General features: G+C 61.4%; 54 protein-coding genes and 5 tRNA genes (1 of these 59 cut by a window edge). 16 read left to right on the forward strand and 43 right to left on the reverse strand.

The window, feature by feature from the left end; translation table 11 throughout:
• A partial coding sequence (locus K0F85_RS01190; protein ID WP_219114490.1) for an OmpW family protein occupies positions 1-593 on the reverse strand: 593 nt, incomplete at its 3' end.
• 371 nt (positions 594-964) lie between these two features.
• Here K0F85_RS01190 and fur point away from each other — a divergent pair.
• From fur to K0F85_RS01225, 7 genes are all read left to right on the forward strand, one after another.
• Positions 965-1402 carry a ferric iron uptake transcriptional regulator gene (fur, locus tag K0F85_RS01195; protein WP_152258217.1) on the forward strand — a complete coding sequence of 146 codons (438 nt, stop codon included), beginning with the start codon at positions 965-967 and terminating at the stop codon, positions 1400-1402.
• A 68-nt stretch (positions 1403-1470) separates the two neighbouring features.
• Positions 1471-1836 carry a MerR family transcriptional regulator gene (locus tag K0F85_RS01200; RefSeq protein ID WP_219114181.1) on the forward strand — a complete coding sequence of 122 codons (366 nt, stop codon included), beginning with the start codon at positions 1471-1473 and terminating at the stop codon, positions 1834-1836.
• Positions 1837-1920: 84 nt separating this feature from the next.
• A complete protein-coding gene (locus tag K0F85_RS01205; protein ID WP_219114182.1) occupies positions 1921-2511 on the forward strand; it encodes an NAD(P)H-dependent oxidoreductase in 591 nt (196 codons plus the stop codon).
• Positions 2512-2691: 180 nt separating this feature from the next.
• Positions 2692-3903: a SpoIIE family protein phosphatase gene (locus K0F85_RS01210; protein WP_257572448.1), complete on the forward strand. Its 1212-nt coding sequence runs from the start codon at positions 2692-2694 to the stop codon at positions 3901-3903.
• Positions 3904-3967: 64 nt separating this feature from the next.
• Positions 3968-4525: a SiaB family protein kinase gene (locus tag K0F85_RS01215; RefSeq protein ID WP_219114184.1), complete on the forward strand. Its 558-nt coding sequence runs from the start codon at positions 3968-3970 to the stop codon at positions 4523-4525.
• 22 nt (positions 4526-4547) lie between these two features.
• A complete protein-coding gene (locus K0F85_RS01220) occupies positions 4548-4946 on the forward strand; it encodes a DUF1987 domain-containing protein (RefSeq protein WP_219114185.1) in 399 nt (132 codons plus the stop codon).
• A gap of 3 nt (positions 4947-4949) precedes the next feature.
• Positions 4950-5690 carry a GGDEF domain-containing protein gene (locus K0F85_RS01225; protein WP_219114186.1) on the forward strand — a complete coding sequence of 247 codons (741 nt, stop codon included), beginning with the start codon at positions 4950-4952 and terminating at the stop codon, positions 5688-5690.
• 14 nt (positions 5691-5704) lie between these two features.
• On the opposite strand, the gene K0F85_RS01230 is transcribed toward K0F85_RS01225, so the two are convergent.
• The 9 genes from K0F85_RS01230 to K0F85_RS01270 form a co-directional block, all read right to left on the reverse strand.
• Positions 5705-6418, reverse strand: coding sequence for an ABC transporter substrate-binding protein (locus K0F85_RS01230; protein ID WP_219114187.1), 714 nt, complete (start codon positions 6416-6418; stop codon positions 5705-5707).
• A 162-nt stretch (positions 6419-6580) separates the two neighbouring features.
• Positions 6581-6676: transfer RNA gene (locus tag K0F85_RS01235), tRNA-Sec, on the reverse strand.
• A 12-nt stretch (positions 6677-6688) separates the two neighbouring features.
• Entirely contained in the window at positions 6689-8644 is a 1956-nt protein-coding gene (gene selB, locus K0F85_RS01240; RefSeq protein ID WP_219114188.1) for a selenocysteine-specific translation elongation factor, read from the reverse strand.
• Complete coding sequence (gene selA, locus K0F85_RS01245) at positions 8641-10050, reverse strand: L-seryl-tRNA(Sec) selenium transferase (protein ID WP_219114189.1); 1410 nt, start codon at positions 10048-10050, stop codon at positions 8641-8643. The genes selB and selA overlap by 4 nt, the downstream gene beginning before the upstream one ends.
• On the reverse strand, positions 10047-11102 hold the full coding sequence (gene fdhE, locus K0F85_RS01250) for a formate dehydrogenase accessory protein FdhE (RefSeq protein ID WP_219114190.1): 1056 nt from the start codon (positions 11100-11102) through the stop codon (positions 10047-10049). The genes selA and fdhE overlap by 4 nt, the downstream gene beginning before the upstream one ends.
• A gap of 150 nt (positions 11103-11252) precedes the next feature.
• On the reverse strand, positions 11253-11924 hold the full coding sequence (locus K0F85_RS01255) for a formate dehydrogenase subunit gamma (RefSeq protein ID WP_219114191.1): 672 nt from the start codon (positions 11922-11924) through the stop codon (positions 11253-11255).
• A complete protein-coding gene (gene fdxH, locus K0F85_RS01260; protein ID WP_219114192.1) occupies positions 11911-12834 on the reverse strand; it encodes a formate dehydrogenase subunit beta in 924 nt (307 codons plus the stop codon). Before fdxH ends, K0F85_RS01255 begins: the two co-directional genes overlap by 14 nt.
• Positions 12835-12847: 13 nt before the next feature.
• Positions 12848-15919, reverse strand: coding sequence for a formate dehydrogenase-N subunit alpha (fdnG, locus tag K0F85_RS01265; RefSeq protein WP_219114193.1), 3072 nt, complete (start codon positions 15917-15919; stop codon positions 12848-12850).
• Positions 15920-16196: 277 nt separating this feature from the next.
• The gene (locus K0F85_RS01270) at positions 16197-18356 is read right to left on the reverse strand and encodes a TonB-dependent siderophore receptor (protein WP_219114194.1); all 2160 of its coding nucleotides are present in this window, start codon (positions 18354-18356) and stop codon (positions 16197-16199) included.
• 381 nt (positions 18357-18737) lie between these two features.
• On the opposite strand from K0F85_RS01270, the gene K0F85_RS01275 reads away from it, so the two are divergent.
• Entirely contained in the window at positions 18738-20453 is a 1716-nt protein-coding gene (locus K0F85_RS01275) for a methyl-accepting chemotaxis protein (RefSeq protein ID WP_219114195.1), read from the forward strand.
• A gap of 54 nt (positions 20454-20507) precedes the next feature.
• Here K0F85_RS01275 and K0F85_RS01280 read toward each other — a convergent pair whose 3' ends face one another.
• The 15 genes from K0F85_RS01280 to lepA form a co-directional block, all read right to left on the reverse strand.
• Positions 20508-20960 (reverse strand): hypothetical protein, encoded by a 453-nt coding sequence (locus K0F85_RS01280; RefSeq protein WP_219114196.1) that lies wholly within the window; start codon positions 20958-20960, stop codon positions 20508-20510.
• A gap of 66 nt (positions 20961-21026) precedes the next feature.
• On the reverse strand, positions 21027-22514 hold the full coding sequence (locus K0F85_RS01285; RefSeq protein ID WP_219114197.1) for a SulP family inorganic anion transporter: 1488 nt from the start codon (positions 22512-22514) through the stop codon (positions 21027-21029).
• Between the two features lie 255 nt (positions 22515-22769).
• Positions 22770-22843, reverse strand: a tRNA-Cys gene (locus tag K0F85_RS01290).
• Between the two features lie 42 nt (positions 22844-22885).
• Positions 22886-22961, reverse strand: a tRNA-Gly gene (locus K0F85_RS01295).
• Between the two features lie 70 nt (positions 22962-23031).
• Positions 23032-23107 (reverse strand) — tRNA-Gly (locus K0F85_RS01300).
• Positions 23108-23189: 82 nt separating this feature from the next.
• Positions 23190-23265, reverse strand: a tRNA-Gly gene (locus K0F85_RS01305).
• 105 nt (positions 23266-23370) lie between these two features.
• Positions 23371-23955 (reverse strand): CDP-diacylglycerol--glycerol-3-phosphate 3-phosphatidyltransferase, encoded by a 585-nt coding sequence (pgsA, locus tag K0F85_RS01310; protein WP_219114198.1) that lies wholly within the window; start codon positions 23953-23955, stop codon positions 23371-23373.
• Positions 23956-24083: 128 nt separating this feature from the next.
• A complete protein-coding gene (gene uvrC, locus K0F85_RS01315) occupies positions 24084-25964 on the reverse strand; it encodes an excinuclease ABC subunit UvrC (protein ID WP_219114199.1) in 1881 nt (626 codons plus the stop codon).
• A gap of 35 nt (positions 25965-25999) precedes the next feature.
• Positions 26000-26395 carry a holo-ACP synthase gene (gene acpS / locus K0F85_RS01320; protein WP_219114200.1) on the reverse strand — a complete coding sequence of 132 codons (396 nt, stop codon included), beginning with the start codon at positions 26393-26395 and terminating at the stop codon, positions 26000-26002.
• A 14-nt stretch (positions 26396-26409) separates the two neighbouring features.
• Positions 26410-27171, reverse strand: a complete 762-nt coding sequence (gene pdxJ, locus K0F85_RS01325) for a pyridoxine 5'-phosphate synthase (protein ID WP_219114201.1) — start codon at positions 27169-27171, stop codon at positions 26410-26412.
• Positions 27172-27212: 41 nt separating this feature from the next.
• On the reverse strand, positions 27213-28058 hold the full coding sequence (gene recO / locus K0F85_RS01330; RefSeq protein WP_219114202.1) for a DNA repair protein RecO: 846 nt from the start codon (positions 28056-28058) through the stop codon (positions 27213-27215).
• 28 nt (positions 28059-28086) lie between these two features.
• Entirely contained in the window at positions 28087-28989 is a 903-nt protein-coding gene (era, locus tag K0F85_RS01335; protein ID WP_034749612.1) for a GTPase Era, read from the reverse strand.
• Position 28990: 1 nt separating this feature from the next.
• Positions 28991-29806: a ribonuclease III gene (gene rnc, locus K0F85_RS01340; protein WP_219114203.1), complete on the reverse strand. Its 816-nt coding sequence runs from the start codon at positions 29804-29806 to the stop codon at positions 28991-28993.
• A 74-nt stretch (positions 29807-29880) separates the two neighbouring features.
• Positions 29881-30804 carry a signal peptidase I gene (gene lepB / locus K0F85_RS01345; protein WP_219114204.1) on the reverse strand — a complete coding sequence of 308 codons (924 nt, stop codon included), beginning with the start codon at positions 30802-30804 and terminating at the stop codon, positions 29881-29883.
• Positions 30805-30807: 3 nt separating this feature from the next.
• The gene (gene lepA, locus K0F85_RS01350; protein ID WP_219114205.1) at positions 30808-32598 is read right to left on the reverse strand and encodes a translation elongation factor 4; all 1791 of its coding nucleotides are present in this window, start codon (positions 32596-32598) and stop codon (positions 30808-30810) included.
• 93 nt (positions 32599-32691) lie between these two features.
• Between lepA and K0F85_RS01355 the strand changes: the two genes are divergently transcribed.
• A complete protein-coding gene (locus tag K0F85_RS01355) occupies positions 32692-32913 on the forward strand; it encodes a hypothetical protein (protein WP_219114206.1) in 222 nt (73 codons plus the stop codon).
• Between the two features lies 1 nt (position 32914).
• On the opposite strand, the gene K0F85_RS01360 is transcribed toward K0F85_RS01355, so the two are convergent.
• The 13 genes from K0F85_RS01360 to K0F85_RS01420 all read right to left on the reverse strand — a co-directional run bounded on the left by K0F85_RS01360 (position 32915) and on the right by K0F85_RS01420 (position 43444).
• Entirely contained in the window at positions 32915-33160 is a 246-nt protein-coding gene (locus K0F85_RS01360) for a glutaredoxin family protein (RefSeq protein WP_219114207.1), read from the reverse strand.
• Between the two features lie 96 nt (positions 33161-33256).
• Positions 33257-34753, reverse strand: coding sequence for a DegQ family serine endoprotease (locus K0F85_RS01365; RefSeq protein ID WP_219114208.1), 1497 nt, complete (start codon positions 34751-34753; stop codon positions 33257-33259).
• 254 nt (positions 34754-35007) lie between these two features.
• Positions 35008-35343 (reverse strand): sigma-E factor negative regulatory protein, encoded by a 336-nt coding sequence (locus K0F85_RS01370; protein WP_219114209.1) that lies wholly within the window; start codon positions 35341-35343, stop codon positions 35008-35010.
• Between the two features lie 71 nt (positions 35344-35414).
• A complete protein-coding gene (gene rpoE / locus K0F85_RS01375) occupies positions 35415-36038 on the reverse strand; it encodes an RNA polymerase sigma factor RpoE (protein WP_219114210.1) in 624 nt (207 codons plus the stop codon).
• Between the two features lie 66 nt (positions 36039-36104).
• Complete coding sequence (locus K0F85_RS01380) at positions 36105-36641, reverse strand: hypothetical protein (protein WP_219114211.1); 537 nt, start codon at positions 36639-36641, stop codon at positions 36105-36107.
• 120 nt (positions 36642-36761) lie between these two features.
• Entirely contained in the window at positions 36762-38012 is a 1251-nt protein-coding gene (fabF, locus tag K0F85_RS01385; protein WP_219114212.1) for a beta-ketoacyl-ACP synthase II, read from the reverse strand.
• 29 nt (positions 38013-38041) lie between these two features.
• Positions 38042-38281: an acyl carrier protein gene (acpP, locus tag K0F85_RS01390; protein WP_008449912.1), complete on the reverse strand. Its 240-nt coding sequence runs from the start codon at positions 38279-38281 to the stop codon at positions 38042-38044.
• A 178-nt stretch (positions 38282-38459) separates the two neighbouring features.
• Positions 38460-39203, reverse strand: coding sequence for a 3-oxoacyl-ACP reductase FabG (fabG, locus tag K0F85_RS01395; RefSeq protein ID WP_152284277.1), 744 nt, complete (start codon positions 39201-39203; stop codon positions 38460-38462).
• Positions 39204-39252: 49 nt separating this feature from the next.
• Positions 39253-40194 (reverse strand): ACP S-malonyltransferase, encoded by a 942-nt coding sequence (fabD, locus tag K0F85_RS01400; protein ID WP_219114213.1) that lies wholly within the window; start codon positions 40192-40194, stop codon positions 39253-39255.
• 32 nt (positions 40195-40226) lie between these two features.
• Positions 40227-41225, reverse strand: a complete 999-nt coding sequence (locus K0F85_RS01405; protein WP_219114214.1) for a beta-ketoacyl-ACP synthase III — start codon at positions 41223-41225, stop codon at positions 40227-40229.
• Positions 41226-41240: 15 nt separating this feature from the next.
• Positions 41241-42308, reverse strand: a complete 1068-nt coding sequence (gene plsX / locus K0F85_RS01410; protein WP_219114215.1) for a phosphate acyltransferase PlsX — start codon at positions 42306-42308, stop codon at positions 41241-41243.
• A 210-nt stretch (positions 42309-42518) separates the two neighbouring features.
• Positions 42519-42701 carry a 50S ribosomal protein L32 gene (rpmF, locus tag K0F85_RS01415; protein WP_034749653.1) on the reverse strand — a complete coding sequence of 61 codons (183 nt, stop codon included), beginning with the start codon at positions 42699-42701 and terminating at the stop codon, positions 42519-42521.
• 245 nt (positions 42702-42946) lie between these two features.
• Entirely contained in the window at positions 42947-43444 is a 498-nt protein-coding gene (locus K0F85_RS01420; protein WP_219114216.1) for a DUF177 domain-containing protein, read from the reverse strand.
• A 235-nt stretch (positions 43445-43679) separates the two neighbouring features.
• Here K0F85_RS01420 and K0F85_RS01425 point away from each other — a divergent pair, with 235 nt between their 5' ends.
• On the forward strand, positions 43680-44288 hold the full coding sequence (locus tag K0F85_RS01425) for a Maf-like protein (protein ID WP_219114491.1): 609 nt from the start codon (positions 43680-43682) through the stop codon (positions 44286-44288).
• A gap of 18 nt (positions 44289-44306) precedes the next feature.
• Complete coding sequence (locus K0F85_RS01430; protein WP_219114217.1) at positions 44307-45056, forward strand: SAM-dependent methyltransferase; 750 nt, start codon at positions 44307-44309, stop codon at positions 45054-45056.
• A 78-nt stretch (positions 45057-45134) separates the two neighbouring features.
• On the opposite strand, the gene K0F85_RS01435 is transcribed toward K0F85_RS01430, so the two are convergent.
• Positions 45135-46052 (reverse strand): 23S rRNA (adenine(2030)-N(6))-methyltransferase RlmJ, encoded by a 918-nt coding sequence (locus K0F85_RS01435; protein WP_034749665.1) that lies wholly within the window; start codon positions 46050-46052, stop codon positions 45135-45137.
• A 279-nt stretch (positions 46053-46331) separates the two neighbouring features.
• On the opposite strand from K0F85_RS01435, the gene K0F85_RS01440 reads away from it, so the two are divergent.
• On the forward strand, positions 46332-46760 hold the full coding sequence (locus K0F85_RS01440) for a thioredoxin family protein (protein ID WP_219114218.1): 429 nt from the start codon (positions 46332-46334) through the stop codon (positions 46758-46760).
• Between the two features lie 6 nt (positions 46761-46766).
• Here K0F85_RS01440 and K0F85_RS01445 read toward each other — a convergent pair whose 3' ends face one another.
• Both K0F85_RS01445 and K0F85_RS01450 read right to left on the reverse strand, forming a co-directional pair.
• Positions 46767-49040, reverse strand: coding sequence for a xanthine dehydrogenase family protein molybdopterin-binding subunit (locus K0F85_RS01445; protein ID WP_219114219.1), 2274 nt, complete (start codon positions 49038-49040; stop codon positions 46767-46769).
• Positions 49041-49050: 10 nt separating this feature from the next.
• Entirely contained in the window at positions 49051-52176 is a 3126-nt protein-coding gene (locus tag K0F85_RS01450; RefSeq protein WP_219114220.1) for an EAL domain-containing protein, read from the reverse strand.
• Between the two features lie 261 nt (positions 52177-52437).
• Here K0F85_RS01450 and K0F85_RS01455 point away from each other — a divergent pair, with 261 nt between their 5' ends.
• Positions 52438-52944 (forward strand): DUF1993 family protein, encoded by a 507-nt coding sequence (locus K0F85_RS01455; protein WP_219114221.1) that lies wholly within the window; start codon positions 52438-52440, stop codon positions 52942-52944.
• Between the two features lie 104 nt (positions 52945-53048).
• Here the strand turns inward: K0F85_RS01455 and K0F85_RS01460 are convergent, their stop codons facing one another.
• Both K0F85_RS01460 and K0F85_RS01465 read right to left on the reverse strand, forming a co-directional pair.
• Positions 53049-53243: a DUF1289 domain-containing protein gene (locus tag K0F85_RS01460; protein WP_219114222.1), complete on the reverse strand. Its 195-nt coding sequence runs from the start codon at positions 53241-53243 to the stop codon at positions 53049-53051.
• Positions 53243-53821: a DUF1415 domain-containing protein gene (locus tag K0F85_RS01465; RefSeq protein WP_257572450.1), complete on the reverse strand. Its 579-nt coding sequence runs from the start codon at positions 53819-53821 to the stop codon at positions 53243-53245. The genes K0F85_RS01460 and K0F85_RS01465 overlap by 1 nt, the downstream gene beginning before the upstream one ends.
• Before the next feature lie 334 nt (positions 53822-54155).
• Between K0F85_RS01465 and K0F85_RS01470 the strand changes: the two genes are divergently transcribed.
• The 3 genes from K0F85_RS01470 to K0F85_RS01480 form a co-directional block, all read left to right on the forward strand.
• A complete protein-coding gene (locus tag K0F85_RS01470) occupies positions 54156-55571 on the forward strand; it encodes a transglycosylase SLT domain-containing protein (protein ID WP_219114223.1) in 1416 nt (471 codons plus the stop codon).
• Positions 55572-55666: 95 nt separating this feature from the next.
• Positions 55667-56455, forward strand: a complete 789-nt coding sequence (fabI, locus tag K0F85_RS01475) for an enoyl-ACP reductase FabI (protein WP_219114224.1) — start codon at positions 55667-55669, stop codon at positions 56453-56455.
• A 553-nt stretch (positions 56456-57008) separates the two neighbouring features.
• Positions 57009-57442, forward strand: the 5' portion of a protein-coding gene (locus K0F85_RS01480; RefSeq protein WP_219114225.1) for a DEAD/DEAH box helicase. The gene runs 973 nt beyond the window's last position; only the first 434 of its 1407 coding nucleotides appear in the window; it begins with the start codon at positions 57009-57011; its stop codon lies beyond the right edge, outside the window.

Genomic DNA, 57442 nt, shown 5'->3' on the forward strand with positions numbered 1-57442 from the left:
CCGATCAGGACAGGATCGACCTTGACTTCGCTGATCTTGGCGCCACCGGCCAGTACGTCGCTGCGGATCTGCACTTTCTTGATGTCGAAGTTCAAGGACCAGTTTTTGTCCAGCTTGTAGTCAACACCGGCTTGCAGCGAGTAACCCCAGCTATCATGCTCGAGGCGGCCGGCGCCGTTCAGCAATTTCACGTCGGAGATATTCGTGTAGTTGATGCCTGCACCCACGTAAGGGCTGAACTGTTTTTCAGGCATGAAGTGGTATTGCAGCGACAGCGTCGGTGGCAAATGCTTGAACGTGCCGATCTTCGTACCGGACAAGGTGACGTCATGCTTTTGCGGGTATGTCAGGATCAGCTCGGCAGCGATATTCGGGGTGAAGAAGTACGAAATATCGATTTCAGGAATCGTCTTGCTGCTGACGTGAATCAAGTCGGATGCGCCGACGCCACCCACAGGAGCAGATTTGTTGGCCGGATCGAGATGCACGGCGCGCGCACGGACCAGCCATGGGCTTTCCTGTGCCATGGCATTGCCGGCGAATGTGCCGATGGCGGCCAGGACGATTGCTGCTGCAGTTGCGGACGTTTTCATTCTAGTTCCCTCTTTTTGTTGTTAAGTAACGCTGCGAAGTCTAAGAGTGCAGTGCAACAAAAACTTTGATCCACATCAAATAGTGCTAGATGGCATCACCAGAGGGATTTTTTCCTTTGCCCAGGTCAAAAAAAATGCGGCGTTGCAGCGAGAGCATGCACTGCACGCCGCCAGGCAGGCTGGCGGCGAAGCGGCTGCGCAATGCTCACACAAGTTGCCCGCCACGCAATCGCCACTTGTGCCGATGTCAGTCGATTGCCGCCTGCCCGCACAGCATACTAAGCCTACTTCTCACATGAGAATGGTAATGATTATCATTTGCGATATAATGTATAAACTCGCTAGGCGACGACAACAAAGGAATGGGAGACATGGATATATTGAGGGAACTGCGTGAGTCGGGCTTGAAAGTAACCATCCCCCGCTTGCGGATTCTGCAGCTGTTTCAAGAGGGCACGATCAAGCACCTGAGTGCGGACGATGTCTACAAACTCTTGCTGGCCGAAAAGATCGATGTGGGTCTGGCCACCATCTACCGCGTGCTGATGCAGTTTGCCGAAGCGGGCATTTTGTTTCGCCGGCATTTCGAATCGGGCCACGCCGTCTTCGAACTGAATGAAGGCCAGCACCACGACCACCTGGTCTGCACGGGTTGCGGCAAGGTCGATGAATTCGTCGATGAAGGCATCGAACTGCGTCAGAACGAGATCGCCGCCGAGCGGGGCTTCGTGCTGCACGAGCACGCCCTGTCGCTGTACGGCACCTGCGCCGAGTGCACGGCGAAGAAAATTCCGCCGCGCCGGGCCTGAAGGCGCTTGGGGCGCCTGGCGCCACTGCCTTGGGGTAAGATTCGCTCCAGCCTCAGAAAGGATCAGCCATGTACATCGGAGAAATCGCCCGCCTGGCGGGCACCTCGCCCAAGGCCTTGCGCCACTATGAAGCGCTGGGCTTGCTGGGCGACGTGCGCCGCTCCGGCGCCTACCGCGTCTACACGCAGCAAGACCTGGCGCAAGTCAAACTCATACGCCAGGCGCAGGCGCTGGGCTTCCGCCTGGCCGAACTGCTGCCCGTCCTGGCCGGCGATGATACCGACTGGGCAGCCCTGTCGCAGCACATCGCCACCAAGCGCGCGCAGGTGCAGCTGGATATCGCCCGCCTGCGCCAGCTCGACGCGCAACTGGCTGACATCGACACGGAAATTCTCGACTGCCTGGCGCGCCAGCACCTGCAAGCGGCCGCCTGAACCTGTCGCCTCACGCCGCACTTGACTCTGCCACTAGGGGCAGGCTTTAGCATGCAAGCTCTTCTTTAACGGACAGCCCGCATCATGAGCAAGACGATACCCAAGCGCATTTTAATTCTTCTCGGCCACCCGTCGAGCGACAGCTTTTGCGCCGCCCTGGCCGAGACTTATGCCGCTGCGGCCCGCAGCGCAGGCCACGCCGTGCGTGAGCTGCGCCTCGGCCAGCTGGACTTCGATCCCATCCTGCACGAAGGCTACCGCCAAGTGCAGCCACTGGAAGCGGACTTGCTGGCGGCCCAGGAAGCCATCCGCTGGGCCGAACACCTGGTGTTTGCCTACCCCATCTGGTGGGGCGGCGCGCCGGCCCTGCTGAAGGGCTTTGTCGACCGCGTCTTCCTGCCCGGCTACGCCTTCAAGTACCGCCCCGGCAAGGCTTTCCCCGCGCAACTGCTGAAGGGCCGCGCGGCGCAGCTGCTGGTCACGATGGACACGCCACCGTGGTATTTCCGCTGGGTCTACCACATGCCCGGCATCCACCAGCTGCGCAAGACGACCCTGGAATTTTGCGGCATCAAGCCCGTCAGGGTGGCCAGCTTCGGCCCCATCTTGCATTCCACCGTAGCGCAGCGCGCGCGCTGGCTGGCGCAGGCAGAGGCGCTGGCCCGACGCCTGTGAGCCCGGCAACAGCTTGCCATGCAGCCATCTTGCATACGGTTTTGACAAGCAGGTAATCAAGCCGTCATATTCAAAGGCTACCATGATGATATTGCCTGTTTGTCAGTCGCCTTGCCGTGGCGACAACAAGGGTCCGATCGTCATGTAAAGGTAGCCGCTGTGGAGTTCAACGCTTCTCGATTGCATCTTCCCCGTTATCGCACGTCCGTGGCGTTCGATCTGTGCATCCCCACGGAATCAGTGCAGGCCGACGCCAGCAATTTTGCCGTGCTGGAACTGTTCACGGAACGGCGCGACATGATGAGCCTGCCCGTCACGGAGCAGCAGAAACCCATCGGCTTGATCAGCCGCAACATCTTCATGTCGCAGATGTCCAAGCCCTTTTATCACGAGGTGTACGGCAAGAAGAGTTGCATCGCCTTCATGGACAAGGAACCGCTGATCGTCGATGGCGCCACGAGTATCGAAGACCTCACTTTTCGCGCCGTCGAAGCGGGCGAAAAGGCCCTGGCCGACGGCTTCATCATCACTGACGATGGCGCCCTGGCCGGCGTGGGCTTCGGCTTGCAACTGATGAACGTGGTAGCGACCATGCAGGCGGAAAAAAACCGCCAGATCATGCACAGCATCGATTACGCCAGCGTGATCCAGCGCGCGCTGCTGCGCACCTGCGATGCGGAATTGCGCGCCACCCTGCCCGACGCCCACCTGGAATGGCAGCCGCGCGACGTGGTTGGCGGCGATTTTTACTTCTTCGAGCGCCACGCAGGCGGCTGGTTCGCCGCCATCGCCGACTGCACCGGCCATGGCGTGCCGGGCGCCTTCATGACCCTGATCGCCTCGTCGGCCCTGAGCCAGGCCCTGCGCGAGCTGGGGCCACACGATCCAGCCGCCCTGATCGGCGCCGTCAGCCGCGCCATCAAGACCTTGCTTGGCCAGGACGGCGCCGGCGAGGCCACCGGCCACGCCGGCTCGAACGACGGCATGGATTGCGCCTTCCTGTGCTATGACACGGCCAGCGCCAGCCTGTGTTTCGCGGGGGCGAAACTGGCGCTGCACGTGGTCGCACCGGGCGACGATAGCGTGCGCGCCATCGACGGTGCGCGCATGGGCGTCGGTTATGTGGACACACCGGCCGACTATTGCTGGCACAACGAGACGCTGGCCATACCCGCCGGCAGCCTGCTGTTCCTCACCACCGACGGCTTGCTCGACCAGATCGGCGGCGCGCGCGACATCGCCTACGGCAAGCGGCGCATGCGCGAGCAGTTGCTGGCGCAGCGCGACGCATCCGCCGGCGACGTGGCGGCGGCACTGCTGCAGGACAGCGCCGCATGGCAAGGCAAGCAGCCGCGCCGCGACGACCTGACCTTTTTCTGTTTCCGCCTGTAGTCGGGCGCCATCGAGCCACCTTATCAACCAGAAACCGGGTCACCGGCTAGCCAGGAGCACGGACGTGCTGTACGAAGAATTCAACGAGTTTTGGGATGTGGCGCGCAAGCGCAACATCATTTTTTTTTACGTGGGCTATTTCTCGCAGCACGTGGTCAACGCCATTTCCGAAACCATCAAGGCGCGCCTCGATACGGCCGGCGCGGCCGGGCCCACGCGGCGGCGCATCTTTTCCTCGTTCATCGAGATGTCGCAAAACATCATGCATTATTCCGCCGACAGCCTGACGCCCGATGCGCAGCTGGACCAGCAGATGCGGCGCGGCTCGTTTTGCATCGGCACGCGCGGCGACAGCTTTTTTCTCCTGTGCGCCAACCCCGTCTCGACGGACAACGTGGCGCAGATCCGCGCCCGCCTGGAGCCGCTGCACACAATGACGATGGAAGAGATCCGCCTGGCATATAAAAGGGCCCTGCGCGAGGAGGCACCGGCCGACAGCAAAGGCGCGGGCCTGGGTTTTCTCACCATGGCGCGCGACGCCAGCGAGCCGCTGGAATTCGAATTCGTCCAGGACCCTCAGGAGCCGGGCCACACCATCTTCTGCATCAAAGCCATCATTTGAAAGAGCCGACTCAGGAAAGCATATGCAATTACCGTCACCACTGTTCATCGCCGCGACCCCGAGCTCGCCCGAAATCGACTTCCGTTTCGAGCAGCACACCCTGTCGATCAAGGGCGAGTCGTATCCGGAAAACGCGGCCGCCTTCTATGGCCCGCTGATCGCCGCCGTGCGCGCCTACCTGGATGGCTGCCGCGAAAGCACCATCACCGTCAACGTCTCGCTGGCCTACTTCAACAGCTCCAGCACGAAGATGCTGTTTACCCTGTTCGACGCGCTGAACCAGGCGGCCGTGGAGGGCAATCAGGTGCGCCTGAACTGGTATCACGACGAAGACGACGACACCATCCTGGAGTTCGGCCAGGAGCTGCAGCAGGACTTTACGGCGCTGGACTTCCACGATCATCCCGTGCAGGGCAACTAGGCCATGCGTGCCGCCATCTCCGAGGCAGGACTGGAACCCGACCTGTTCACCGTGGAAGCGGCGGCGCTGGCCGCCGCGCGCCGCATGCACGCCGATATTCACGCCAGCGGCGAGGCGCAGCGCCGCGTGCTCGGTGAACTGATCAATCACTACGAGCGGCTGATGCGCGAGACGCGGCGCCTGATTGGCCGCAGCGACCGCGCCGAGCGCGACATGCATTTGCTGAACCGTCAGTTGCAAACCCTGGCCGGCCAGCTCGAATACCGCGCCACGCACGACCCGTTGACGGGCGCCCTGAACCGCGGCGCCGTGATCGACCACGCCTCGCGCTGCCTGGCACAGGGCGACATGGCCCTGATCGTGCTCGATATCGACTTGTTCAAGCAGGTCAACGACGACTTCGGCCACCCGGCCGGCGACGGCGTGATCCAGGCCGTGGTGGACTGCCTGAAAGGACTGCTGGGACAGGAGACGGCCATCGGCCGGGTCGGCGGCGAAGAGTTTTCCGTGGTCTGGCCCACCTCCTCGCGCGACGACGCGGCAACAGTGGCGCAGCGCATCTGCGACAGCGTCGGCCGCCAGCGCCACGCGGCGCCCATCACGCGCGCCATCACCGTCAGCGTGGGCCTGAGCTGGAACCGCGCCGGCACGGCCTTCGAAACGGCCTACAGCCATGCGGACCAGGCCCTGTATCAGGCCAAGCGCGAAGGCCGCAACTGCGTGCGCCAGTGGCTGGAAAGTTGATTCAGCTCAGCGAATCAGCGCAGCTGTTCGCGCGCCATGCTCCCATCGCGGCGCATGGCCGTCGCCGCCCGCTGCATGGCCGCCGCCTGCACCTCGGGCATTTGCCTGTTGCAGGCGAGGTAAGTCTGCACCCGGTTGAAGGTCAGCAGCGGCACCACCTTGCCCTCCCACTCCTTGCCGACAAACGGCTTGCTGCCCACCGCCTGGCCCACGGCCCACAGATCGATGCGCCCGAGCAGCAGCTTTTGCGGGTTGAGCCACTCTTGCGTCACGGGCGCCACGCTCAAGCCGCGCTGGCGCAGATAGTCGTCGCGCGCGTCGCCCAGCACCGTGCCGATCACCAGGCCGCGCGCATCGGCCAGCGTGTGCAGGGCCAGGTGCCGCTCGGCCAGACCGTAGAGTATCCATTCCGCTTCGTTGAGGGGTCCGATCCAGCGAAATTGCGCTTCGCGCTCTTGCGTGCGGCTGGTGGAAAAGATGCAGGTATCACGCTCGCGCAGCGCCTGCGCGTATGCGCGCTTCCACGGCAGCAATTCGATACTGTAGGAAAGACCGGCGCGTGCCATGATCTCGCGCACCTTGAGCGTTTCACGCCCGACCACGACATTGCCTTCCATCATGCTCGACGGCGGCAAATGCTCACCGACGATACGCACGTCTGCCGCTGAGGCCAGCGCCGGCGTCAGCAGCGCCGCTGCCAGCATCCGTGCCATGCTTGCTTGTTTCATGCTTGCTTTCTTCTGCTACAGGGGATTCAGGCCGATGTTACCATCGGCTCACCCTGGCATCGTCGGCATATGCGCAATTCAAGCCACTATTTTTCGCAGCGTGGCAACAAGCCAACGCCGCAAGAGCGGCATATCTGAGGGCGAGGCTGGGGGAAAAGTAACTGGCGGAAAACAGTAGGAGTCGAACCTACGGGAGAACGGCTGACGCCCTCCACCGGGTTTGAAGCCCGGCCACATCACCGGATGAGTGTGCTTTCCGCGGTGCCTGAGCTAGCTGTTGGGCAAGGCTGGGGTATAGGACCACAACGCCTGCGGGCGTAAAAGATGCCCATTGCCAACACGGCGAGTATAACCGACGCGATCAAAAAATTCCAAGACCTGGATCGCCCGCTTGCGGCCCAGGCCGCTGGCGTCGCGGAAAGTGGCCGCTCCCACGGCGCCAGTACCGGCAGGCAAGGCTGCATCCTCTTCTGCCCCTTGCGCCAGTTCCCGCACCAGTTGCGCCAGCTCGGCCAGCGCCGCCTGGTGATAAAACAGGTCGTGCACGACCTGGCTGATCTGCCCTGCCTTGGCAAGTTTGCGTAGAAGCCTACGCGTTTCGTCCTCGGCCAGGCCGAAGTCGCGCGCCAGGTCGCGCGTCCACGGCGGATCGGAACGCCCCTGCTCCAACGCTGCAAGCAAGGGCGCTGCCATCGATTGCTCCTGCGGCGTCAATTCCACGCTATGCGTCGGCAAGTGCAGACTGGCGCCGCGCGCCAGCACCCTGCCCTGCGCCAACAAGCCTTCGAGCAGATGGCTCCACAAGGCGTCTTCCATCTCCGCATCGACGATGCGCTTCAGGCGCCACAGTTCCGGCCCCGCTTCGTCGGGCGCGCGCGCGTGGAACACTTCCAATGCCGCCAACACACGCTGTGCCAGTGCCGCCTGGGCCGCTGGCGCCAGCAGCAGGGCATCACCACCGCGCAGGGCGATGCGCTGCGTGTCGGGCGGCAACGCCAGGGCGTCTGCCGGCAACAGCGACAGGCGCACCAGCAGCGACTCGCGCAAACCCAGCGGGCTTTGCGCCAGCAGGGCCGCATAGTCGCCCTGCGCGACAAATGCGGCCAGGGCATCGAGCCAGGCCAGCCTGGCCGGGCTGCGGCGTTTGCGCGCGGGGCCGAACGGATCGAGCACCATGCCGCCACCCACCGTCTGCGTGGCTTGCGCATTGCGCACGACGAAGCGGTCGCCAGGCACCCCGTGCATGGGTGCGTCGAACACCAGTTGCACCCTGCCCGTCTGCCCCGGCCCTAGTGTTACACCCTCGAGCAAGACGGCGCGCGCCAACTGGTGCGCCGCGCCCAGGTGTACGTGCAGCGGCGACCAGGCTTGCAACTGCACGCCGGCGTCGGGCAGCAGGGTCAGTTCCACGTCGAGGCGTTCGGAACACTGCGCCAGCGCCGGCGCGACGATCCAGTTGCCCCGTTCGATGCGCTCGCGGTCGATGCCGGCCAGGTTCAGCGCCAGGCGCTGGCCCGCCATGCCCGTGGCGGCCGCGCGGTTCTGCGCATGGATGCTGCGCACGCGCGCTGGCGCGCCGCCGGGCGCCAGCTGCAGCATGTCACCCACCTGCACGCGTCCCGCCAGCGCCGTGCCGGTGACGATGGTGCCCTGCCCCGACAAGGTGAACACGCGATCCACGCCCAGGCGGAACAAGCGCCGCTCATCGCGCTGCGGCAGGCTGTGCGCCACGTGCGTCAGATGCGCCAGCAAGGCGGCAACGCCGGCATCGTTGTCACGGCTGGCGGCAGTGGGGAAAATCGGGCTGCCCGCCAGGGGCGTGCAGGCCAGCAGCGCAGCGATGTCAAGCTCCACCTGCGCCACGCGGGCGCTATCTGCGCGGTCGATCTTGGTCAGCGCGACGGCGCCCCGGGTCACGCCCAGCAACTGCAAAATGGCCAGGTGCTCGTGCGTCTGCGGCATGATGCCGTCATCGGCCGCCACCACCAGCAGGGCAAAGTCGATGCCCGTCACGCCGGACGCCATGGTGCGGATGAATTTTTCGTGGCCCGGCACGTCGATTACACCGAGCACCGTGCCGTCCGCCAGCGGCAGGTAGGCATAACCGAGTTCGATCGAGATGCCGCGCGCCTGCTCTTCCTTGAGGCGGTCCGTGTGCACGCCCGTCAGCGCGCGCGTGAGCGTCGTCTTGCCATGGTCGATATGGCCTGCGGTACCGACGATCATGCGGACAACTCGGCGAGCTGCGCGATGAAAGCCGGCGCGTGCGCCGCTTCAAGGCAGCGCAAATCGAGCCACAGGGTATCTTGCCCGATACGCCCGATCACGGGGCACGGCAAGGCGCGCAGACGCTGTTCCAGCACGCCCAGGGGATTGCTCAGGCGCGTACCTGGCGCGCTGCGGACGCCCAAGCCAAAGCTGGGCAACTGATCGACGGGCAAGGCCCCGCTGCCAATCTGGCTTTTCATCGCTTCGGCGCTGACCACATAGGCGGCGCCCAGCGCAGCTTGCAGCAGCGGCAGCAGGGTTTCGGCCTGCGCGCGCATGGCGCAAGCAGGACGCGTCAACAGGCGCAAGGTGGTCAAACGTTCGGCCAGCATGTCCGGCGCGCGATACAGTTGCAATACCGGGGCCAACGCGGCTAGCGTGAGTTTGCCCACGCGCAGCGCGCGTTTAAGGGGATTGCGCTTGATCTTCGCGATCAGGTCGGCGCGTCCGACGATGACGCCGCACTGTGGGCCGCCCAGCAATTTATCACCGCTGAAGGTCACCAGGTCGGCGCCCGCTGCTATGGTTTCGCGCACCGTCGTTTCATGTGGCAAGCCATACTGCGCCAGGTCGACCAGGGTGCCGCTGCCCAGGTCCACGGCCGTCGGCACGCCGTGCTTTGCCGCCAGCGGCACCAGTTCATCGAGTTCCACGCTTTTCGTGAAACCGGTAATGGCGTAATTGCTGCAATGGACCTTCATCAGCAAGGCCGTGTGTTCATTCACGCCGTTCGCATAATCGGCCAGGTGCGTGCGGTTGGTGCTGCCCACTTCGCGCAGCACGGCGCCGGCGCGCGTCATCACGTCGGGGATGCGGAAGGCGCCGCCGATTTCCACCAGTTCGCCGCGCGAGACAATCACCTCTTTATTCTGCGCCAGGGTATTGAGCATCAGCAGCACGGCGGCCGCATTGTTGTTGACGATGGTGGCCGCCTCGGCCCCCGTCAGTTCGCGCAGCAGTGCCTCGACGAGGTCGTCGCGGTCGCCCCGCTTGCCCGTTTCCAGGTCGAATTCCAGGTTCATCGGCCATTGCAGCGCTGCCACCACGGCTTGCACGGCAGCGTCGGGCAGCAAGGCGCGGCCCAAATTCGTATGCAGCACGGTGCCCGTCAGGTTGAACACGGCGCGCAGCTGCGAGTGCGATTGGCCCTGCAGGCGTTCAGCCATGTGCGCCACGATGGCAGCAAGTGAGGCGCCCTCTTCGCACACGGCGCCGGCCAGCATGGCGGTACGCAGTTCGGCCAGCACGGCGCGCGCGCAAGCCAGGGTTTGCACGCGGCCGTAGTGCGCAATCAGCGCGAGGCAAGCCGCGTCGCCCAGGATGCGGTCTACCGATGGCAGGCGCACGGTTTGCCCCGTCGTCATGCTTGCTGGCCCTCGCTGCCTTCGCTCCTCCCCATCCACAGCAGCGGGTTGCCGCTGGCGCGCTGGTAGCCCGCCTCACCTACCAGCAGGTCGAGCATCAGGCTGGCCAGGTCGTCGGCCAGGGGTTCGACGTTGTAATCGTGTTCCTGGTTGAAGACCTTGCGATAGCTGTGGCAGTCGTCGCAGGTTTCCGCACGCGCCACCTTCTTCGGATCATTCGCCTTGTTGGGCAATTTATCGTCCTTCGCCGTGACGGGGTCGAACGGCTTTGCATCGGCCGCATCCAGGCCCTGGTAGGCGATCTTGCCATTCTGTTCGCAGGTCGAGCACTTCACGCGCACCATATGCCATTCGCTTTCGCAAATACCGCAGTGCAGGTAGCGATAACCCTGCGACTGCCCGCCGATGCGGATCACGCTGGCGACAGGGTGCGAACCGCAGACGGGGCACAGGGTGCCCGTTTCCAGGTCCGGCACGCGCGCGGCGCGCAGTTCGCTGGCCGACACCGACCACAGGATTTGCAGCGCGGCGGCGACAAACGGCGCATGCATGGGATTGAGGTTGTCGCCGTTTTCATCGAGCACGGCATCGGCGCAGGCGTCCAAGTCTGGCGCGTCGAGCGCGCGCAGCTGGGCCAGCACCTGGGTCAGGCCACCGGACAATGCCGGCTGGCTGGCCGCCGTGGCGGCCAGTTCATCGAGCAGGCTGGCAAAGATGTCGCGCAAGACGGGCGGACGGGCACCGTTGACGGGCAGCACGGGCATGCGGTGCTGCATCGCGCGGCGCAGCGCATCAGGGTCGGCGGCAGGCACGGCGCCGGGCGCCAGCTTGCCCACCACGGCGGCCTGCGCGTCGGCCAGCGCGGCCATCAGCACCAGGTAGCCCTGCATGCCCGCGTCGACGGGAATGCCCTTGATCTTGCCTTGCGCCAGCTCGCGCAAGCGCAAGGCGCGCGCCTTGAACAGGCTGTCAGGCTGCGGCAGCAGCAGGCGCGGAATCGCGTTATGGTCCAGGCCTTCGATTTCGCCTGGCTGAAGAATGCGTTGTACCAATGGAGTTTTCCCATCAAAAAAGGCCGAGCGTAGCCGGCCAGCCCATCCGGCGGATGCGGCTGTGTTTCGAAAGTATTTTAATCGATAAAAAGAAAGGGGTCAGTCCTGGGACTGACCCCGGGTAATGCCGGTGGCATCAATATCAAGAACTTAGTCTTTTGTATTGCGCATCACCGCCTCAAACCACTTCGGATGGTGCTTGCGCGCCCAACCATAGGTGACGGTGCCGCGCACCATGGCGCCGATCGAACCCTTGACCCAGATCGCCGCGTAGATGTGCACGATGATGGCGCAGATGATGGCGAAGGCGCATCCGGCATGCAGCAAGGCGGCAAAACGTACCACGTCGATCGGGAAATAGAACGCGAAATAGGCGCGCCAGATCACGATGCCCGACAACAGCAAGCCAATCATGCAAGCGAGCAGCACGAAGAACAGGATCTTCTGGCCGGCATTGTATTTGCCGATCTTCGGCAGCTTTTCCTCGCGGTTGTTGAGCACGTCGTCCATCTGTTTCAGCCACTGCTTGTCGCCGTCCTCGAACTTGTTGTGGTGCCAGAAGCGCAGCACCAGGATCGCGAACGAGACAAACATCACCAGGCCGGCAAATGGATGCAAAATGCGCGTCCATTGGCCGCCGCCGAACAGGTTCGCCAGCCACGCCATCGAGGGATGGAACATGGCCAGGCCGGACAGGGCCAGCATGACGAAGGTGATGGCCGTGACCCAGTGATTCGTGCGCTCGTTGGTATCGTAGCGCTGGATCAGCGGCTTGCCATCCTTGTCGCGCAGCTTGCCATCATGCAGATCATTGTGGCTCATGGTTTTCCTCCCGGATGCGCCTGGCCTCTTCCAGCGCTTCGTGCTCTTCGTCATGGCTCACTTCGTTCGGACCGACCCGCGTGTAATGGAAGAAGCCTGCCAGCGCCGTGGCGGCCATGCCGGCCACCGCCAGCGGCTTGGACCAGCCCTTCCAGAAGCCCACCATCGGGCTGATGCGCGGGCGCTCCGGCAAGTTCGAATACAGCTTCGGCTTGTCGGCATGGTGCAGCACGTACATCACGTGCGTGCCGCCCACGCCCAGCGGATCGTACAGGCCGGCGTTCTCGAAACCGCGCGACTTCAGGTCGACGATGCGCTCTTCCGCATGCAGCTTCATGTCTTCCTTGGTGCCGAAGACGATGGCGCCCGTCGGGCATGTTTTCACGCAGGCCGGTTCCTGGCCCACGGCCACGCGGTCCGAACAGAGCGTGCACTTGTAGGCACGGTCGTCCTTTTTCGAAATGCGGGGCACGTCGAAAGGACAGCCGGCCACGCAATAGCCGCAGCCGATGCAGTTTTCCTGGTGGAAATCCACGATGCCATTCGTATACTGCACGATGGCGCCCGGCGCCGGACAGGCTTTCAGACAGCCCGGGTCCTCGCAGTGCATGCAGCCATCCTTGCGGATCAGCCACTCGAGGTTACCGTCGTTGTTTTCGTGTTCGGCAAAACGCATCACCGTCCACGATTGCGGCGTCAGGTCCGTCGGATTGTCATAGGTGCCATGGTTTTCGCCGACCTCGTCACGCAAGTCGTTCCATTCCATGCACGCCGTCTGGCAAGCCTTGCAGCCGATGCATTTCGACACATCGATCAGCTTGGCCACGGTGCCCGTCACCGGGCTGCGCGCTTGCGGCGGCGTCACCGTGGTTGCCGACAGGCGCCGGATATCTAAGGATTGCAGTGCCATTATTGAGCTCCCATCATGCTTTTTCCACCTTCACGAGGAAGGACTTGAATTCCGGCGTTTGCGAATTCGCATCCCCCACGCCTGGCGTCAGGGTATTAATCAGATACCCCGGCTTGGCCACGCCCGTAAAGCCCCAGTGCAGCGGCAGGCCCACGGTATGCACCGGCTTGCCCTCGATCATCAAAGCCTTGATGCGCTTGGTGACCACGGCCTTGGCGATGATGTGCCCCCGCTTGGAACTGACGCGCACCTGGCCACCGGCAACGACGCCGATGCTCTTGGCCAGCTCTTCGCCGATTTCGACGAATTGCTCCGGCTGGATGATGGCATTCAGGCGTGCATGCTTGGTCCAGTAATGGAAATGCTCGGTCAGGCGATAACTGGTCGCCACATGCGGATATTCCTCATGCGTACCGAACATTTTCCGGTCGTCGGCGAACACGCGGGCGGCCGGATTGCTGGTCGCCTGCGGGTTTTTCGGATGCATGGGGTTGTAGCCGAGCGGATTTTCGAACGGCTCGTAATGCTCGGGGAACGGACCTTCGGCCATGGCGCCGCGCGCAAAGAAGCGCGCCACGCCCTCGCCCAGCATGATGAACGGACCCATGCCATTTTCCGGCGGTTCGTCAACCTTGAAGTCGGGAATGTCGGCCCCGCTCCAGTTCGTGCCATTCCACTCGATCAGCTTGCGTGTCGGATCGAAAGGCTTGCCCTTCAAGTCGCACGAGGCGCGGTTGTACAGCACGCGGCGGTTTGCCGGCCACGCCCAGGCCCAGCCCAAGGTCTGGCCGATGCCGGTCGGGTCGCTATTATCGCGCCGTCCCATCTGGTTGCCCGCCTGCGTCCAGCTGCCGGTGAAGATCCAGCAGCCGCTGGTGGTCGTGCCATCGTCGCGCAATTGCGCAAACGAGGCCAGTTGCTCGCCCTTCTTCACCAGCAACTTGGTCGGATCTTTCGGATCATACAAGTCGGCCAGCGCACGGCCGTTGTATTCCCGTGCGATCTCTTCCGGCTGCGGATTATGCGGCTGCGCATAATTCCACGTCAGGTTTAGAATCGGATCGGGGAACTTGCCGCCTTCCTTCTGGTACATGCTGCGCATGCGCAAGAACAGGCCCGCCATGATCTCCAGGTCGCTGCGCGCCTGGCCCGGCGGTTCGGCCGCCTGCCAGTGCCACTGCAGCACGCGCGAGGAACTCACCAGCGAACCGCGTTCTTCGGCGAAGCAGCTGGTTGGCAAGCGGAACACTTCCGTCATGATCTTGGTGGGATCGACTTCGTGGAATTGCCCGTGCGGCTTCCAGAATTCGCCCGTTTCCACGGCCAGCGGGTCCATGATGACGAGGAACTTCAGCTTGGCCAGCGCTTCCGTGACCTTCTGCTTGTTCGGCGCGGACGCCAGCACATTGAAGCCCTGGCAGATATAACCCGCCATCTTGCCTTGGTGCATGTTCTCGATGGCTTGCATCAAGTCATACGGCTTGTCCAGCTTGGGCAGGTAGTCGTAGGCGTAGTTATTCTCGGCCGTGGCGGCATTGCCCCACCACGTCTTCATGAAGCTGACGTGGAATTTGCGGTAATTGCTCCAGTAGCTGAGCTGGTTCGGCCGCAGCGGCTTGGTGGCGCGCGCGGCAATATAGCCATCGAAGTCCTGCTCCGCTTCATTCGGCAGGGTCATGTAACCGGGCAACAGGTTCGACATCAGGCCCAGATCGGTCAAGCCCTGGATGTTCGAGTGGCCGCGCAAGGCGTTCATGCCGCCGCCCGCGATGCCCATATTGCCCAGCAACAGCTGCACCATGGCGCCCGTGCGGATGGTTTGTGCGCCCGTCGAATGGTGCGTCCAACCCAGCGCGTACAGGATGGTGCCGGCGCGTCCCGGCACGGCGGTCGACGCCAGGGCTTCCGCCACCTTGTGGAACTTGTCGGCCGACACGCCGCACGTACGCTCGACCATCTCGGTCGTGTAGCGCGCGTAGTGCTTCTTCATCATCTGGTAGACGCAGCGCGGGTGTTCCAGGGTCGGGTCGACCTTGGCATAACCATCGTCGCCAATCTCGTAATCCCAGGTGGCCTTGTTGGTGTACTTGCCTTTTTCCTTGTCGAAACCCGAGAACAGGCCATCTTCGAACGCATAGTCTTCGCGCACGATGAAGGGCATGTCCGTGTAGTTGCGCACGTACTCATGCTGGATCTTGTCGTTCGTCAGCAGATAGTTGATGATCGCGCCGAGGAAGACGATGTCCGTGCCGGTACGCGTGGCGCAGTAGTAATCTGCCACGGATGCGGTACGGGTAAAACGCGGATCGACAACGATCAGCTTGGCCTTGTTATGCGCCTTCGCTTCCGTTACCCATTTGAATCCGCAAGGATGTGCTTCTGCTGCATTGCCGCCCATGACCAAAATCACATCGGCATTCTTGATATCGACCCAATGATTCGTCATCGCGCCACGGCCAAACGTCGGGGCAAGACCTGCCACCGTCGGTCCGTGTCATACACGCGCCTGATTATCAAAGGTCAGCATCCCCATGCTGCGCACTGTCTTGTGGGTCAGGTAACCGACCTCGTTGCTGCCGGCGGACGCGGCCAGCATGCCGGTGGAGAGCCAGCGGTTGACGGTCTTGCCGTCGGCATTCTTTTCGATCAGGTTGGCATCGCGGTCATCTTTCATCAGGCGCGCGATCTTGTCGAGCGCCACATCCCAGGAGATCGGTTGCCATTGCGTGCCACCCGGTGCGCGGTATTCGGGCACTTTCAGGCGGTTCGGGCTGTGGATGAAGTCGACCAGGCTGGCGCCCTTCGGGCACAGCGTGCCGCGGTTCACCGGGTGATCGGCATCGCCTTCCACGTGGATGATGCTGGAGACGGCATTTTTCGCGCCGTCGCCCAGTCCATACAGCAGGACGCCGCATCCTACCGAACAGTAGGGACAGGTATTGCGTGTCTCTGTCGTGCGAGACAGCTTGTATTGCCGCACTTCCGCCATCGCCTGGCCCGGTGCGAAACCGAGCAGGGCGAGGCTGGAGCCGGCAATGGTCGCGCCAGTAACCCGAAGGAACTGGCGCCTGGACATCTGAACCATATTCAGGCCTCTATGATGTGAGTAAATAAAAGTCATACGGCATCGTAGCGCTGTCATATCAGCAAGATATAAGCCCCGAGCCTGTGCCGTATGACATCATTTTACGCCTCAAACCACGTCAAGGCTTGGATCGCCGGAAAAATTGCGTATAGTCAACATTATTTTATCCGTACCGAACAATTCCTCTAAACAATCGCAGCCAGCCCGGCACACTTGCACATCGCTACCCGCACATGAAAAAACCCGCTCGCGAGCGGGTTGTATGGGGGTGAAAAAATTAAAGGCTGTAGCGCAAGGTCAACGCCACATTGCGCGGCGCACCCGGCAAGCTCAGGTTCGGGCTGGAACCGTGGCCCGAGACGATGTAGCGCGTGTCGCCGATATTGTTGACGTTCAACTGCACTTCATAGCGGCCCGTGCGGTACGCGGCCATGGCGTCGGCCGTCACGTAGCCTGGCAAGACCACCGTGTTGCCCGAATTGGCGAAGCGGCTGCCGACAGCATTTGCGCCGCCACCCACCGTGAAGCCGTAGCCCAGGTCTTTCGTCAGCCACAGGTTGGCCGTATTGCGCGCCGTCAGGGTGGCGCGCTTGCCTTTGACAGGCACTTCTCTGGCGATGATGCCACCCGGCACGTTGACGCTCTTGTCGACGGCGATGGAGTCGGTGATGCTGGCGTCCAGATAAGCATAGCCGGCCATCATTTTCCAGCCATCGTACAAGTCCGCATTGAAGGTCAGCTCCAGGCCGTCCGTGCGCTGCGTGCCGACGGGCACGATGCGGTTCGTGATCGGGTCGCTGCTCTTGATATTGTCGCGCTCCAGACGGAACAGCGACACGGTGGCGTTGGCGCGGCCGCCCCACAGGTCATACTTGGCGCCCACTTCCGTGTTGCGCGTGGTTTCCGGCGCCAGGTCGGCATTGTTGGCGGCCAGCGCGAAATTCTCGCCGCTGGGCTGGAAGGAACGGCTCCACGAGGCGTAGTACGACTGCGTCGCGCTGGGTTGCCAGACGAGGCCGGCGCGGGGGCTGTAAGCCGAATCCGTGCGCGACAGGTCTGCCGTCGTCACACCAAGCGCATTCGCCAAGCGCGACTGCTGCTTGTAGCGGTCGTAGCGCAAGCCGGCCAGCGCCTTCCACTCGTCGCTGAAAGCGATGGCATCCTGCACGTAGGCGGCGGCCGTGTCGTAGGTACCGAAAGTATCGCTGCGCACGCCCAGCTTGCTGCGGTCAACAACGGGCAGGATAGGATTGAAGATCGATACAGGCTTCCCAAGTGTCGACACATCGATGGCTGCCCAACTATTGGCATCCTTGTTTTGCTTGCCGAACTCGGCGCCGTACAGCACTGCATGGCGCAAAGTGCCCGTGACCAACTTTTGCGTCAGTTCCGTCTGGTTGAACCAGCCGCTTTCATCGCGGTTCAGCTTGGCGTGGCCCAGACTCATCGTGCCTTTGACTTCGTTGACGTTGCCGGAAATATTCGTGTTGTTGCGGTCCAGGTGGTAATCGTAGTAGCGGAAGGCATTGCGCAGCGACAGGGACTCGCTGAATTTGTGCGTCAGGGTGGCGGCCGTGGAGACCACGCGCGACTGGCTGAAATCGGCATCGCGGGCATTGGCGGCGCCATAATAGGTGCCCGCATCGACCGCCACGGCACGGCCGTGATATGACGGGATGCCGAAGTCCGTCAGGCGACGGTCTTCCAGGTAGTCGCCCTGCAGCAGCAATTTGGTGGCGCCAGAGAGGCGGATGGCTACCGATGGCGCCAGCGCCGTGCGATTGATGAATTGCTGGTCGCGGTAGCTGTCCGATAATTCGCGCGCGCCCGTGACACGCCAGTCCACCGTCTCGCCCACTCGCCCCACATCGACTTCGCCGCGACGCCCTTTTGTGTTCGTCAGGCTCAGGGCCACGTCCGTGATATCGACGCCCGGTTTTTTGCTGATGCGGTTCACCAGGCCGCCCGAGGAACCGCGGCCATACAGCACGGCGGCCGGCCCCTTGATCACTTCCAGGCGCTCCACGTTCGACAGGTCGCGGAAATACAGCGCGTCATCGCGGAAACCGTCAACGAACTGGTCGCCGATGGCCGTGAAACCGCGGATGAATACCTGGTCGCGCTGGCCGTCGCCCGTGGACAGGCCCACGCCAGGGATATTTTTCATGATGTCCTGGATCGACATGGCGTGCTGGTCGCGGATGACGGCTTCCGGCACCACGTTGATCGTCTGCGGCACGTCGCGCAAGGCCATTTCCGTCTTGCTGCCGCTGGTGGAGGTGGCGGCGACATAGCCATCCTTGTCCTTCGATGCCGTCACGGTGACGGCGGGCAAGCTTTGCTGCGCCCATGCCGCCAGTGGCGTGGCGCCCAAGGTCAAGGCGCCCAGTACGGCGATGGTGATCGGTTTACATCCTGGCTTGCGCTGTTGCTGCATACAATTCCCTGGTCTAAGTTTTAATACGAATCATTATCATTAGTATTTTATCAGCCGACGCAGTGGAAAGTAAGGCGAAATGTAAGTGATAGTACTTATTGACCTAGTACTTGACGTAAAAATGCAACAGGAAACCAATATCAAAAAATAATTAAAATTGCTTTGAAAAACTATTTCTCTGCGTCAATGCTATACTTGCCACTTGCTGGGCAGCGGTCAGCCTGACCGCCATGCCCCTTGCTTCACCTCCATCGCCACGCTCAGCGTGGCGCGCCGCATAGCCATCACGCGGCACCCGAAGACCCCGATCCCTGCGCCTTGCGGCGCCTGCCCGCCCCTGCTGGCGGCGGCGATCATGACTATTAAACTGTTAGGAATTACATGAAAAACCTGAACATCGGCAGCCGCCTTGGCGTCGGCTTTGCTGTCGTATTGCTGTTGCTTGCTGCCTTGACCATCACCGCCCTCGTGCGCATGCAAACGGCCAGCGACCTGACTTACCGCCTCATCAATACCAGCATCAAAAACCAGCGCATGGTGGCCGAATGGTCGAAGATCATTGAACTCAATAGCGTGCGCGGCGTCGCCTCGTTCGAAATCACCGACCCTGTCGTACGCGCCAAGATCGAGCAAGACCTGACGGTCGATGCAGCCCGCTCCAGCAAGCTGCAGGACGACATCATCGCGTCCTTGCTCAACCCTGCCGTGATCGAGCAATTCAAGGTCGTGCGCAAGGTACGCACCGACTACGTGACGACGCGCGCACGCGCCTTCAAGATGAAGGCCGACGGCGACATGGCGGGCGCCAAAGTAGTGTTCGAAAAGGAAGTCGCGCCGATCACCGTGGCTTACCTGGCCGAAGTGAAGCGCTTTTCCAGCATGCAGATCAAGGCCGCCGACGGCGTCGGCGCCAGCATCATCGAGGCCTACAGCGGCACGCGCATCTTCCTGATCACCATGGGCGTGCTGGCCGTGCTGATGGGCATCGGTTTCGCGTGGTGGATCACGCGCTCGATCACCGGCCCCATCCGTGACGCCGTGAAGGTGGCGGAAACCGTGGCGGCAGGCGACCTCAGCAGCACCATCAAGGTGCAGGGCCGCGATGAAACCGGCCAGCTGATGCATGCCCTGAAAACCATGAACGACAGCCTGGTGGGCATCGTCGGCCAGGTGCGCGGCGGCACCGACACCATCGCCACGGCCTCCGCGGAAATCGCCGCTGGCAACCAGGATCTGTCGTCGCGCACGGAACAGCAAGCCAGCTCGCTGGAAGAAACGGCTTCGTCGATGGAAGAACTCACCAGTACCGTGAAGCAGAATGCGGACAACGCACGCCAGGCGAATAAACTGGCGGGCGACGCGGCCGGCATCGCCAGCCGCGGCGGCGCCGTGGTAGCTGAAGTGGTGGCCACCATGGGCGAGATCAATACCTCGTCGAAGAAAATCGTCGACATCATTTCCGTCATCGACGGCATCGCTTTTCAGACCAATATCCTGGCCCTGAACGCGGCCGTGGAAGCGGCGCGCGCCGGTGAACAGGGTCGCGGCTTTGCCGTGGTGGCCACGGAAGTGCGCAACCTGGCGCAGCGCTCGGCAGCGGCAGCAAAAGAGATCAAGGGCTTGATCGACGACTCCGTGCAAAAAGTCGACGTCGGCACGGACCTGGTCGACAAGGCCGGCAAGACGATGGAAGAAATCGTGCAAAGCATAGGCTTCGTCACGTCCATCATGAGCGAGATCAGCAACGCCAGCGAAGAACAAAGCGCGGGCATCGAGCAAGTCAACCAGGCCATTTCTGAAATGGACCAGGTAACCCAGCAAAATGCAGCCCTGGTGGAAGAAGCCTCGGCAGCAGCCGAAGCCATGCAGGAACAGGCGAGCGAACTGGCGCAAGTGGTCAGCGTCTTCCGCCTCGATGCCAACGCGGCGGCCACCGACCGTTTCAGCGTGAAAGCGGCGCAACGCAGCGCCCCGGCAGCGCCGGCAACTTCGGCCGCACCAGCCCGCAAGGCCTCGGCCCCGGCCCTGCGCCTGCCCGTGACGCGCGCCAGCAGCAAGACCACGGCGCCGGCCGAAGGCGAGTGGGAAGAATTCTAAAGTGTGACGATCAATGCGTGGCAGCCACTGCCACGCATGCCAAACGGCCAGGCATCAGCACAGCCTGGCTTGCGCATCTTCCATGAGTTTCGCCAGCTCGCGTGGTGCGGATTGCCCCAGAAATGCCAGCGCCAGCGCTTCCGGATCGATGGCGGCGTCCAGCGGCAAGCCATGCTCGAAGCCGCCCACCATATAGCGGCAGAAATGCGGCGATTCGGGGCGCGTTTCCACATACCAGCAGCCAGCATGACCCTGCACGAAGTATTCGCCGATAAAATAGCCGAGCATGGTTTTCACCCATTGCCAGCTCTCGTCGCGGATGACGATGGTGCGCATGGCCGCATCGATATACGGCAGGTATTCGGCCGCGTTCGTCAACACTTCGTGGGCCGGCTGGATGCCCAGGCGCTCGACAAAATTCACCAGCGCCGCGCCCAGCGCGTCATAGTAGGCATCGAAGCCCGCCTGGCTTTGTTGCAACAACTGCTCTTGTTCGTACGACAGCATCAACACTCCATCCACTAGAAATCCCGCCGCTCTCGCACGATTGCGCGGGACAGCCTCTCCATTATTTTACGCCGCGCTCACATCCACGCCGGCACGCTGCAGCAAGGCCTGGTTGCGGGCCGACAGATGCGTCACCTGCAGGTGCTTGCCCGCCTTTTCATAGCGCTCATACAAGGCTTCGATGGCGACGATGGCCGAGTGATCGGCCATGTGCAAATGCCGGCAATCAAGGATGATGCGGGCCGGGTCCGACGCAGACTGGAACAGTTCCTGGAAGTGCGTGGTGGAAGCAAAAAACAGGGTACCGTGCGGCAGGTAGACGCGCATGCCGTGGCTGCTGTCATCGATGTCGGCGCGCATTTCGCGTGCATGCTGCCAGGCAAAATTCAAGGCGGCGATGACGATGCCGCACAGCACGGCCGTCGCCAGGTCCGTCAACACCGTAATCACCGTCACGGCAACGATCACCAGCGCATCCTGCATCGGCACCTTGCCCAGCACGCGCAAGGAACCCCAGGCAAACGTCTGCTGCGCCACCACGAACATCACGCCCACCAGGGCGGCCAGCGGGATGCGCTCGATCAGCGGAGAAAGGAACAGGATGAACAGTAAAATCATCACGCCGGCCGTGACACCCGACAGGCGCGAGCGGCCGCCTGAACTCAGGTTGATCATGGTCTGGCCGATCATGGCGCAGCCGCCCATGCCGCCAAACAGGCCCGAGACGACATTCGAGGCCCCGAGGGCGATGCATTCGCGATTCGGCTGGCCCCGTGTTTCGGTCATTTCATCGGTGAGATTAAAGGTAAGCAAGGTTTCCAGCAAGCCCACCATGGCCATCAGCGCCGCATACGGGAAGATGATGTGCAAGGTGTCCATGTCCAGCGGCACGCTGGGCCAATGCAGGGTCGGCAAGCCGCCGGCGATATGCGCGAGGTCGCCCAGGGTGCGCGTCGGCAGGTTCAAGCTATAGCTGAGCACGCCCACACCCAGGATGGCCACCAGCGCCGGCGGCACGGCGCGCGTGATGCGCGGCAGCACGTAGACGATGGCCATGGTCAGGGCCACCAGCGCAGCCATCACGAACAAGGGCGTGCCTTGCAGCCAGGTTTCCCCTTGCGGCGTGGCCACTCGAAAGTGTTCCAGCTGGGCCATGGCGATGATGATGGCCAGGCCATTCACAAAGCCCAGCATCACCGGGTGCGGCACCATGCGGATCAGCTTACCCAGACGCAAGAGACCAAACAGCGCCATCAGGATGCCGCTGAGCACGACCGTGGCCAGCAGATATTGCACGCCGTGCTGCGCCACCAGCGCCACGATGACGACGGCCATGGAACCGGCGGCGCCTGAAATCATGCCCGGGCGTCCGCCAAAGATGGCCGTCAAGGCGCAAATAATGAAAGCACCATACAGGCCCATCAGGGGATTGAGCTGCGCCACCAGGGCGAAGGCGATACATTCGGGCACCAGGGCGAAGGAGGTGGTCAAGCCCGCCAGTACGTTTTTTTGCAAGTTCGAGAACCACTCATCCCGAAAAGTTGTGTTGATCATTGAGTCAAATCCAAAGTCGTAACAGGAAAATACCGGCCTGATGGAAATAATCAGGCGCAGCCATGCGAGTGGGCTCGACAAGAAAGCCGCACTGTTGCAGAAAGGAGAGGGAATATCGTCAATGACTACATGGGTATGGAGAAAAGGGGTAGATCGATCAGCGCGCCAGGCGGCGCGGCAGAGCACGGGAGCATTATACAAGAAGCGCCACCGGCAAAAAAATAGCCCACTCGAAAGTGGGCTATTTTTTTCATCTGGAGGCGAGGACGGGAATCGAACCCGTCTAAACGGCTTTGCAGGCCGCTGCATAACCTCTTTGCTACCTCGCCAGAGGAACTGCTTCGATGCGCCTTGCGGCCCACCTTGAAAACTGGAGCGGGAGAAGAGTCTCGAACTCTCGACCTCAACCTTGGCAAGGTTGCGCTCTACCAACTGAGCTACTCCCGCATACGAACTGCTATTTTACTGCTTTTTACTACCGTTTACCAGTGCTGCTTTACTGCTGATCCAGTCACACTGGAGCGGGAGAAGAGTCTCGAACTCTCGACCTCAACCTTGGCAAGGTTGCGCTCTACCAACTGAGCTACTCCCGCATTGGAGCTTGATTACTGCCTGACCGCAGCGCTACTGCGGCGGATAAAAAAAGGAAGCCAGCTTAGCTTCCCTTTAGAATTCTGGAGCGGGAGAAGAGTCTCGAACTCTCGACCTCAACCTTGGCAAGGTTGCGCTCTACCAACTGAGCTACTCCCGCGTCATCAACAACAGGCCAGCATTATAGAGGGATTACAGGGGCTGTCAACGGGCAATATCTGGTCTTTTGCAAAATATTCCGCAGGCAGCAGCCGCCTGCTTATTCTTAGTGCAAATTTCCCGCCTTTTCCTTGATCAAAGGCCATGCCAGGCGCAAGTAATAGAACATCGACCACACCGTCAGCACGCAGGCGATCCACAGCAGCTTTTCGCCCCACACATGGGTATCGACCGCGCCAAAGATCACTTCGTGGTACAGCAGCAAGGGAATGGCCGTCATTTGCGCGGCCGTCTTGATCTTGCCGATCGAGCTGACGGCCACCGATTTCGATGCGCCGATCTGCGCCATCCATTCGCGCAATGCGGAAATCGTGATTTCGCGGCCGATGATGATGAAGGCCAGCACGGCATTGACACGGTCCAGTTGCACCAGCACCAGCAAGGCGCCCGCCACCATCAGCTTGTCGGCGACCGGGTCGAGGAAGGCGCCAAAGGCCGAGGTCTGATTCCAGCGTCGCGCGAGGAAGCCGTCGAACCAGTCGGTCACGGCGGCAACGATGAAGACCAGGGTGGCAACTAGGTTCTGGTCGCCATGCAGCAGCATCGAGGGCGGCAAATAAAACACGCCGACGACGAGCGGTATCAGGGCCACGCGCAGCCACGTCAAAAGGATGGGAATATTAAATGGCATAAAGGTGCAATCGGCCGGCGGGTAAATTGAATATGAAGAAAATGTGAAGAAAGCGCCACTAGTCTACATGGCCCCGCAGTATTAGCCTAGTCCGGTTGGCCGCAGCGCCGGACCAGGCCAGCTATCCATCAATGCAGCTGCTTGTAGATTTCTTCCGCAAGCTGCGTGGAAATGCCCTCCACCGACATCAGATCCTCGACGCTGGCATCGACCACGCCGCGCAAGCCGCCAAAGCGCGACAGCAGTTTCTGGCGGCGCTTGGCACCGATGCCCTCTATTTCTTCCAGGCGCGACGTCTGGCGCGTCTTGGCCCGCTTGGCGCGCATGCCGGTAATGGCAAAACGGTGCGCCTCGTCGCGAATTTGCGCGATCAGCATCAGGGCCGCCGACTCCTTGCCCAGTTCCTGCGCCGCGCGGCCATCGACGAACAGCAGGGTTTCCAGGCCCACCTTGCGCCCTTCCCCCTTGGCCACGCCGACGATCAGGCTGATATCGAGTCCCAGTTCGGCAAACACCTGGCGCGCCATTTCGATTTGTCCCTTGCCGCCGTCGATCAGCACCACGTCGGGCATCACGCCGTCGCCGTTGGCTACCTTTTCGTAACGGCGCATCAGCACCTGGCGCATGGCCGCGTAATCGTCGCCGGGGGTAATATCGTTGATGTTGTAGCGCCGGTATTCGCCATTCTGCATGGCGTGATGATGGAACACCACGCACGAGGCCTGCGTCGCTTCGCCCTGCGTGTGACTGATGTCGAAACACTCCACGCGCAAGCTGTCGAGGTCTTCCGTTTCCAGGCGCAAGGCCTCGGCCAGCGCGCGCGTGCGCGACTGCTGCGAACCCTGTTCCGACAACAGGCGCGCCAGCGAAATCTCGGCGCCCTTCTGCGCCATCTCCAGCCATTGGCGGCGCTGCCCCTGCGGCTGGAAGATCAGGTTGATGCGGTGGCCGCACTGCTCCATCAGGGCCAACATCAGGGCTGGCTGGTCGAATTCGATAGTCAGGATCAGGGTGCCGGGAATGAATTTTTCCGTGTAGTGCTGGGCCAGGAAGGCGGCCAGCACTTCCACCTCGATGGGCTCTTCGGCAATCGCCGCCGCATCGCTGAGCTGGCTGGGGAAGTAGGCGCGGTCGCCCAGGTGGCGTCCGCCGCGCACCATGGCCAGGTTGACGCAGGCGCGCCCCCCCTGCACCAGCACGGCGAGAATATCGACATCGGCGTCGCCCGTCGTTTCCATGCTTTGCTGGTGCAGCACGCGCGACAGCGAAGCGATCTGGTTGCGCACCACCACGGCCTGCTCGAATTTCAGCTCGGCGGCAAACGCATGCATCTTCTTTTCCAGGTCGGCCAGCACTTCGCTCTGGCGCCCGCGCAGGAAGCGCGCCGCGTTTTCCACATCGTTCCTGTAATCTTCCTTGCTGATCAAGTCCACGCAAGGCGCGCTGCAGCGGCCGATCTGGTGCAGCAAACAGGGTCGGGTGCGGTTCGCATACACACTGTCCTCGCAGGTACGGATCAAGAATACCTTTTGCAGTATCTGCATCGATTCCTTGACGGCCCAGGAACTGGGGAACGGTCCGAAATACTGGTTTTTCTTGTCCACCGCACCGCGGTAATACACCATGCGCGGCGCATCGCCATTGGTGATTTTCAAATATGGATACGACTTGTCGTCGCGGAACAGGATGTTGTAGCGCGGTTGCAGCGCCTTGATCAGGTTGTTTTCCAGGATCAAGGCTTCCGCTTCGCTGTGCGTGACCGTCGTTTCCAGGCGCGCAATGCGCTCGACCATCATGGCGATGCGGGGACTGGCCAGGTTTTTCAGGAAATAGCTGGAGACGCGCTTTTTCAAGTCACGCGCCTTGCCGACATACAACACCTTGTCGGCGGCGTCGAAATAACGGTATACGCCGGGCAAGTTCGGCAACTTGGCGACGGTGGCCAGCACTTGCGCGCGCGGGTCGGGCGGCGTTTCCGCCAAGGATGGCTCTGGGCTTGCTTCGGTCATTGCTGGCTCATTGCGCACTTATGGCGCACGTATAGTTATGCTGCTTGCTCGACGATCACGAACGCGACCGCATACTCTTCTTCATCGCTGATGGTCACTTGCGCGCTCAGGCGATGCTTTTCCATGAACTCCGCCAGCACGCCGCTGCAGACGATCATCGGCTTGCCGCTGGGATGGTTCAGCATTTGCGCGGCAGGCCACGTCATCGGCATGCGCAAGCCCAGGCCGATGGCCTTGGAAAACGCCTCCTTGGCCGCGAAGCGGGTAGCCAGGAAGCGCACGCCGCGCACCGCATTCCTGGCGCTGCGGGCGCGGAATTTTTCCAGCTCCTGCGGCCCCAGTATCTTTTTCGCGAAACGCTCGCCGTGGCGCGCCAGGGCCGCCTCGATGCGCGGAATCTTGCAGATATCGGTACCGATGCCGTAGATCATGCTGAGCTCCCTTATCAGGCGCGGTGGCCGATGCGGGTCGCCACCATGATGGCCTTCATTTCGCGCACGGCGTTTTCCCAGCCGACAAACACGGCATGCGCGACGATGGCATGGCCGATGTTCAGTTCGCTAATCTCGGGAATGGCGGCGATGGCCTGCACATTGGTGTAATGCAAGCCGTGGCCCGCATTGACTTTCAAGCCCCGCCCCACACCAAACAGCACGCCCGCCTTGATGCGCTCCAGCTCGGCCAACTGCTCGGCGCCTGCCGTATCCGCATAGCGCCCCGTATGCAGTTCGATCACCGGCGCGCCCAGTTCGGCGGCGGCGGCGATCTGCTGCTCGTCCGCATCGATGAACAGGCTCACGCGGATACCTTGGCCTTGCAATTGCTTCACGGCCGATTGCACTTCCTTGAAGTAGCGCACCACGTCCAGCCCCCCTTCGGTCGTCACTTCGGTGCGCTTTTCTGGCACCAGGCACACGTCGGCGGGCTTGATGCGGCAGGCGAAATCGATCATCTCGGCAGTGACGGCCGCTTCCAGGTTCATGCGCGTGAGCAACTGCGGTGCGATGGCGATCACATCCGCATCCTTGATGTGGCGGCGGTCTTCGCGCAAATGCAGGGTGATGGCGTCAGCGCCCGCCTGTTCAGCCAACAGGGCCGCGCGCAGCGGGTCAGGATAGGCGGTGCCGCGCGCATTGCGCAAGGTAGCCACGTGGTCGATATTGACGCCCAGGTCGATGACAGGGCCGGAAGGCTGCAAAAAGCTCATAAGATGGTATCCGTAAAGTGCTGTCGCGCTGCAAACCACAGCTACAGCTGCATTAAATCGATCAGAATCTGGCGCGTATTCAAGGTCGCGCCACCCAGTTGATGGGCCAGCAAAAAGCGCATCAGCAACTTGCTTTGCGCCTGCGTGGCCACGTCAAGATAATCTTCGCGCTCCATGTCGAGCAGGGTCTTGCCCGTGATCCTGGGCCAGGCGTCGGCAGCGCGCGCCGGGCGCGGCCCCCGCTCCGGATCGACCACGTAGACCTGCCCCGCCTCGACGATCTGGCGCGTGCCCGTGCAGCGCGTCAGGTCGGCCGCCACGCCCGTTTCCTTGAGCAGGGCGCGCTCGAACTTGCGCAGCACGATGGGCGGCGGCTCATTGTGCGCCAGTTGATTCAAGGTGGCAACGTAGTGGTCGAACAGGACGGGATGCGGGTCGTCGCGCGCGAGCAGTTTGACCAGCAATTCGTTCAAATAAAAGCCGCACAGCAAGGCGGTCTTTTCCAGCGGCAACATGCCGCCCACCCATTCCGCGCCGGTCAGGATACGCAGCTCGGATTTGCCCGTCCACCCCGCTTGCAGGGGCTGGAAGGTTTGCAGCACGCCGCGCAACTGCGAATGGGGCCGCTTGGCCCCCTTGGCGACGAGCGCGATGCGTCCGTACTCGCGTGTAAACACGTCGACGATGAGGCTGGTTTCTTTGTGCGGATAGCTGTGCAGCACGAAGGCGGGCTGGCCCGTGATGCGGCCGTCGCGCGTGGGCGGACGGCTGCGCCTTGCAGGCGGTGCGGCGGGAGCGGCCGGCAGCGCGATGGCCGCCGGCGCAGGGACAGGTACGGCAGGTGAGGCTGGCGCTGAATCGTGCAGCGCTGGCGTGCTGGTGCTCATGCGTGTGGCGTCGCCCCCGGATTGCGGATTACTCGTAGCCGTAGGCGCGCAAGCCCGCCTCGTTGTCGGCCCAGCCCGACTTGACCTTGACCCAGATTTCCAGGTACACGGGGCCGCCGAACAGCTTTTCCATATCCAGGCGGGCCTGGGTCGAGACTTCCTTCAGGCGCGCGCCCTTGTTGCCGATGATCATGGACTTGTGCGTATCGCGCTCGACCAGGATGGCGGCAAACACGCGCCGCAGGTCACCTTCCTGCTCGAACTTCTCGATCAGCACGGTGCTCGTGTATGGCAGTTCGTCGCCGACAAAACGGAAGAGTTTTTCACGCACGATTTCCGAGGCGAGGAATTTTTCGCTGCGGTCCGTGATGTCGTCCGGTCCGAAGATGGGCTGGTTTTCCGGCAGGAAGCGCTTGATCTCGTTCTGCAAGCCTTCCAACTGGAAATGCAGCTTGGCCGAGACGGGCACGATGGCGGCGAAGTCGCGCATGGCGGCGATTTTTTGCGCGAACGGCAGCAGCACGGCCTTGTCCTTCACGCGGTCCGATTTATTGATGACGAGGATGCACGGCACTTCCTTCGGCAGCAGATCCATCACTTGCTGGTCGGCCGGGCCGAAGGTGCCCGCCTCGATCACGTACAAAATCACGTCCGAGGAAATCAGGGTGTTGGTGACGGTCTTGTTGAGCGTCTTGTTCAGCGCGTTCGAATGGCGCGTCTGGAAGCCGGGCGTGTCGACATAGATGAATTGCGCGTCCGGCACCGTCTGGATGCCCGTGATGCGGTGGCGCGTGGTTTGCGCCTTGCGCGAAGTGATGCTGACCTTCGCGCCGATCAGCACGTTCATCAGGGTCGATTTGCCCACGTTGGGGCGGCCCACGATGGCGATATAGCCGCAGCGGAAGTTGTCGGGCATTTTGGTGGCTGTCATGCTAGTGTCGATTCTGTTTAGTGTGAGCGGCGATCGCCGGGGCAGCAGGAGCTTGCGCGTCGCCGCTCTGGATGGTGGCAATGCCGGCCAGCTTGAGCTGGGCGGCGCGCGGTTTCGGCTTGCGGCTGGCGGCTGGCGATTTCAACAGCGCCTGCTCGGCCACGTCCAGCGCCAGTTTGGCGGCCGCTTGCTCACCGGCGCGGCGGCTTCCGCCACGGCCGTAGACCTGGATATTTAATTTCGGCACCAGGCATTCGATCTCGAATTCCTGGCTGTGGGCGGCGCCGTGGGTGGCTACCACGTTGTACTGTGGCAGCGAAATTTTCTTGCTTTGCAAAAACTCCTGCAGCAGGGTCTTGGCATCCTTGCCCAGCGTTTGCGGATCGACCGAGTCGAGGATGGGGATGTAGAAAGCGCGGATCACCGTGCTGGCGGCATCGAAGCCCGTATCGAGAAAAATGGCGCCCAGCAAGGCTTCCAGGGTGTCGGCGAGGATAGAGGGACGGCGGAAACCGCCCGATTTGAGCTCGCCTTCGCCCAGGCGCAAGAATTGCGACAACTCCAGCTTTTGCGCGATTTCATACAAGGACTGCTGCTTGACCAGGTTGGCGCGCAGGCGCGACAGGTCACCCTCGTCGATGGACTTGAAGCGTTCGTACAGAATGGAGGCGACCACGCAGTTGAGGATGGAGTCGCCGAGGAATTCCAGCCGCTCGTTATGCAAACTGCTGTGGCTACGATGCGTCAAGGCTTGCTGCAACAGGCCAGCATCCTGGAACGTATAGCCTAAACGGGTTTGCAATAGCTGAAGATTCATTATTGTTTCTGTGTCATCTGAGTAATTCGGCTGGCCGCCGCGCGGGGAATCGGCGCGGCGGCCATGGGGGCGGCCTAGTGTATGCCGCCCACGCGTTTCGGATTGCTGAAGTTCATCCATACCAGGAAAGCCTTGCCGACGATATTCTCGTTCGGCACGAAGCCCCAGTAACGGCTGTCCGCGCTATTGTCGCGGTTGTCGCCCATCATGAAGTAATTGCCTTGTGGCACGACACACGTAAAACCGTCTTCGTTGTAGTTGCACGCATCCTTGTGCGGGAAATCCTTCACTTCGCGCAAGTTCAACGTAGGAGCAGGCTCATCGTTGAGGATGCGGTGGCTCACGCCCGTCAGGTTTTCTTCCAGCTGCTTGTGGTAAACAGTGCTTTCATCGTCCAGGTAGTCGTCCAGCGCGGTGTACTGCACTTCCTTGCCATTCACCGTCAGACGCTTGTTTTCATAGGTGATCTTATCACCGGGCACGCCGATCACGCGCTTGATATAGTCTTGCGACATATCTTTCGGGTACTTGAACACCATCACATCGCCGCGCTGCGGATCGTTAACTTCAATGATGCGCTTGTTGACGATAGGCAAACGAATGCCATAAGTAAATTTATTGACGAGGATCAGATCGCCCACCAGCAAGGTCGGCACCATCGAGCTCGACGGGATCTTGAATGGCTCGTACAAGAAAGAACGCAGGCAGAACACCAGGGCGATGACGGGGAAGAAGCTGCCCGAATACTCGACCCAGGTCGGCTGGCGCAACAGCGCTGCCTCGATGGTGGCGCGGCGGCTGCTACTAACACCATCAGGCTTGATGCCTTCAGCCAAGGATCGCGCTTGACGCTCATCGAACTCTGCCAGGGCAAGGTCGGCCGCCTTGCGGCGCTGCTTGGACAGATAAAACACATCCAGGCACCATACCAGACCCGTCAACACCATCAGCACGAACAGAATTAAAGCGAAATTTCCTAAAATCACTTGCAGGTTCATTGATTAACCATCCACTTGTAAAATTGCCAGGAATGCCTCTTGCGGGATCTCCACGGAGCCCACTTGCTTCATGCGTTTTTTACCTGCTTTTTGTTTTTCCAGCAATTTCTTCTTGCGGCTGATGTCGCCGCCATAGCACTTGGCCAGCACGTTCTTGCGCAGGGCTTTCACGTTCTCGCGCGAAATGATGTTGGCGCCGATGGTCGCTTGAATGGCCACGTCGAACATCTGGCGCGGGATCAGCTCGCGCATCTTGGCGGCCACCTGGCGACCACGGTACTGGCTGTTCGAACGGTGGACGATGATGGCCAGCGCATCGACTTTTTCGCTGTTGATCAGCATGTCGACCTTGACCACGTCGGCCGCGCGATATTCCTTGAACTCGTAATCCATCGAGGCATAGCCGCGCGACGTCGATTTCAGGCGGTCGAAGAAGTCCAGCACGATCTCGGCCATCGGCATTTCATACACGAGCTTGACCTGGCGGCCGTGGTAGCTCATGTCCATCTGGATACCGCGCTTGCCAATACACAGGGTAATCACGGAGCCCACGTATTCCTGCGGCATGTACAGATTGACCGTGACGATAGGCTCGCGCACTTCTTCGATGCGCGACGGGTCGGGCATCTTCGACGGGTTGTCGACGTTGATCATGCTGCCGTCGCGCTGGATCACTTCATACACCACGGTCGGCGCCGTGGTGATCAGGTCCATGTCGAATTCACGTTCGAGGCGTTCCTGCACGATTTCCATGTGCAGCAAGCCCAGGAAGCCGCAGCGGAAGCCGAAGCCCAACGCCTGCGACACTTCCGGCTCGTACATCAGGGCAGCATCGTTCAGTTTCAGTTTTTCCAGCGAGTCGCGCAGCGCGTCGTACTGGTTCGCTTCGACAGGGAACAGGCCGGCGAACACTTGCGGCTGCACTTCCTTGAAGCCGGGCAATGGCGCGGCGGCAGGTCGGCTGGCCAGGGTGACGGTATCGCCCACCTTGGCCGCCTTCAATTCCTTGATGCCGGCGATGATGAAGCCCACCTGGCCTGCCGACAATTGCGGCAAGGATTGCGAACGTGGCGAAAACACGCCGATGTCTTCCACCAGTTGCACCGAATCGGTGGCCATCAGGCGGATTTTGTCTTTCGGTTTCAGGGTGCCGTTGACCACGCGCACCAGCATGACTACGCCCACATAGGCGTCATACCAGGAGTCGACGATCAGCGCCTGCAGCGGAGCATCGGGGTCGCCCTTTGGCGGCGGTACCTTGACAATCAGTTGTTCGAGCACGTCAAGCACGCCGAAACCCGTCTTGGCCGAGCAGTGCACGGCATCGGCAGCGTCGATGCCGATCACGTCTTCGATCTCGGCAATGGCGTTCGGCGGGTCTGCGTTCGGCAAGTCGATCTTGTTCAGGACGGGCACCACTTCCACGCCCAGGTCCAGCGCCGTGTAGCAGTTCGCCACCGTTTGCGCTTCCACGCCTTGCGATGCGTCAACGACCAGCAGCGCGCCTTCGCACGCCGACAGCGAACGCGACACTTCATAGCTGAAATCGACGTGGCCTGGCGTATCGATCAGGTTCAGGTTGTAGATCTGGCCATCGCGGGCCTTGTAGTGCAAGGCCGCCGTTTGCGCCTTGATGGTAATGCCGCGCTCGCGCTCCAGATCCATCGAATCGAGCACCTGCGCCTCCATCTCGCGGTCGGACAAGCCGCCGCACAATTGAATGATGCGGTCAGCCAGGGTCGATTTACCGTGGTCAATATGGGCGATGATGGAGAAGTTGCGTATGTTATTCATTAACTAATATATGTGCGAGTGACAACACTGCTTTAACAGGAATCAAGGGGATCATGCCCGGGCCAAACAGGGCCAAAACCAGGCGCCCCACTCATGATGAAAAAAGCGCTCCGAGCAGGACATCTGCATGCCCAGGCGAGCGCTTTTGAAGCGACAGAAGCTGCTGCCTCGGACAGTAGCTTTTTCGACCTCCCCATTTTACCGGATTTCAGAGTAGAAAGCCCGTCTTTCAGAGGCCGGCACCGGGCCATGCCGACATTTACAGCTATTTCCGGCACCAGAATGGTGCAATGCAGTGTCAATATTGACAGTTAAGCTATCCCAGGCAGCGCCGTACAGCCGCCTCGTCCAGAAAATAATGGCATAGCTCAGGCTGCGCCAGGTCAGCAAACAGCACCGGCACCAGTTCGTCGAAACGCGCCAGCAGCGAGGCATCGGGCGACGCATCGATATCGATCACGTCCACCGTGAACGGCTTTTCAGGCGGCTGTAGCAGGAGCAAGGCATCGAGCATGTCCTGGCATAAATGGCAATAACTACGGGAATAGAGGGTGAAGTGCATGGAAGACGAGAATAAGCACGGCAGCGACGACTGGGGTCGGACGGGGACGCCTGGCCCCCGTTCGACCCCAGCCTTTACGGGCTGCGGGTTGAAAAGTTATTTTGCCGATGGACGCAGCGAAACGAATTGCGCCACATCGCCACGGCGCACCAGCACGGCCGACGACTTTTTCGGATCAAGCTTGGCGACCAGGGCATTGAACTGCTTGGCATCTTTCACGGCAACGTTGTTCAACTGCAAGATCACGTCGCCAGGCTGCAAGCCTGCCAGAGCCGCCACGCCATCCGCCTCGTCCACTTGCGCGCCGGCATCGATCCTCAATTCCTGCTTCTTCGCGGCCGGCACGTCGCTCACTTTCAGGCCCAGTGCATTCACGGCTTGCGCTTCCGGCTCCTTGGCGCCCTTCTTGGCCGTTTTATCGCTTTCCAGCTCGACGACGGTGACGGGGATATCCTGCAGCGTGCCCTTGCGCCAGACGGTGATCGTGGATTTGCCGTTGACGGCGGCGCCGCCTACCAGGCGCGGCAGGTCGGACGAACGCTCGATCTGGGCGCCGTTGAACTTCAGGATGATGTCGCCCGGCTTGATGCCCGCCTTGTCGGCCGGACCACCCGGCTCCACCATCGATACCTGCGCGCCCTTGGCGCTCGGCAAGCCCAGCGATTCCGCCACCTCCTTGCTCACTTCGCCGATCTGCACGCCGATGCGGCCGCGCACGACTTTACCCGTCTTTTTCAGCTGTTCGCCCACGCGCATGGCTTCGTCGATGGGCACGGCAAATGAAATGCCGTTGTAGCCGCCGGACAAGGTGGCGATCTGCGAATTGATGCCGATGACCTCGCCGCGCATATTGATCAAGGGACCGCCCGAGTTGCCGGGATTGACCGCCACGTCGCTCTGGATCAGGGGCAGGTAGTCGCCCGTGTCGCGCGACTTGGCGGAAATGATGCCGGCCGTCACCGTGTTTTCCAGGTTGAACGGCGAGCCGATGGCGATGACCCATTCACCCACGCGTATCTTGTTCGAGTCGCCGATGGTCAGGCGCGGCAGGTTGCCACCTTCGATTTTCAGCAGGGCAACGTCAGTGCGCGCATCGGCACCGATCACCTTGGCCTTGAATTCGCGCTTGTCCGTCAGGGTCACGTATACCTCATCGGCGCCATCGACCACGTGGGCATTGCTCAACACGTAGCCATCGGCCGAAATAATGAAGCCGGAACCCACGCCGCGCTGCACTTCCTGCTCCTGTGGCACGGCACGACGGCCGCCGCGCGGCGCCTGCTGACGCGGCGTCGGCATGGCGCCGCCAAAAAAGCGACGCAGGAATTCCTGCATTTCCTGCTCATCCTGGCCGCCGGCGCCTGGCGCAGTCATCTTCAGACGCTCGGTGGTGCGGATGTTCACGACGGCAGGGCCGACAGTGTCCACCAGGTCCGCGAAATCAGGCAATTTTACGGCCGGCACGGCGGCCTGCGCCTGAGGTGCCAGGCCCAGCATGGTGGGAGCAAGGAAGACGCCAGCCGTACCGAACAATAAAGCGGAAAGCGTCTTCACTGAAAACGACTTGCTGGCAGCACACATGTTTTTTTTCATGGAAAGGATCTTTTCGAGTATGTAAACGGATCAGAATAAACGGATCAGAACGCGGATCAGGCGATTGCCTGCGTGCATGATTGGCCGTCATGACGGAAACGCAGGGGTAAACCCAGCTGTCCGCGCGCATGGCAAACAATGCAACAATATATCGCAAAAGCAAGATATTGCCTGTTCACAGTGTCAATCGTAGCGAAGGCCAGTGTCAAGAGGGTGACGGGGACGTTAAGCCTGGCATAAGACGGTGAAACGCGCTAGCGCCGCGCCGGCGGCCCCGCCTCCAGCGGCTCGGCATCACCGGCCGGCACAACGGTAGCAGACAGGGGCGGTAGCGGCTCCGCCTGGGCCACCGGCCCGTCCGGCATGGGCTCGGCGGCCAGGCGCTGGGCCAGGCGCGCATCGAACTGGGCGCTCAGCACATGACCGCACTGCTCCGAGCGCAGTGCGTCGCCGATCAGGCGATAGGCTTCCCAGGCTTGCCGGCCCGATGGCGTATCGACGGCGGCAAAAGCCAGTTCGAGCTCGCTCGCCGTCAGCTCTCCATCGGCCAGCGCGGAAATCGTCTCGTGCAATCGTGTGTGCGTATCCATGATGGGTCCTGCCATTTCAGAAAGATCGATGCGGAAACCGGACGCAGCCATGCCAACCTCATTTCTTTAGATTACCAGCGCTTGTCAATCGGCATGTCCAGCAACGGTTTCAATTTCTCCGCTATCACTTCGCGCGCGCGAAAAATCCGGCTGCGCACGGTGCCGATGGGGCATGCCATGATCTCCGATATTTCTTCATAGCTCAGGCCCTCGATCTCGCGCAGCACGATGGCCGTGCGCAACTCGATGGGCAACAACTCCATGGCCGCATTGACGGTGGCCGCAATCTGCTTGCTGGCCAGCACCGATTCGGGCGTATTGTTGTCGCGCAATTTATTGCCGTCCTCGAAGGACTCCGCCTGCTCCGCGCCAGCGTCGCTGGACGTGGCGGCGCGCCGCCCCTGCGTGACGAGATAATTCTTGGCCGTATTGATGCCGATGCGGTATAACCAGGTATAAAAGGCGGCATCACCGCGAAAATGGCGCAGCGCCCGATATGCCTTGATAAAGGTTTCCTGCACCACATCTTCGGCCTCCGCCGGGTCATGCACAAGGCGCGACACGAGGCGCATCAAGCGGCGCTGATATTTCGATACCAGCACATCAAATGCCCGCTTGTCGCCAGCCTGCACCTGCTCGACCAGTAACTGATCATACTCGCGCTCTGTCCTCACGCCCAATGTCCCTGTAGTCATGCAGCGTGGGCGCCCGTATGGATATAGAGTTGGCCCGCTGCAAGAAGTTCAGTGTTCGCCCCACTTTTATGCTTCCCTACTCCGCGCCGCAATGGCCCGGCACGCCACAGCGAGCGGGCGGAAAGCGGAGCTGCTGCTGCCGCGCTGCACCAGCACATCCGTGCGCCGTCCGGTGGCATCGGCCAGGCACAGCACCAACAGCGATGGCCACAAGGTCGAACCCGGCAACAGGCGCAACCCCGACGGCGCCGCTGGCACCGGCCCGGCCGACTCCACCACCCCGCCAGCACTGCCCCCTGCCACACCGCCACGCTCCAGATATACCGCCAGCCGCAACTGCCCAACCGGCGAAATATCAAGCGCCTGCGGCTTTCTGCGCCGGCGCAGCAAAACCAGCAAAAACACGCCGCCAGCCGCACTCAGCAGCGCACCGCTCCAGCCCAGCGCATAGCCACCCACCAGCTGGCCGGAAGCAGCCACAGCCGCGATGCGCCACGCGCCGCTCAAGGGCCAGGTGGCCAGCAAGGCGCACAACCCCAGCACCACTTGCAACAGGCGCAAACAGACAGGCGTGCGAATGACAGCCGCTACCGCGATCGACATATTTCATGGGAAAAAAAGGCGCGCCGGCACAATGCCGGGCAAATTCAAGCGCCAACGAACGTTGGCGCCGAATCAGCGCTCACTACGGTTTGACCGTAGCGAGCGCTTGAAAGTTCCTGCTTATTTCGCTTTACCGAAAATCAGCGTGCCATTCGTTCCGCCAAAGCCGAACGAATTCTTCACTGCATAATCGATCTTCATATCACGCGCCGTGTTGGCACAGAAATCGAGATCGCACGCCGGATCCTGGTTGAAGATGTTGATGGTCGGTGGCGACACCTGATGGTGCAATGCCAGGACCGTAAACACCGCTTCCAGACCGCCCGCGCCGCCCAGCAAATGGCCCGTCATCGACTTGGTCGAGTTGACCACCAGATGCTTGGCGTGATCGCCGAAGGTGCGCTTGATGCCCATCACTTCCGCCACGTCGCCTTGCGGGGTCGACGTACCGTGCGCGTTCAGGTACTGAATCTGATCCGCGTTCAAGCCTGCGTTGTCGAGGGCCGCGATCACCGATTTGCTGCCGCCGCTACCATCTTCCAGCGGCGAGGTCATGTGATAAGCATCTGCGCTCATCCCGAAACCATGCACTTCGGCATAGATCTTGGCACCACGGGCCACCGCGTGCTCGTACTCTTCCAGCACCATGACGCCAGCGCCCTCGCCCAGCACGAAGCCGTCGCGGTCGGTATCCCACGGACGCGATGCCGTTGCCGGATCGTCGTTGCGGGTCGACAAGGCACGCGCCGAAGCGAAGCCGCCCAGGCCCAGTGGCGACACGGTCGATTCAGCACCGCCGGCGATCATGACGTCGGCGTCGCCGTACTCGATCATGCGCGCTGCGGCACCGATGCTGTGCAAACCGGTGGTACACGCCGTCACGATCGCCAGGTTCGGGCCCTTCAGACCATATTTGATCGAAAGGTTGCCAGAGATCATGTTAATGATCGAGGCAGGCACGAAAAATGGCGAAATACGGCGCGGACCGCGCTTTTCGTACTCGGACTTGGTCTCTTCGATCAGCGGCAAGCCACCGATACCGGAACCGATGATCACGCCGATGCGCTCGGCGTTTTCTTCGGTCACTTCCAGGCCGGAGTCCTGCATCGCCTGGATGCCTGCAGCCATGCCGTAATGGATAAAGGTATCCATGTGGCGGGCTTCCTTACCGGAGATGTACTCTTCGATATTGAAACCTTTGACTTCACCAGCAAAATGCGTGGTGAATGGCAGTGCATCGAACTTGGTAATCGTGGCAATGCCGGATTTACCTTCAACGATTGCGCCCCACGCCTCGGCAATAGTATTGCCGACAGGTGAAACGCAGCCCAGGCCGGTGACAACAACACGACGGTTTTTAGAACGGCTCAAGCGATTCTCCTGAAGTCGGTCAGACAGGCTTAGGCCTTGACGTGTGCAGTGGCGTAGTCGATCGCCTGTTGCACGGTGGTGATTTTTTCAGCTTGTTCGTCAGGGATTTCCATTTCGAATTCGTCTTCCAGGGCCATGACCAGTTCCACGGTGTCCAGGGAATCGGCGCCGAGATCGTCGACGAAGGAGGATTCGATTTTGATGTCTGCTTCTGCAACGCCCAGTTGCTCAGCGACGATTTTCTTAACGCGTTGTTCGATATCCGACATGTTATGGCTCCAAAGTGTGTGTTACGGAAAGTGCGCGCATTTTATCAGGTTTGCGCGTCCGAATACTAATTTCGGCGTCTGCTGCTAAATCGACCGAAGCTGCTGCTAAAAGATGCGATTATAGACAAAAACGGCCGTTGAATCTTGCCACAAGCGCCCGCCCTGCCAACCATTCACATCAATTCATGTACATCCCGCCGTTCACGTGCAGGGTCGTGCCCGTGATATACGCTGCTTGCGGCGAAGCCAAAAAGGCCACCGCCGCCGCCACGTCTTCCGGTTTACCCAGGCGTGACAGGGGAATTTGCGTCAACAGTGCCGCATGCTGCTCTTCGCTCAAGGCCTTGGTCATGTCGGTATCGATGAAGCCCGGCGCGATGCAGTTGACAGTGATATTGCGGCTGCCGATTTCGCGCGCCAGAGCGCGGCTCATGCCTTCCACGCCGGCCTTGGCCGCCGCATAATTCATTTGCCCTGGATTGCCCGACGAAGCCACGACCGACGTAATATTGATGATACGCCCAGTTTTCGCTTTCATCATGCCACGCAGCACGGCGCGCGACAGGCGGCCAACGGCCGACAGGTTGGTGGAAATGACGCTGTCCCACTCTTCATCCTTCATGCGCATGGCCAACTGGTCTTGCGTGATGCCGGCATTGTTGACGAGAATCGACAGGCTGCCATAGGTTTTCTGTACTTCGTCGACGACGGCCGCGCAGCGCGCCGCATCGGTCACGTTCAAGACCACGCCCTTGCCCGCCACGCCTTCGGCGGCCAGGTAATCGGTGATCGCTTGCGCGCCGCTTTCCGAGGTGGCGGTGCCGACCACGGTGGCACCCTGTTTGCCCAGTTCGGTGGCGATGGCGCGGCCAATGCCGCGCGAGGCGCCCGTGACCAGCACGACTTGATTTGCTAAATTCATGAGTATCCTTAAGAACAAGCGCGGCAGGCAGGCTGCCGCGATCTGATGTTTATTTGAGCTGCGTCAAAATGCGTTCCAGCGAGACCTGGTCGACGATAGCGTCGCCCACCAGCACAGGATCGATGCGCTTGGCCAGGCCCATCAGGACCTTGCCCGGACCGCATTCGATCACTTGCGTGATGCCGTCGAGCGCCACCTTCTGCATGGTTTCCACCCAGCGCACAGGGCTGGCTGCCTGGCGCACCAGCGCATCCTTGATGCCGGCGACATCGTTGACGATGGCCACGTCGACGTTGTTGATCAGGGCGATCTGCGGTGCCGAGAACGTCAAGCCTGCCATGTACTCTCGCAAACGGTCCGATGCCGGCTTCAGCAGCGACGAGTGGAATGGCGCCGAGACGGGCAACTTCATGGCGCGCTTGGCGCCCTTGGCCTTGGCCAGTTCGCAGGCACGCTCGACGGCAGCCGTATGGCCGGCGATGACGACTTGCGCCGGCGCATTGAAATTGACAGGCTCGACCACCAGGGCCGGGTTTTCCGCTGCCGCTTCCGCACAGGCGGCGCGCACGTCGTCGTCCGACAGACCCAGCACGACAGCCATCGTGCCCTGCCCGACCGGCACGGCTTCCTGCATGGCTTGCGCGCGGAAGCGCACCAGCGGCACGGCATCCTTGAACGAGATGACGCCGGCGGCGACCAGCGCCGAGTATTCACCGAGACTGTGACCGGCCACGACCGTCGGCACGGGGCCGCCCGCCGCCAGCCAGGCGCGGTAAAAAGCCACGGCCGCCGTCAGCATCACGGGTTGCGTGTTGGTGGTCAGGTCCAGCTCTTCCTTCGGACCTTCGGCGATCAGCTTGCCCAGGTCGAATTGCAGGGCGTCCGACGCTTCGGCGACGGTCTGCGCCACCACGGGGTTGCCGGCGAAACCGTCGAGCATCGCAATCGCTTGCGAGCCTTGGCCTGGGAAAACAAATGCAAATTGTGTCATGTCGACTCCATTTTTTTAATAGTGTTGCGGGATTACATGCGCGCCAGCACGGCGCCCCAGGTAAAGCCGCCACCCACGCCTTCCATCATGACGTTGTCACCCTTCTTGACGCGACCGTCGCGCACGGCGATGTCGAGCGCCAGCGGGATCGAGGCGGCCGAGGTATTGCCGTGCTGGTCGACGGTGACGACCATCTTTTCCAGTGGTAAACCAAGTTTCTTGGCGGTGCTGTTCATGATGCGGATATTCGCCTGGTGCGGGATCAGCCAGTCGATCTGGTCCGAGGTCATGTTGGCGTGCGCCAGGGCTTCGTGTGCGACCTTTTCCAGCACGGACACGGCCAGCTTGAATACGGCCGGGCCATCCATGTAGAGGAAGGCGCTGCCGTCCAGCGCGCCGCCAGCCAGGCTGCCCGGCACACTGAGAATGTTCGAATGGCGGCCGTCAGCGTGCAGCTTGGTGGCCAGGATGCCCGGCTCTTTCGACGCCGTCATGACGATGGCGCCGGCGCCGTCGCCGAACAGCACGCAGGTGCCGCGGTCGTCGAAATTGAGGATGCGCGAAAACACTTCCGCGCCGATCACCAGCACGTTTTTATGCATGCCCGACTGGATGAAGCTGTCGGCCGTGGCAACCGCATACACGAAGCCGCTGCAGACGGCTTGCACGTCGACGGCGGCGCAGTTATTCGTGATGCCCAGTTTGTTTTGCACGATGCAGGCGGTGCTGGGGAAGCTGCCGAAGAAATCGGGGGTCGAGCTGGCGACGATGATCAGGTCCAGGTCGTTGCCATTCAGGCCAGCCATTTCCAGGGCCTTCTTGGCCGCTTCCACGCCCAGGTCCGAGGAGTTTTGCGACGGCGCCGCGTAATGGCGCGCCGAAATGCCGCTGCGCGAAACAATCCATTCATCCGACGTCTCGATGCCCTTGGCGGCAAGCTGTTCGGTCAAATCCTGATTGGTGACACGCTTCTCCGGCAAGTAGCTGCCGGTACCGATAATTTTGCTGTAAGTTTTGCTAAAAACAGTCATGCAAATACCCGTCCACTAAATGGTAGAGCTTGTTGATGTAGGTTCGTCCGGTACTGGCGTGCGCGGCATCAGCTCGGCGATCAGGCTGGCCAGGTGCGCTTGCACGTCATTTTTTGCCGCATCAAAGGCGCGGCGCAAGGCCCATTCAAATGAATAGGCATCGGCGCTGCCATGGCTCTTGAAGACGAGGCCACGCAAGCCCAGCAGGCTGGCGCCGTTGTAACGCGAAGGATTCAAGCGATTACCGATGGCCTTCAGGGCACCGCGCGCGATCAGCGCACCCAGCATGGTAATCGGATTGCGCTTGAATTCGGAAGTGAGCACATCCTTCATGAGGCGCGCCAGGCCTTCGATGGCTTTCAGGGTGACGTTGCCGACAAAGCCGTCGCAGACGACGATATCGGTCGTGCCCTTGAAGATATCATTGCCTTCCACGTTGCCGTAGAAATTCAGCGCGCCACGCTCGTGGTCGGCCTGCAACAGCTTCGACGTGAGTTTCACCACTTCATTGCCCTTGATATCTTCCGTGCCCACGTTCAGCAAGCCGATGGTCGGGCGTGCTATGCCTTCCATGGCGGAAACAAGCACGGAACCCATGATGGCAAACTGGTGCAAGTGATGCGGTTCGCAATCGACGTTGGCGCCCAGGTCCAACATATAGGTGGGGCCATTCTTTTGGTTCGGCAAGATGCTGCAGATGGCCGGGCGGTCGACGCCGGACATGGTTTTCAATACATAGCGCGACACGGCCATCAGGGCTGCCGTATTACCGGCGGAAACGGAGGCTTGCGCCACGCCGCTCTTGACCTGTTCGATGGCCACGCGCATGGAGGAATCCTTCTTGCGGCGCAGGGCCACTTCCAGGGGATCGTCCATGGTAACTTGTTCGGAGGCATGCAATACCGACAGGCGCGGATGCGTGTCGGCTTTATGTTTCTTCAGTTCGGCACGAATCACGTCTTCCAATCCAACAAGGATCAGTTCGGCTTCAGGCTCATGTTTTACGAAGGAAATTGCTGCAGGGATAGTAACTGAGGGACCGTGATCTCCGCCCATGCAGTCGATAGAAATTTTGATTGTCATTTGTGTTGATTCAATACCGCTGCGGGCGTGCGGCAAGATGTGAATCGGACTGGAGCATATGCAGGGCGCGGCATGTCATGCACCGCCTGAGCAAGCTTGATTCAAAATGACGGGTGCGCAAGATGAATTGCAGCCGATAAAAAAGAAGAAGCGGCGCCACGCCGAATAACCACGCAACACCGCTTTCATCTTACCCAACAAAAACGTCGATTACTCGTCGTTTTTGGTCTTCAACACTTTACGGCCACGATAGAAGCCGTTAGGGCTGATATGGTGACGCATGTGTGTTTCGCCGGTAACTGGCTCGACGCTCAATTGCGGCGCGACCAGGAAGTCGTGCGAACGGTGCATGCCGCGCTTGGAAGGGGTTTTCTTGTTCTGTTGAACTGCCATGATGACTCCTAATACATAAGTTCTAAAATTTTAGCACAATCGATAGGCAAATACATGCGAATCGAGTATCCCAGCGGCAAAGACTACCCGAAAATAGCCCGGACCGACATCGTTTATTACACTACATTTCACTACACTTGCCATACTCGATTACCACACGCGTTTGACACGTTCTTTACAGAGAACCTCGACAAGCTGTTGCGCTGACCGCTCGCGACGGTTTTTGAGGCTCCCTTTTTACTGCTTTATTCTGGCTTCAAATCTTTCAGTGCCGCAAACGGCGACTTCTTTTCAGTCTTGAGAGCATCGAGTTGCGCCGTATCGGGACAAACCTCGTGTTTGGGTACCTGCGGCAGCGCCAGCAAGGCTTCATCTTCGATCAGGGCCGCGGCATCCATGCTGCGACTGCCGACGATCACGTCGATTGCTTCATCGTTGATGATTTCTTCGATCTCGTCTGCGTGCTCGTCATCCTTGCCCAGCATCAGCGTGGTCGTCGAATCAATTGCGTAAGCATACGGAGTCAGGCAGCGCTGGCAAACCAGCTGAACGGTGCCGTTGACCGACAAGGTCAGTTGTGGGTAGCCCAGCTTGCTGGTGCCGCCGACGATCTTCCAGGCGATCTCGCCGGAACTATCTGCACAATCCTTGGTCAACCGGGTCATTTCAGCGACAGGAGTTACACCCTCGCGGCTCCCGCTGATACGACAAAAATCAAAGGCGTCGATCACAAAAGCATTCATTGGTAGAAAATTTCCCCGGAAAACCTGCGATAATAACAGGGTTTTTAGCGCCGAGTCAAAGGCTAAGCGTCTTTTTCGACGCACTGATTGGCATATTTGTTAACACACCACCGACATCGCCATGCCGCCCGGGGCCTCATTGACAGGTCCCGCGCCCCGGAGTTTCACTGAAATCCCCATGACGCACATACTGACACCGACTAGCAAGGCCATGCCGGCCACCATCGATTACCGAATGATACCAACTTCCGCCCCATTGCGCTTGATTCTTGCATCGAGTTCGACCTACCGCAAGCAATTGCTTGAGCGCCTGCGCCTGCCTTTCGAGGTAGCCATGCCCGATCTCGACGAAAGCCCCCTGCCAGGCGAGAGCCCCAGCGCCACGGCCCTGCGCCTGGCGCAAGCGAAAGCGCAAGCCGTGCTCGACCGCCATCCCGGCAGCCTCGTCATCGGGTCCGACCAGGTCGCCACCCTGGATGGCGCACAGATCGGCAAACCGGGCAACCATGCCTGTGCCATGCTGCAACTGCAAACCATGCGCGGACGCCAGACCGTGTTCCACACGGCACTGTGCCTGCTCGACGGACGCCGGAATCCGCCCGTGGCGCAGGTGGAAGATATCCAGACCCTGGTCACGGTGCGCGACTTGCCCGACGCGGAACTGGACGCCTACCTGCGCATCGAGCAACCGTATGACTGCGCCGGCAGCGCCAAGAACGAAGGCCTGGGCATCGCCCTGCTCGAGCGCATAGCCACCACCGACCCGACCGCCCTCACCGGCCTGCCGCTGATCGCCCTCACCAGCATGCTACGCAAGGCGGGCGTGGCGTTTTTCACCATTTAATTTACCCACAAAAAGAATATGACCGGCATCCTGTACCTGATTCCCAACCACCTCGGCCTGTCCGACGGCGCCATCGACCCGCTGGCCCAGATCATTCCCGAGCAGGTGCGGCACATCACCTCGCAGCTTGATTATTTCGTCGCGGAAAACGCCAAGACGGCGCGCGCCTTCCTGAAATTGATCGGCCAGCAGCATCCGCTGACCAAGCCGCTGCAGGAAATCACCATTTCCGAACTCAACGTAAATACCCCGGCGCAAGCGCTGGCCGGCTTGCTGGCGCCCCTGCTGGCGGGACGCGATGCGGGCCTCGTCTCGGAAGCGGGCGTGCCCGCCGTGGCCGATCCTGGCGCCGACCTGGTGCGCCTGGCGCATCAGCACGGCATTAAAGTACGCCCGCTGGTGGGGCCCTCGTCGATCCTGCTGGCCGTGATGGCCAGCGGCTTGAACGGCCAGAGCTTCGCCTTCAACGGCTACCTGCCCACCGACGCCGCCTTGCGCGCCAAGCGCCTGAAGGAACTGGAAAGCCGCTCGCGCAATGAAAAACAGACCCAGCTGTTCATCGAAACGCCGTACCGCAACGCCGCCATGCTCGAAGCGCTGGTGGCGCAATGCGCGCCGTCGACCCTGATCTGCGTCGCCACCGACCTGAGCCTGGAGACGGAAAGCGTGCAGACGTGGAATGGCGGACAGTGGAAGAAACAATTGGCGGCCGGCAAGGCACCGGACTTCCACAAGAAGCCGACCGTGTTCTTGCTGCTGGGACAGTAATCTCCCGCCCATAAAAAAACGCCACGGTCGCATCAACCGTGGCGTTTCTTATTCCAGCACTAGCCCAGCCGAGTACGACTATACGCGCCTTGTACCAGTGTTCTTTTGGCCGCCCTTGCCCGTCTCCAGCACGAACTTGGCGCCATCGTCGCGGCCCAATACCTTCACCAGGTAGGGCATGACTTCGCGCAACATCGGCTCCAGGGTGTACGGCGGGTTCAAGATGAACATGCCGCTGCTGTGCAAGCCGAAACCATCGGGCGACGGAGTGTTGACCGTCAGGGTCACGTGCAGCCAGTCCGAGCTGGGCAATTGCTTGAGCTTGTCGGCGAACTGGCGCGATTCCATGCGCTGCAGCACGGGATACCAGACGGCATACATGCCCGACGGGAAGCGCACGAGGGCGTCAGCCAGGGTGTCCTTGACCTTGCGGTAATCCATCTTGTCTTCGTATGGCGGATCGATCAGCACCAGCGCGCGGCGCGATGGCGGCGGCAGCAGCGCTTTCAGGCTCTGGAAACCGTCGGCCTTGGTAATGAGCACGCGCTTGCCGCGCACGGTCGGGCGCTCGCCCTGGGCCAGCGCATGCGCCTCGACCTTGCGGAAGTTATCAGCCAGAATCTTTGCATCGGCAGGATGCAGCTCGAACAGGCGCAAACGGTCTTGCTCGCGGCTGACCTTGTCGGCGCAGTACGGCGAACCCGGGTAGTAGCGCATCTTGCCGCTCGGATTCATTTCCTTGATCAACTTCATGTACTCGGCCAGCGAGGCGGGCAAGTCCGTGCGGTCCCACAGGGGCGCGATGCCCGTTTCGTACTCGGCATTTTTCGAGGCGTAACCACCGTCAAGCGCATACACGCCCGCGCCAGAGTGGGTATCGATATAACTATAGGCGGTATCTTTTTGATTCAGATATTGCAACAACTGAATCTGCACATAATGCTTCAACACATCGGCGTGATTACCCGCGTGAAAGGCGTGGCGGTAACTCAACATAAGCTGGCTAATTCCATAATAAAAATAAACAAAGGCGGGGCTGCGCTGACACCGGGCAGGGCATGAAAACAGACTGGAGGAGTCAGGCTGCAGGGCCAGGAAACAGCATGGACCAGCGTAATCAGCGCGCAATTAGCAGCATTATCCACCAGAAAGGTGTATTGCATCAAAAAACACGGCTAAACAAGCGCATGCATTCTCAGGACCGAGGAGTCCGGTCGCGGTAGAATACGCGCATCGGGCGCCCCGCGCCCATCCGCCGACCAATTAGATACGACCATGCACAGCCTCACCCTCACGACCGACAATCGCGCCGATATCGCGGCAACCCTGGCCGGCCCGCGCTGGACGGTGGCCTGCCTGTGCGCGCTGTGGTGCGGCACTTGTGGCAGCTACCGCACCACGTTCGAGGAACTGGCCGCGCGCCACCCTGACACCGTCTTCGTCTGGATCGACATCGAAGACCAGGCCGACGTGGTGGGCGAGCTTGACATCGACAACTTTCCCACGCTGCTGATCCAGCACGAAGACAACGTGGCCTTCTTCGGCACCGTGCTGCCCGATGGCGGCCTGGCGCACCGCATGGTGCAGGCACAGCAGGCCCTCAGCGGAGACGAACTGGCGGCGCTGGCCGGCAGCACGCAGGAGCGGCGCGACTGGCAGCGTGACTGCAATCTGCGCAGCATGATCGCCGCCACCCTGGCCTGATCCGCATCAAACCAGGCGCAGCGGCAGGCTGCGCAGCCTTTTCCCCGTCAAACTGAACACGGCATTGGCCACGGCCGGCGCGATGGGCGGCGTGCCTGGCTCACCCACGCCTTCCGGATGCTCGGCGCTGGCGATGATGATGGTTTCCACCTCGGGCGTCTGACCCATGCGCAGCACGGGATAGTCGTGGAAATTGCTCTGCTCCACTCTGCCCTCCTTGAAGGTGATCTCGCCGCCCAGCGCCGCCGACAGGCCGAACAGCACGGCCGACTCCATCTGCTGGGCGATGATGTTCGGATTGACGGCGATGCCGCAATCGATGGCGCACACCACGCGCTGCACGCGGATTTCGCCGTTTTCCACGGACACTTGCGCCACTTGCGCCACGATGCTGCCAAACGACTGGTGCAAGGCCACGCCATGTGCATGGCCGGGCGGAGGAGTGCCTGCCTTGGCCACCGCTGCATCGAGCACGGCCAGGTGGCGCGGGTGCTGCGCCAGCATGGCGCGGCGAAAGGCGATGCCGTCCTGTCCCGCCGCGTGAGCCAGTTCGTCAATAAAGCTTTCCTTGAAAAAAGCATTGTGCGAGTGGCCCACCGAACGCCAGTAGCCGATCGGCACGGGGCTGTCGGCGATCACGTGGGCGATGCGCTGATTGGCAATTTCATACGGCATGTCGAATTCGCCTTCGGCCGTGGTCTTGTCCGGTCCCGCGCCGGGCAAGCCAAAATTACGCTGTAAAAACTGGTGCGTGATGGAACCGCTGACCGATTTATTGTCCCAGGAAGCGATGCGGCCATGCTCGTCAAGGCGCGCCGTAAAACGGGCCAGCGCGGCGGGGCGGTACATATCGTGCTGTGTGTCCTGTTCACGCGTCCACACCAGTTGCACCGGCGCGCCGCCGCACTGCAGCGCGATGGCCACGGCCTGGGCCACCATATCAACTTCCAGGCGGCGGCCGAAACCGCCACCGAGCAACAGCACCTCGATGCTGACGTCCTTGGCATCGACGCCAGCCACTTTCGCCGCCACGTCGACGGCGATGCCGGGCGCCTGCGTCGAGACCCACAGCCTCACCTTGCCATCCTTCACTTGCGCGGTGCAGTTGACGGGCTCCATGGCGGCATGGGCCAGGAAAGGCGCGCGGTACTCGGCGCTGACCTGCCGCAAACCCTGCACGGCTTTACTTTCCACCTCGCCGCTGGCGTGGTAGGCATGGCCCGCTTCAGTGTCTAACAGACGGGCAAACTCCGCATACACAGCGGTGCTGGACAAGTTCGCTTGGGCACCAGCCTTCCACTGCGTTGGCAAGGCGGCGGCCGCCTGCTTCGCATGCCACCAGGTATCGGCCACCACGGCGGCGCACGAGACACTGCGCTCTGCCAGCTGCGGCGTCAGGTCCAGCACCTTTTTGACGCCGGGCATGGCCAGGATGGGCGCCGCATCGAAGGCGGCCAGGGCATCACCCAGGCGCGGCGGCAGATGCAGGGCCGCATACAACATGCCGGGCGGGCGCGCATCGATGCCGAACTGCGCGCTGCCATTCACTTTGGACGGCGTGTCGCGGCGCGGCGCGGGCTGGCCGATCAGCTTGAAATCCCGGGGCAGCTTCAGCACGGGCGTGCCCGGATCGATGGCAGCGGCGCGCTGCGCCAGGCTGGCGTAGCTGGCGCGCCGGCCATCCGGGTGCAGCACTGCGCCATCGTGCGTGCGGCACTGTGCGGCCGGCACCTGCCACAGCGCCGCGGCAGCTTTCAGCAGCATGGCACGCGCCGAGGCCCCCGCCTCGCGCATCGGCCCCCAGCCATCCTTCACGCTCGACGAACCGCCAGTGACAATCACGCCCAGTTCGCGCGCCGCCTTGGCTACCGTCCACTGGGCCAGCGCCTTCAGGCGGCCCGCGTCGTCCGGGTGGAACGGCAGGCTATCCTCGAGCATGGCGACATTGCCGAATATCTTGTCCATGGGCGCCTGGATCAGCCGGACGCTGGCCAGCGGCACGTCGAGTTCCTCGGCCACCAGCATGGGCAAGGCCGTATGCACGCCCTGCCCCATCTCGCTGCGCGGCATGGCCAGGGTCACGCTGCCATCCGTGCCGATGGCCAGCCAGCCGTTCAGCGCCACGGCGCCATCCTGCAGCGGTAGCGGCGCGTTGCCATGCAGGCGCTGGCGCGGCGGTAGCACGCCCCAACCCAGTACCAGGGCGCCCACGCCGGCCACGCCGAGACCCAGGCCGCCGAGCAGAAAACGGCGGCGCGACGGGGAGGATTGTGCGGCCATGGGCTGTCCTTTATAGTAGTGAATGATCGATCCAGCGCTCCAGCATATCCTGTGCCAGCACCGGGCGGCTATAAAAATATCCTTGCGCCAGCTTGCAGCCATGGCGCAGCAGGAAAGCGGCCTGCTCTTCCGTCTCCACGCCTTCGGCGATCACGGACATGTGCATGCTCTTGCCCAGCTGAATGATGGCAATCGCTATCGCTTCATCATTGACGTCCGTCGAGATATCCTTGATGAAGGAGCGGTCGATCTTCAGGGTCTGCACGGGCAACTGCTTCAGATACGCGAGCGAAGAATAACCGGTGCCAAAATCGTCGATGGCCAGGCCCACGCCGATGGCGTGCAAATCATTGATGAAACCGAGGGCGTCGCCCGTGTTCATGATCACCGATTCCGTCACTTCCAGCTGCAAACGCTGCGGCTCCAGCCCCGTTTCCTTCAAAATATCGGCCACCATGCCGGCGATGCTGCCCCGCTCGAACTGCTTTACCGACAGATTGACGGCCATCTTCGGCACGTGCAAGCCCTGCGCCTGCCAGCGCATCATCTGGCGGCACGCTTCGTCGAGCACCCATTTGCCCAGCTGGTTGATGAAACCACTGTCCTCGGCCAGCGGGATGAAGCGCACCGGCGGCACCAGGCCCAGTTCCGGGTGGTTCCAGCGCACCAGCGCCTCGACGCCGACCAGGCGGCCCGTGTCGATCTCCACCTGCGGCTGGTAATTGAGGAACATCTCGTTCTTTTCCAGCGAGCGGCGCAAAAAGGTTTCCAGGCGCAGCCGCTCGACGCCCTCGCCCGTCATCGACGGCGCATAGAAGCGGTAGCCGTTGCGCCCGCGCGCCTTGGCCTGATACATGGCCACGTCGGCATTGCGGATCAGCATGTTCAAATCCAGCGCATCGTCCGGATACAGGCTGATGCCCACGCTGCAGGTGACGAACAATTCGTGGCCGGCCACCGTGAACGGCTGGTCGAACATGGTCATCAGCTTTTCGGCCACCTGCGTGGCGCCATACTCGCCGTCGATGCGTTCGAGCAGCACGATGAACTCGTCGCCGCCCAGGCGCGCCAGCGTATCGCCTTCGCGCAGGCGGGCCGCCAGTTGGCCGGCCACCTTTTGCAGCAATTCATCGCCGACATGGTGGCCCAGGGTGTCATTCACGTTCTTGAAGCGGTCCAGGTCGATGAACAGCACGGCCAGCTGCTCCTGGTCGCGCGCGGCGCGCAGCAGGGCGTGCTGCAGGCGGTCGTGGAACAGCAGGCGGTTCGGCAGCGCCGTCAGCGAATCGTGGTGGGCCATGTGGTCGAGCTTTTCCTGCGACTCCTTGACCAGCGTGATATCGCTGAACACGCCCACGTAATGCGTGGGGCCGGCGCGCGCGTCGCGCACGGCGCTGATGGTCAGCCACTCCAGATACAGTTCGCCGTTCTTGCGCTGGTGCCATATCTCGCCGCGCCAGAAACCGGTGGCGGTCAACTCATCCCACATGGCCTGGTAGAACGCCGCGTCGTGGCGCGCCGAGCGCCTCAGCGAAGAATGCCGGCCTACCGCTTCGGCCTCGGTATAGCCGGTGATCTGCGTGAAGGCGGGATTGACGGTGACGATGATGCCTTCGGCGTCGACTACCATCACGCCATCGGCAATGTATTCCAGCACGGTGGCCGACAGGCGCAGTTTTTCCTCGGCTTCCTTGCGCGCCGTGATATCGGCATACACCCAGATACTGCCTTCGTTGGGGCGCAGCGGATCGAGCGCGCAGCCACTGACCAGCGCCCAGAACAGGCTCCCGTCGCGGCGCTTGTACTGGCGCTCCTCGCTGAAATCACCGCCCATGGCCAGCGTCGGATACTGGCGCTCGCCCGCCTCTTCGAAGTCATACGAAGTCACAAACACGATGGCGGTCGAACTGCCCGTCATCTCGGCATGGCCGTAGCCAAACAGCTCCTCACAGCGGCGATTGACGGAAATGATGCGGCGATGGCGCACGAACATCACGCCGAACATCACGTTGTCGAGGATCGCGCTTTGCTCCGTCAGCAGCGCTTCGATACGCATCTCGTGGTGCTTGCGCTGGCTGATGTCGGCAATGATGCCGTCAACCCAGCTGACGCCCTGCCCGCCCGCCTGCGGCTGGCCATTCTCTGCCACCCAGCGCTCGATGCCGAAAGCGTCGATGATGCGGTATTCGAGCGCATACGGGCGCACCTCAAGCACAGCCTGGCGCACGGCGCGGCGGTGTTCGCGGCGGTCTTCCGGGCAGATCAGGTCAGCCCAGGCATGCGTGGTGCCGCGCATGAACTGGCACGCCGAAAAACCGGAAATCTCTTCGATGGCATCGCTGACAAAATCGATGGGGCCGTCGGGCCGGTAGCGGAAGACGGCACCCGGCACCTGCGTGACGATGGTACGGAAACGCTCTTCGCGCTGGCCCACATCTTCGAACAGCTGGCCGATGGCAGCGCGCATTTGTTCAAGCTGGGCCGTCAGACGCCCCAGTTCGTCATTGCTGTGCGACGCCAGCGGCGTGTCGAAATCGCCGTGCGACAGGCGGTCGGAAAAACGCGTCAGGCGGCGCAGGGGCTTGAGCAGGCGACGATTCAGGAACAGCACGATCAGCGCCATCGACACGGCCAGCTGCGCCCCCAGCACGAAAATATAGGACATCTGCTTTTCGCGCAGCTCCTGCTGGCTGCGCGCATCGTCCATCTCGACGACGACGTGGCCGATGCGTTCGCCGCGCACGAGGATGTCGCGCTCGGCGCGGTACAGATTGCCCACGGGCCGCTGCGGCGCCTGCAAGCGGATGAATTCCGTGTCGCCCTGCCCCAGCACCTTCACCTGCAGCACGGCGCGATCACGCATCACCGACTCGACCAGCGAATGGGCCGATTCCGCATTCATGTTCCACAGCGACTCCTGCACGCCCAGCGCCAGGATGTCCGCATTGCGCTGCAAGGCCTCGTTCAGGCTGGTGCGCGCCGACTGGCGCTCATGCACGCCGACCAGCACATAGCTGCCGAAAGTGGCGGGAACGACCAGGCCGCCAAATACCACCAGCAGCAAGGCGCCGTAGATCGACGAGCCGAACAGCACACGCAGGCTGGCGCGCAGGCGCTCATAAGGTGAATTAAACATGCGGCAACAGGGCGACAGGGATCAGGCAGGCGATCATTGAACTTTACAGGGGAAGTCGGGTGGTCAGGTGGGAAGAAACTTTATCAGGGGCAATTATGCATGGAAAAAGCGGGGAAAGTCACCAATAAACACACGCCAGCGCCTACCTCATGTCATATAAACAGGGTGGAAAAACCACACGCGGACCGGTGCGCCAGGCCGGCGCCAGCAGAAAAGCGCGCGGCTTGCTATCATCGCGCCACTTCATCTAGAGGAACCACCATGACCTTCTCCATCTACTCCGCTTCGATCCCCGTCTTCAAACAGATCCTGGGCAGCCTGGCCGCCATCCTGGACAAGGCAGAAACGCACGCGCAAGACAAGAAAATCGACCCGAACGCCCTGCTGCAGTTCCGCCTGTTCCCGGACATGCTGCCTTTCGTGCGCCAGATCCAGATCGCCACCGACTTCGCCAAAGGCTGCGGCGCGCGCCTGGCCGGCGTGGCCGTGCCGCCGTATGAAGACAGCGAACAGAGCTTTGCAGAACTGAAAGCGCGCATCGTGAAAACCATCGCCTTCCTGGAAAGCCTGCCGCAAGCGGACATCGACGGCAGCGAAACGCGCGCCATCACCACCGGCAGCGGCGAAAAGACCAAGCACTTCACGGGCCAGACCTATCTGTTCCATTACGCGCTGCCGCACTTCTTCTTCCACGCCACGACGGCATACGACATCCTGCGCCACAATGGCGTCGAAGTCGGCAAAAAAGATTTTATTGGCAGTTATTAATAGTTCACGCCAATAGTACCGGGGTCAGACCCTCAATGCCGTTGACACAAAAGTCATCGCTGACATGTGAGGGGGTCTGACCCCAGCAGTTGCTGCTGGCTTACCTAAGTATTCCGGCGCGGATAACCTTGAGAAAGAATCCGCACCCACACCACTTCCTTCTCTTCATCCGTCATCGACACCCAGTGGGCCACCTCCACCACGCTGCGGCCGCAGCCGCGGCAGATTTCATCGAAAGTCGTCGAGCACACGGCCACGCAGGGCGTATCGGGACGGGGCGGCAATGCCTTGTCCGTCATCAGGATACCTTCGGCAAGCCGAGCTTTTCCCAGCCTTCGACGCCCAACGCTTCCAGGGTGGCGATATTTTTATCAAAAATCTCCGACGCTTCCGGGAATGCCTCGACGGCGCGTTCGATGCTGTCTTCGCGCAGCAGGTGCAGGGTCGGGTAGGGCGAACGGTTGGTATAGTTGCTGATGTCGTCTTCGAACGTCTCGGCAAACTGGTAGTTCGGGTGGAAGCTGGCCACTTGCAGTTCGCCGGCCAGGTGCATGTCTTCCACGGCCGCGTCGGCCACATCGAGGAACTCGTTGTAGTCGAGGAAATCGTTCAGCGTATACGGATGGATCAGCAAGGTCGTGTCGATCTGCTCGGGGTCCGTGTCGGCCAGGGTTTGCAGCTCGTCCATCAGCATCGCCAGCAGATCCTCCGGATTGCTCGATTCACACACCACATAGCGGATCTGCTTCTTGACGTGCACGGCCTTGGCGAACGGGCACAGGTTCAGGCCGATCACGGCCTTTTCCAGCCAGGCAACGGTATTGGCGATGATGACGGCTTTGTCGTCGTCGTGGCGCGGCGGGGTGTTCATATGCATGACTCTCTATCAATAAGGCGACCGGCAGCCGAATGGCCGGCCAAAGCCAAATTGTACGCACTCTTTGCGCAGTCTCATACTGGACGGCTTGCCAGGCTTGCGCCAGTCCCCTCGCCATGTATGCTATAACAACGGCCGCATCACGCCTTGGGCAAATTAAATTTGCAATAATGACAGTATTTGTAAATGGAAAGTCAGGCGTTTCCCACTTATTGCCGCTTATTTCCTGTCATCAGGCTGACATAATTCTTGACTCAGGCATGGGGATATACGTACACTCGCTGCTGAATCATGGGTCTGTCCGATGTTTCTCCGACGACAACAATGGAACACTATGCACGAAAACTCCTTTAAATCTACCGTCCTGGCGGCGTTGGCCCTGGCGCTTGCGCCCGCCCTCAGCCAGGCGTACGAAGCCGGTGTTGAGAGCGATAACGCGCCAGTCGCCGCCGCCACCGCACCGGCCCTGATCCCGATGACCGCCCAGGTCACGGCGAAACTCCCCACCCTCGACAACCGCCTGCAAAAGACCGACCGCCTGCTGAAAAACCTCAGCGAGAACTCCGATCCGCTGCGCGAAGCCGACGTCTGGGGCCGCATCCGCAGCGGTTATGCCATTCCCGACATCAACAACCAACTGGTGGCCAACCACGTCAACTGGTACGCCACCCGCCCCGACTACATCGCCCGCACCACGGCGCGCGCCTCGCGCTACATCTTCCACGTGGTGCAGGAACTGGAAAAGCGCGGCATGCCGACGGAACTGGCCTTGCTGCCGTTTATCGAGTCCGCCTTCAACCCGCAAGCGTTCTCCAGCGCCAATGCGGCCGGCATGTGGCAATTCGTGCCCGCCACCGGGCGTGATTTCAACCTCAAGCAAAACATGTTCAAGGACGAGCGCCGCGGCGTGCTGGCCTCGACCGATGCGGCCCTGACCTACCTGCAGCGCCTGTATGACATGTTTGGCGACTGGCAACTGGCCCTGGCCGCCTACAACTGGGGCGAAGGCTCGGTGCAGCGCGCCATCAAGAAAAACCAGGCGCTGGGCAAGCCGACCGACTTCGAAAGCCTGGCCGACCTGATGCCGGCCGAAACGCGCAACTACGTGCCGAAACTGCAAGCGGTGAAAAATATCATCGCCAATCCGGCCCAGTTCGGCCTGACCCTGCCCGTGGTCGACAACCAGCCGTATTTCACGGCCATCGACAAGACCAGCGACATCGACATCACCGTCGCCGCCCAACTGGCAGAGCTGTCAATGGATGAATTCAAGGCCTTGAATCCGCAATTTAACCGCCCCGTCATCATCGGCGGCGAAAAGACCAAGATTCTGTTGCCGCAGGAAAATGCGGCCAAGTTCACCACCAACCTGGCGCAATGGGGCCATGCCTTGTCGAGCTGGACCACGCACAAGATCACCAATGCGCGCGAACGCATCGAAACCCTGGCGTCGAAATTCGGCACCACGGCCGACGTGCTGCGCCAGGCCAACAACATTCCCCTGCGCACGCGCCTGCGCGCCGGTTCCACCATCCTCGTGCCGAAAACCTCGGCCACGATGAACAAGGACATCACCCAGGAAATCGCCGACAGTGCCACCATGCTGCTGGAAGCGGATCGTCCCGAACGGGCGGCCAAGTCCGCGCGCCGCCTCGCCAAGGGCGGCAAGGTGCAAGCCGCGCCGATTTCCCTGGTGAAACCACGCATCCAGCGTGGCGGCGGCGGCAACAAGGCAAAGGCCCGTCACTGATCGCCCGAGCCGCATAGATTTACCTCACCGGCCGCCACAGCTTTGCTGTCGCGGCCGGTTGTACATCCGCTCCATCACCCCAGACAGGAGTCGTCATGGCTTTCTTGCAAGGCAAAAAAATCCTCATCACGGGCTTGCTGTCGAACCGTTCCATCGCCTACGGCATCGCCAAGGCTTGCCACCGCGAAGGCGCCACCCTCGCCTTCACGTATGTGGGCGAACGCTTCAAGGAGCGCATCACGGAATTTGCGGCTGAATTCGGCAGCGACCTGGTGTTCGAATGCGACGTATCGAGCGATGAACAGATCGGCGCCGTCTTCAGCGACCTGGCCCGGCACTGGGAACACTTGGACGGCCTCGTGCACGCCATCGGCTACGCCCCGCGCGAGGCGATTGCCGGCGACTTCCTCGACGGCCTGTCGCGCGACAGCTTCCGCATCGCGCACGATATCTCCGCCTACAGCTTCCCCGCCATGGCCAAGGCCGCCCTGCCCCTGCTGCATCCGGGCGCCTCGGTCCTGACCCTGACCTACCTGGGCGCCATGCGCGCCGTGCCCTACTACAACACCATGGGCCTGGCCAAGGCTTCGCTGGAAGCGTCCGTGCGCTACCTGGCCGAATCGCTGGGCCCGCGCGGCATCCGCGCCAACGCCATCTCGGCCGGCCCCATCAAGACCCTGGCCGCCTCCGGCATCAAGGATTTCAGCAAACTCCTGGGCTTTGTCGCCGAACACGCCCCGCTGCGGCGCAACGTCACCATCGAGGAAGTGGGCAACACGGCCGCTTTTTTACTATCCGACCTGGCCTCGGGCATCACGGGCGAAATCAGCTACGTCGATGGTGGCTTTTCGCAAGTGATGGCCGTCAATCCGGAGCTAGAGTAATCCATTGCTGGTCGATATTGGCGACATCGCACGTCGCCTTTCTCGCCCCCCCCCCAAGAAAGACATCGAAGCGGCGCCGCGCCACGCGGAAAACCAAGACTGGGGCAAAATCGATTGCGCCTGCCATGATGATGGCCGCCGCTGCCCGCCGACTCCGCCGCCAGGCTTGCCTAAGCCACAGAAAACTACGTATTCTTACTGATTTCGCATAGGAAACATCGTCAAAACGTGGTAGGACTGTCGTTTCTTCCCATTTAGACCGTGCAAAACGGCGTCAAATACGGTATAGTGTCGTTGTGCGCTGCAATATGTTCCCTTGAAGCGAAGACAACACCGCAGTACAGCAATACAAATTTAGCAGCTTCGCAAGCCTTAGCGCATCCACAGGATGCCGCTTATAAAGCCCTCCCGCCTTGTGTGTCGCACCTGACACCGTCCCGGCGCAAAGCTTTTGTGCCGAAATTTCTTTCTAGTTGAGTCATTTCGTTTTGGTTGGCGTTGCTATTTTGCGTTCTGCTTTTTGCAAGAACGCTGATTTTTACGAAAGAAAAGAATGACATTTGAATCCTTAGGCCTGCATCCGTCCATCATCGCCGCTCTGACCGAATCGGGCTACACCGCGCCAACCGCGGTACAGTCGCAAGCGATTCCAGCGGCGATCGAAGGCCGCGACCTGCTGGTCTCGTCGCAGACCGGTTCGGGCAAGACGGCAGCTTTCATGCTGCCATCGCTGCACAAACTGGCCAGCGCCGAACAAAGCGCCGCCGGCAAGACGCCAAACCAGGAAATGCAAGCATCGCGCGCCCGCGGCGAGCGTCCACGTTTCAAGGCTGCCCAGCCAAAAATGCTGGTGCTGACGCCAACGCGCGAACTGGCCCTGCAAGTAACGACCAACACCGACAAGTACAGCACCGGCATCCGCCGCATCAAGGCTGTATCGATCCTGGGCGGCATGCCTTACCCTAAACAGATGCAATTGCTGGCCAA

Source organism: Janthinobacterium sp. UMAB-56 (genome assembly GCF_900095265.1).
GTDB lineage: Bacteria > Pseudomonadota > Gammaproteobacteria > Burkholderiales > Burkholderiaceae_D > Janthinobacterium.

Bases quoted from the DNA above. Each gene is read 5' to 3' on its own strand.
- fur (WP_152258217.1), top strand. From the start codon at position 965: ATGGATATATTGAGGGAACTGCGTGAGTCGGGCTTGAAAGTAACCATC.
- K0F85_RS01200 (WP_219114181.1), top strand. From the start codon at position 1,471: ATGTACATCGGAGAAATCGCCCGCCTGGCGGGCACCTCGCCCAAGGCC.
- K0F85_RS01205 (WP_219114182.1), top strand. From the start codon at position 1,921: ATGAGCAAGACGATACCCAAGCGCATTTTAATTCTTCTCGGCCACCCG.
- K0F85_RS01220 (WP_219114185.1), top strand. From the start codon at position 4,548: ATGCAATTACCGTCACCACTGTTCATCGCCGCGACCCCGAGCTCGCCC.
- K0F85_RS01225 (WP_219114186.1), top strand. From the start codon at position 4,950: ATGCGTGCCGCCATCTCCGAGGCAGGACTGGAACCCGACCTGTTCACC.
- K0F85_RS01230 (WP_219114187.1), bottom strand. From the start codon at position 6,418: ATGAAACAAGCAAGCATGGCACGGATGCTGGCAGCGGCGCTGCTGACG.
- selB (WP_219114188.1), bottom strand. From the start codon at position 8,644: ATGATCGTCGGTACCGCAGGCCATATCGACCATGGCAAGACGACGCTC.
- selA (WP_219114189.1), bottom strand. From the start codon at position 10,050: ATGACGACGGGGCAAACCGTGCGCCTGCCATCGGTAGACCGCATCCTG.
- K0F85_RS01255 (WP_219114191.1), bottom strand. From the start codon at position 11,924: ATGAGCCACAATGATCTGCATGATGGCAAGCTGCGCGACAAGGATGGC.
- fdxH (WP_219114192.1), bottom strand. From the start codon at position 12,834: ATGGCACTGCAATCCTTAGATATCCGGCGCCTGTCGGCAACCACGGTG.
- K0F85_RS01270 (WP_219114194.1), bottom strand. From the start codon at position 18,356: ATGCAGCAACAGCGCAAGCCAGGATGTAAACCGATCACCATCGCCGTA.
- K0F85_RS01275 (WP_219114195.1), top strand. From the start codon at position 18,738: ATGAAAAACCTGAACATCGGCAGCCGCCTTGGCGTCGGCTTTGCTGTC.
- K0F85_RS01280 (WP_219114196.1), bottom strand. From the start codon at position 20,960: ATGCTGTCGTACGAACAAGAGCAGTTGTTGCAACAAAGCCAGGCGGGC.
- K0F85_RS01285 (WP_219114197.1), bottom strand. From the start codon at position 22,514: ATGATCAACACAACTTTTCGGGATGAGTGGTTCTCGAACTTGCAAAAA.
- pgsA (WP_219114198.1), bottom strand. From the start codon at position 23,955: ATGCCATTTAATATTCCCATCCTTTTGACGTGGCTGCGCGTGGCCCTG.
- uvrC (WP_219114199.1), bottom strand. From the start codon at position 25,964: ATGACCGAAGCAAGCCCAGAGCCATCCTTGGCGGAAACGCCGCCCGAC.
- acpS (WP_219114200.1), bottom strand. From the start codon at position 26,395: ATGATCTACGGCATCGGTACCGATATCTGCAAGATTCCGCGCATCGAG.
- pdxJ (WP_219114201.1), bottom strand. From the start codon at position 27,171: ATGAGCTTTTTGCAGCCTTCCGGCCCTGTCATCGACCTGGGCGTCAAT.
- recO (WP_219114202.1), bottom strand. From the start codon at position 28,058: ATGAGCACCAGCACGCCAGCGCTGCACGATTCAGCGCCAGCCTCACCT.
- era (WP_034749612.1), bottom strand. From the start codon at position 28,989: ATGACAGCCACCAAAATGCCCGACAACTTCCGCTGCGGCTATATCGCC.
- rnc (WP_219114203.1), bottom strand. From the start codon at position 29,806: ATGAATCTTCAGCTATTGCAAACCCGTTTAGGCTATACGTTCCAGGAT.
- lepB (WP_219114204.1), bottom strand. From the start codon at position 30,804: ATGAACCTGCAAGTGATTTTAGGAAATTTCGCTTTAATTCTGTTCGTG.
- lepA (WP_219114205.1), bottom strand. From the start codon at position 32,598: ATGAATAACATACGCAACTTCTCCATCATCGCCCATATTGACCACGGT.
- K0F85_RS01355 (WP_219114206.1), top strand. From the start codon at position 32,692: ATGATGAAAAAAGCGCTCCGAGCAGGACATCTGCATGCCCAGGCGAGC.
- K0F85_RS01360 (WP_219114207.1), bottom strand. From the start codon at position 33,160: ATGCACTTCACCCTCTATTCCCGTAGTTATTGCCATTTATGCCAGGAC.
- K0F85_RS01365 (WP_219114208.1), bottom strand. From the start codon at position 34,753: ATGAAAAAAAACATGTGTGCTGCCAGCAAGTCGTTTTCAGTGAAGACG.
- K0F85_RS01370 (WP_219114209.1), bottom strand. From the start codon at position 35,343: ATGGATACGCACACACGATTGCACGAGACGATTTCCGCGCTGGCCGAT.
- rpoE (WP_219114210.1), bottom strand. From the start codon at position 36,038: ATGACTACAGGGACATTGGGCGTGAGGACAGAGCGCGAGTATGATCAG.
- K0F85_RS01380 (WP_219114211.1), bottom strand. From the start codon at position 36,641: ATGTCGATCGCGGTAGCGGCTGTCATTCGCACGCCTGTCTGTTTGCGC.
- acpP (WP_008449912.1), bottom strand. From the start codon at position 38,281: ATGTCGGATATCGAACAACGCGTTAAGAAAATCGTCGCTGAGCAACTG.
- fabG (WP_152284277.1), bottom strand. From the start codon at position 39,203: ATGAATTTAGCAAATCAAGTCGTGCTGGTCACGGGCGCCTCGCGCGGC.
- fabD (WP_219114213.1), bottom strand. From the start codon at position 40,194: ATGACACAATTTGCATTTGTTTTCCCAGGCCAAGGCTCGCAAGCGATT.
- K0F85_RS01405 (WP_219114214.1), bottom strand. From the start codon at position 41,225: ATGACTGTTTTTAGCAAAACTTACAGCAAAATTATCGGTACCGGCAGC.
- plsX (WP_219114215.1), bottom strand. From the start codon at position 42,308: ATGACAATCAAAATTTCTATCGACTGCATGGGCGGAGATCACGGTCCC.
- rpmF (WP_034749653.1), bottom strand. From the start codon at position 42,701: ATGGCAGTTCAACAGAACAAGAAAACCCCTTCCAAGCGCGGCATGCAC.
- K0F85_RS01420 (WP_219114216.1), bottom strand. From the start codon at position 43,444: ATGAATGCTTTTGTGATCGACGCCTTTGATTTTTGTCGTATCAGCGGG.
- K0F85_RS01425 (WP_219114491.1), top strand. From the start codon at position 43,680: ATGATACCAACTTCCGCCCCATTGCGCTTGATTCTTGCATCGAGTTCG.
- K0F85_RS01430 (WP_219114217.1), top strand. From the start codon at position 44,307: ATGACCGGCATCCTGTACCTGATTCCCAACCACCTCGGCCTGTCCGAC.
- K0F85_RS01435 (WP_034749665.1), bottom strand. From the start codon at position 46,052: ATGTTGAGTTACCGCCACGCCTTTCACGCGGGTAATCACGCCGATGTG.
- K0F85_RS01440 (WP_219114218.1), top strand. From the start codon at position 46,332: ATGCACAGCCTCACCCTCACGACCGACAATCGCGCCGATATCGCGGCA.
- K0F85_RS01445 (WP_219114219.1), bottom strand. From the start codon at position 49,040: ATGGCCGCACAATCCTCCCCGTCGCGCCGCCGTTTTCTGCTCGGCGGC.
- K0F85_RS01450 (WP_219114220.1), bottom strand. From the start codon at position 52,176: ATGTTTAATTCACCTTATGAGCGCCTGCGCGCCAGCCTGCGTGTGCTG.
- K0F85_RS01455 (WP_219114221.1), top strand. From the start codon at position 52,438: ATGACCTTCTCCATCTACTCCGCTTCGATCCCCGTCTTCAAACAGATC.
- K0F85_RS01460 (WP_219114222.1), bottom strand. From the start codon at position 53,243: ATGACGGACAAGGCATTGCCGCCCCGTCCCGATACGCCCTGCGTGGCC.
- K0F85_RS01465 (WP_257572450.1), bottom strand. From the start codon at position 53,821: ATGCATATGAACACCCCGCCGCGCCACGACGACGACAAAGCCGTCATC.
- K0F85_RS01470 (WP_219114223.1), top strand. From the start codon at position 54,156: ATGCACGAAAACTCCTTTAAATCTACCGTCCTGGCGGCGTTGGCCCTG.
- fabI (WP_219114224.1), top strand. From the start codon at position 55,667: ATGGCTTTCTTGCAAGGCAAAAAAATCCTCATCACGGGCTTGCTGTCG.